Source organism: Streptosporangium sp. NPDC000509, from assembly GCF_042898365.1.
Lineage (GTDB): Bacteria > Actinomycetota > Actinomycetes > Streptosporangiales > Streptosporangiaceae > Streptosporangium.
Map to the genome: position 1 here is coordinate 112,803 of NZ_JBIAYX010000011.1, position 57,326 is coordinate 170,128.

Consider the following 57,326-nt stretch of genomic DNA (forward strand, 5'->3'; position numbering starts at 1 on the left):
ACGTGAACTGGTTCCGCAAGAACGACGAGGGCAGGTTCATCTGGCCCGGCTTCGGCGAGAACACCCGCGTTCTCAAGTGGATCGTCGACCGCCTCAACGGCGAGGCGGAGGCGGTACGCACCCCCATCGGCCTGCTCCCCGCCGAGCTCGACACCGAGGGCCTCGACGTCTCCGACGAGGACATGCGGACGCTGCTGAGCGTCGACGAGGAGATCTGGAGGCACGAGGCGTCGCTCATGCCCGCCTTCTTCCAGACCTTCGGCGACCACCTGCCGGGAGAGCTCTGGGAGGAGCACGAGGCCCTCGTCGCCCGCCTGGGCTGAAAGGGCCGTGCCATCCGGGCGTGCCGGAGACCGGGAGCCCTGGCTCCCGGTCTCCGGCGTACTCGGGGCGGGTGGCCGCATTTCGCCTGGTGACCGACATCTCACTGAGTCGCCGTCGAAGTCGGGCGAAACTTCTGCCAGGCTGTGCGCGTCTATCTGAGTGCACGGGACGCCGCTCCTGCGGCCCACCTTTCCCCCCGAGGAGGCGGACATGGAGTTCTCGCTCTTCGTCATCGCCTGTGTCGTCGGCCTTGTCATCCTCTCCACAGCCATCACGGTGCGCCGTGAGCACCGCCGGGTCCGCTCGGCCATGGCCGGCCACTACGGCGGACCGCCGAACCCGTACGAGCTCGCCTATCTCGCCGGAGGGCCGCGCCGCGTGATCAACACCGCGCTCGGCCTGCTGGCCAGGGCCGGGGTGATCCGGGTCTCGCGAGGCGGGCACACCAGCCTGGTCGCCGGTGCCAAGCCCTCTCCCGACCCGATCGAGCACGCCGTCATGGAGGCGCTCCACCTGCGCGGAGGCTCGGCCCCCGTGGGTGAGGTCCGCCGCGCGGTGGCCGAGGGGCGGGGCGTGGAGAGTCTGCGCTACCGGCTGCTGGGGCTCGGCCTGCTCGTGCCCGAAGGTGCGCTCGACCACGCGCAGGCGCTGCTCAGCCGGCTCCAGATCGCCTCGATCATCGAAGTGATCGTCGTGGCGGGCATCCTGCTCGCCGGGGCGACCGGAGGACTGGGCACCTTCGCGCTCCTGGTGGGCATGATCTCGGCGATCGGCGGCTTCTCCGCCTACTCGCGGCAGAAGCGGGCCCTGCGCGACGCCCTGAGCAACGCGGGCCGCCAGGTGCTCGCCTCCGCCCGCGAAGCCCATGTGCGAGGCAGCCGCCCGCTGGTGCCCGATCTGGCCTTCGCCGTCGGCATCCCCGTCGCCCTGTACGGCCTGAGCGAGCTCAACGAGCCCGGACTGGAGGAGGAGCTGCAGCGTCAGACCGCGGGCGCCGCCAACAGCTGCGCCACGGGCGCCTGCGGCGGCGGCTCGAACTCCGGTGACGGCCTCTCCTTCGGAGGTGGCGGCGACTTCGGCTCCGGCGGCTGGGGCGACTCCGGCGGGTCGGGTGACGGCGGCGGATCGAGCGACGGCGGCGGCTCCAGCTGCGGCTCCGGGTGCGGTGGCGGGTGCGGTGGCTGAGCCTGGGGCGCTGGGGGTGGGCATCGGCTGGCGGCCGGAGATCGACCTGACCGTGGAGCGGCTGCCCGGTGTCGACTTCGTCGAGGTCATCGCGGAGAACGTGAACCCCTCCCGGCTTCCCGAGTCACTGCGGGTGCTGCGTGCCCGCGGGACACCCGTGATCCCGCACGGTGTCGGGCTCGGCATCGGTGGCGCCGAGTCCCCCGACCCGCGGCGGCTGGCGCATCTGGCGGACTGCGCCCGAGCCCTGGACGCGCCGCTGGTCAGCGAACACCTCGCCTTCGTACGGGCGGGCGGGATGGAGGCCGGGCACCTGCTGCCCGTCCCGCGCACCCGGGCCGCGCTCTCGGTCGTCGCCGAGAACGTGCGACGGGCGCAGGACGCCCTCCCCGTGCCGCTGGCCCTGGAGAACGTCGCCGCCCTGTTCGGCTGGCCGGAGGACGAGATGACCGAGGCCGCCTTCCTCGGCGAACTGGTGGAGATGACGGGTGTCGGGCTCCTGATCGACGTGGCGAACCTCTACACGAACCAGGTCAACCTGGGGCTGTCGGCCGTCGCCGCGCTGGACGGCCTGCCGCTGTCCGAGCTGGCCTACGTCCACGTCGCCGGGGGCCACTCCCACCGGGGGCTGTGGCACGACACCCACACCGCCCACGTCCCCGCGGACGTGCTGGACATCCTCTCCGAGCTGTGCGCGCGGGTCGAGCCGCCCGGTGTGCTGCTCGAATGGGACGACGACTACCCCAGCGACGGCGCCCTGGAAGGGGAGCTCGGCCGGATCCGCGGTGCGATGGCCCGTGTCTGAGGACGGGGCGAGGGAGGCGCTGGCCAAGGCGCAGGCGGCCCTGGTGGCGGCCCTGGTGGCCGGGGAGGAGGCGCCCCGGGGTTTCGACCGGGAGCGGCTGCGGATCCAGGAGGCCGCCCTGATCTCCAAGCGGCGCAGGACCGTGGCCAGACTGCGGCCCGATCTGGCCGCGCTGCTCGGCGACGGCTTCGCCGGGGAGTTCGACGCCTACGCGCGGGGCCGTCCCAAGCCGCAGGGCGGTTCCCACGCCGACGCCCGTGACTTCGCCGACCACCTCCGCGCGGCGGGACGGCTGCCGGAGGAGCCCGTGGCCCCGGAACCCGGCCCCCCGCCCCGCCGATGGTGGCTCTTCGGCGGACGCCGCCGAGCCGGGTAACCGATATCGGTCCTGCCGGACAGGGTGCGGCAGAAACTTCCGGCCCTTCCCGTTCGTCCACCGGGTAGTGAACCTCAGGCAGGGACCGTCCCGGAGGCCGTCATGCAGAGCGTACAGATCGTCGTCATGGTGGGTCTCTCGCTTCTGGGAGTGGTGGGGCTGATCGCGCTGCGCCTCGCCATGCGCCCCTCGCGCGTCTACGAGGGGCCCGAGCTGACGCCGTACGAGCTGGCGCTGCTCGCGGGTGGCCGGCCCAGGGTGGCCGAGACCGTGCTCGCCTCACTGACCGCCGTAGGGGCGGTGAGGGCGCAGCGTGACGGGCGGCTGACGCAGGTGTCAGGCCAGATCGGCGTGCTCACCCAGCCGGTGCAGACAGAGGTCCTCGAGCACCTCAGGGGGCATGCGGGCGGCGTGCCGGTCTGGGTGGTCAGGAACGGGGTCGCCCAGGGGACCGCGGTGACCATGCTGATCGCGCGGCTGAGGGATCTGGGGCTGATCGACGCGCCCGGTTCGGGGCGGGCCGACCCCACCCACCTCAATCGTGCGGGGAAGACCGCGCTGGCCCACTACCGCCTGCGCCACCGCGAGGACAGGTCTCTGCCACCCCGTGCCGGAGAGCACATCGACCATGACGAGCTGAGCATCCTGGGCGTCGCCCTGCACGGTCTGAAGCAGTTGGAGGACGGGCGGCTGGCGGAGATCCTGTCCATGGAAGGCCCGCCACCGCCTCGCGCGCCGCGGCGCGGCTCCTCCCGCCGTGGCGGCGGCTCCGGCGTCTCGGCGAGTTCCTCCTATTACGGCGGCGGGGGCTGCGGCGGCGCCTCCGGCGACTCCGGTTCAGGGTCCGGCTGCGGCGGCGGCGGTTGCGGCGGCGGCTCCTGAGGACCCCGGACAGGCCGGGTGACGCCGCCTCGGGGACGTGTACGGGGCGGCGCCGCCGGGGTGGCGTGCTCTTGGGGAGGTGCGTGGGTGGGGACGCCCGGGGGACGCGGCCCTGAGGGTGTGCGCCGGGGCCGTCGCCCGGATGGCGGGGACATGGAGGGCGTTGATCATGTTTTGGCGGACTGGGGCGGGATACCCTCTCTGAGGTGGGGGGACTGCGTTGTCTTGATGGTTCTTATCTGACCGTTACGCCAGTGGCGTGCCGTGACAGTGCCGGTACGCCGTACGAGATCACCCTGCGGCTCCACCGCGACGGCGCGCTGTACGGCACGGTGGGCGAGCGGTGCGGCTGGTTGCTCACCCGGCTGGCGCGAGGGGTCGCCGAGGCGCGTGCTGGTCACGAGGCCCGATGGCCCGACCCCGACGACCGCTTTCCCGGCGACGAGGAACTGTTCGCCTTTCGTTACCGGGCCAGGAACGGTGTCGTCGGCGGGGGCGAACTCCGCTGCCAGCTGCGGACCATCCCGATCTGGGTCCCGGGGCGACGGGGGCCCGGTGGAGAGTGGCGGGTCACCAGAAGGGCGTTCCTGGAGGCGTGGGGCAGCGACGGGGTGGGGATGCGCGCCGTTCTGACCTCCTCCGAACTGGGCGTTTTCGTGGAGGCGCTCGTCGCGGAGGCCGAGGAGTGCCTGGGATCTCCCAACCCGGGCAGGGCCGCCAGATCCCTGTAGCGGGGGCCGAGAGGTCCGCGGGGCGGTGATAATTGCCTGTCAGTGCCCATTCGTGGCAGTGCTGAGGGAGGGGCTTCAATGGGCGTGCGCGATCTCGTCTACCGCCTGTACGAACGCCGGCTTGAGTCGAAGCTGTCCCGTCACAAGGAGATGGTTCCCCGGCACGTCGGCGTGATCGTCGACGGCAACCGGCGCTGGGCGCGCTCGATGGGCCTCGACGACGTGAGCCGAGGGCATCGCAAGGGCGCGGACAAGATCTCGGAGCTGCTCGGCTGGTGCCGGGAGGCCGGTGTCGAGGTCGTCACCGTGTGGTTGCTGTCGAGCGAGAACATCAACCGCTCCAAGGACGAGCTGGACCTCCTGGTGAAGATCATCGAGGACGTGGTCCAGGAACTCGTGGCCGACGGATGGCACATCAAGCCCATGGGCGCGCTTGATCTTTTACCTGATCACACGGCTCGGGTGCTCAAAAACGCAAAAGAAGCGACATCACATCGTCCCGGTTTGATTGTGAACGTTGCTGTTGGGTATGGAGGAAGGCGTGAGATCGCTGATGCGGTGCGCTCCCTTCTCCAGGAGCACGCGAGCAAGGGCGCAAGTATCGAGGACCTTGTCGAGGTCCTCGATGTCGAGCACATCGCGGAGCATCTCTACACGCGCGGCCAGCCCGATCCGGATCTGGTCATCCGGACATCGGGGGAGCAGCGGCTCTCAGGCTTCCTGCTCTGGCAGAGCGCTCACTCCGAATTCTACTTCTGCGAGGCCTACTGGCCTGACTTCCGCAGGGTCGACTTCTTGCGGGCTCTCCGCTCCTACGCCGCGCGACACCGCAGGTACGGTTCCTGAAATTCCCCATGAACGCCCCCTTTCGGGCGGTCTTAAGCAGTTGGAAGTCGGGCATTCAGGACGTACCGTAAGAAGTAGGAGAGCACAGCTCACCTACGCCGGAGAGGGCCCGCCTTTGCGTCACGACCTGCTGAGGAGGGCCGGTCAACGGTCCCTGCTCGACGTTCTCGTGAGCGGGCCCCTGGCCGGTCCGCATCCCAGCTCATGGCAGGGCACCGTCAATGGTGCCCGGGGGAGAACGCGTGGCAAACCCTTCGTCCTCACCCACGTCGCCGGCAGTGCAGCGGCGCACGTACGTCCTGGACACCTCGGTGCTCCTGGCGGATCCAACGGCGATGAGCCGTTTCGCCGAGCATGAGGTCGTCCTCCCGATCGTCGTCATCACCGAGTTGGAGGGCAAACGCCATCATCCAGAGCTCGGATATTTCGCGCGCAAGGCGCTGAGATACCTCGACGAACTCCGGGTGACACACGGACGTCTGGACGAGCCCATGCCGATCGGCGAGGGCACCATCCGGGTGGAGCTCAACCACAGTGACCCGTCCATCCTGCCCGTCGGGTTCCGGCTCGGCGACAACGACACCCGGATCCTGACCGTGGCGAAGACCCTCGCCGCCGAGGGCCACGACGTGGTGCTGGTCTCCAAGGACCTGCCGATGCGGGTGAAGGCCGCCTCCATCGGGCTCGCCGCTGACGAATACCGCGCCGAACTCGTGGTGGAGTCCGGCTGGACCGGCATGGACGAGCTCCAGGTGACCGCGGAGGACGTCGAGACCCTCTTCGAGCACGGCACGGCCGACCTGGTCGACGCCCGTGACCTGCCCACCCACACGGGCCTGCGCCTGCTGTCCAGCAGGGGTTCCGCGCTGGGCCGGGTGCTGCCCGACAAGTCGGTGCGGCTGGTACGCGGCGACCGCGAGGTCTTCGGCCTGCACGGCCGCTCCGCCGAGCAGCGGATCGCGCTCGACCTCCTGATGGACCCCGAGGTCGGCATCGTCTCGCTGGGCGGCCGGGCGGGCACCGGCAAGTCCGCGCTCGCCCTCTGCGCGGGCCTGGAGGCGGTCCTGGAGCGCCGTCAGCACCGCAAGGTCATCGTCTTCCGTCCCCTGTACGCCGTGGGCGGCCAGGAACTGGGCTATCTGCCGGGTTCCGAGAACGAGAAGATGGGCCCGTGGGGGCAGGCGGTCTACGACACCCTGGGCGCGGTCACCACACCCGAGGTGATCGAGGAGGTCATGGACCGGGGCATGCTGGAGGTGCTTCCGCTCACTCACATCCGCGGCCGGTCGCTCCACGACGCCTTCGTCATCGTGGACGAGGCGCAGTCGCTGGAGCGCGGGGTGCTGCTCACCGTGCTGAGCCGGATCGGCGCCAACTCCCGGGTCGTCCTCACCCACGACATCGCCCAGCGCGACAACCTGCGGGTGGGGCGTCATGACGGCGTCGTGGCGGTGGTGGAGAAGCTCAAGGGACACCCGCTGTTCGCGCACGTCACCCTGACCCGCTCCGAGCGCTCGCCGATCGCGGCGCTGGTCACCGAGATGCTGGAGGACATCACGATGTGACGGGGCGTCGGACGCCGCCGGAGCGCGGTCGCGGGCCGTACGGGCCCCGCGACCGCGCTCCGCGCGTTGTGGCTCCGTGCCTCCGGTGGCGGCCGGTGCGTCGGGGCGCCCGCGGATTCCGGTGTCCGTACCCCTGGCCTTCGCGGGATTCCGGTGCCCCATGCGCGCCTGGCCCGGGTGCCCGGGTGCCCGGGTGCCCGGGTGCCCGGGTGGAGGAGGGACGGGGTCTGTCAGGGTGGCAGTCGCACTCCGGGGGCCGCGAGATTGCGGAACTCGAAGCAGCCCCGGTCGCCCATCGTCTCCGGGGTACCGGGGAAGAGCCGGGTGACCTCGACGCTCCAGATGCTCTCCTGCTTGTTCTGCCGGATGGTGCAGGTGATCTGGGCGAGGGCCTCCTTGGTGACCTTGCCCTGGCCTGTGATGATCACGTTCAGCCGGTAACCCAGGTTGTCGTTCGGCTCGTTGCGCTGATCGGTGTTGTCGGTGTTGTCGGAGTAGCGGGTCGTCTTGGTGTCGTAGTGGCTGAAGTCGTTGAGCGCGCTGGTCAGCCCCGCCTTCGGCGGCTGCTTGCCGGCCCGGAAGAGCGTGTCGATGATGTTCTTGGCCGAGTCGGAGACCACCGGGATCTTGACGGGCTCCAGCCGGCCGTCGCGGAGCAGATAGACCGTCACCCAGGTGGGGCTGTAGCTGATCACCGGCGGACGGCCGTAGTCCTGGACCTCGGTGGGGGAGATGCCGCATCCGCCGAGCAGCAGGGAGGCGGAGAGCAGGCAGGCGAGCCACCTCGCACCGGAAACGGCCGGCCGGGCGAGCCACCTCCTGCCGAGGGATGTCATGGGGATGAGCCGTCTTCCGCCGAGGCCGGTCGGGAGGGTGGGCCGTCCGCTGTGGGGGACGGTCAAAAGGACGGGCCGCCTCCTGCCGAGGGCCGTCGGGCCGTACGGGCGGGTGAGCCGTCTCATGCCGGGGGGAGCCAGACCGTGAAGAGGGTTCCCGGCCGCTGCGCGCGGACCGAGATCGTGCCGCCGTGCAGCTGGGCGTTGGCCCGCGCGATGGACAGGCCGAGCCCGCTGCCGTCACCCCGGGCCCCGGCCTTGTAGAAACGGTTGAACACGAAGGGCAGATCCTTCGCAGGGATGCCCTTGCCGTGGTCGCGCACCTTCACCTCCAGGCCGTTCGGGGTGCTGCGGGCGGTCACCATCACCGGGGGCTCACCGTGGCGCAGGGCGTTGCCCACCAGGTTGGCGACGATGACGTCGAAACGCCTGGGGTCGACGGAGAACGTGAGTCCCTCCGGCACGTTCACCCGTACCCGGTCCGACCAGCCGCGCGTGTCCAGGCAGTCGCAGACCACGTCCACGATGTTCACGGTGTCCACGTTCAGCGTGGCCGTACCCGAGTCGAACCGGCTCGCCTCGATGAGCTGCTCGATCAGGGTCCGCAGCCGTTCGATCTCGCGCAGCACGAGCCGTACGGCCGTCGCGGGCTCGGGCGGCAGGCGTTCCGCCTCCTCGGAGAGCATGTCGGTCACCGCGGTCATCGCGGTGAGCGGTGTCCTGAGCTCGTGGGAGACGTCGGCGACGAAACGGCGGGACATCGCCTCCAGCGAGCGCAGCTCGGTGACGCTCCGCTCCAGGGCGGCGGCGGTGTCGTTGAACGTGGCGGTGAGCTCGGCGAGCTCGTCCTGGCCGTGTACGGGCAGGCGGGTGTCCAGGTGGCCCGCTCCGAGCGCCCGGGCCGCCGAGCCGAGCCGCCTCACCGGCAGCAGGAGCTGCCTGGCCGACACCAGGCCCAGGGAGAGGGCGATGATCAGCATGGCGACGCCGGCGACGGCGAGCGGCTGCCGCAGGCCGCTCAGGAGCCGGTCCTCCTCGATGAGGGGGGCGAACACGTAGACGATCATCCCGGTGGGCTGCGCGGTGTGGATGGGCTCGATCCGCCAGACGGGGGTGCCGATGAGCAGCCACATGTCGCCGCGGATGGTCATGCGCTTGGCGACCATCCGCTGGGTGGCCCTGGCGGCGAGGTCGCCGGGAACGTCCTTGGTGCCGAAGTCGCCGTCGGGGTAGACGTACTCCTCGTAGCGGACCACCACCCTGCCGCCCTGGGGACGCAGGCTCCGCTGCAGCGTGCTGATCTCCTCGTCGGTCGGTGGGCCGTCTCCCGGCCAGAGTCCGCCGACGGGCACCCTGATGCCCTCCAGGGTGTCGCGTACGTCGCTCACGGCCACATGCTCGGCACGTCCGATCATGCGGCTCTTGACGAACTCGTAGCCGATTCCCGCGACGACCGCGGAGGCGGTGACGGCGATCAGGGTGAAAGTGATCACCAGGCGCCCGCGCAGACCGGTGTACATCCGCCGGAGAGCGGGAGGGAGCGCCGGTCTCACGGCGGGCTGAACCGGTAGCCGAATCCCCGTACCGTGTGGATGAACTCGGGCTCGGCGGGGACCGCCTCGATCTTGGCGCGGACCCGTTGGACGCAGGCGTCGACGAGCCGGGAGTCGGCGACGTGGGTGTGGTCCCAGACGGCCCGCAACAGGTATCTGCGGTTGAGCACCTGGCCGGGGTGGCGGACGAGTTCGAGCAGGAGTCGCAGTTCCGTGGGGGTGAGGTGGACCTCGCGGCCCCCCAGCGCCACCTTGAGCGCGCCCCGGTCGATGACCAGGTCGCCGAAGGTGATGCGGTCGGAGGCGACCGACTCCATCCGGCGCAGGACGGCGCGGATGCGGGCGTCAAGCACGCGGGGTTCGACCGGCTTGACCACGTAGTCGTCGGCCCCCGCCTCCAGTCCCACGACGACGTCGAGGTCGTCGCCCCTGGCGGTGAGGAGGATCACCGGCAGCTGGTCGAGCCTGCGGATACGGCGGCACACCTCGACGCCGTCGATGCCGGGCAGCATGACGTCCAGGATGGCGATCTCGGGTCGGCGCGTTCTGATGTGCTCAAGGGCCTCCTCACCGCTGGTGTACGCGGTGACGGAGTGTCCCTGCCGGGTGAGTGCGAGCTCCAGCCCGATCCGGACCGAGGGGTCGTCTTCGACGAGAAGGATGCCTGCCACCGGGTAATCATTCTCCCAAGGCTTGGTTGGTTCCGCTGGGTCACAAAACCCAGACATAACGCAAACAGTACCTGAATTAGGTGGTCAGACCACGATTCGGGCACTTTCATGATCATCAATGTGGTCGAAGTTATCCCATAAGGCAAAATGTGAGCAAAATCACTCCCATGCTTTCATTGCCGGGAAAGTACCCGTGGCCTGGTGGTTGTGTCACCGGAAACCCCTGCGGGTACGGCCGAGCGCCGACCAACTCTTCCGTTCCGGTTGCGGACCACCCCCCTCCCCACGGCAAGCTCATAGGTCGTGAGTCCAGGATCACAGGAACTGAAGGAGCGCTCGGCACCCGGCGCCCGCCGTGCGAGCCGCAGGGCCGGCAGAGGGAAGGCCGACGCGGGGAAGGCCGACGCGCCCAGTTCGAAGCGCGGCATGACCACCAAGCGGGCCCTCATCCTGGGCACCGCGCTCGTGGTGCTGGTGGGCGTGGGTGCCTTCACCGCCTACACCGCCGTTCAGAACGCCTCGGCACCGAAGACGACGCCGCTCACCCTGGACGAGATGGCGCAGATGCTCGGCTCCGACCCGTTCGGCTCGGACCTGGAGTCCGACATGCTGAAGGCCCAGGCCGCGCAGGCGCTCAAGGCCGACAAGATCGCCGCCGAGCGCGACAACCGCAAGGCGCTCAACCAGGTCAAGATCGTTGACGAGGCGCCCGGCGGTGGCGGCTTCAGCCCGCAGCAACTTCCCCCCGGCACCTCCAACCCGACCGGCAACAGGGCACTCGGCAAGCAGATGCTGGACGCCAGAGGCTGGTCCGGCGAGTGGGGCTGCCTGGAGAAGCTCTGGATGAAGGAGAGCGGCTGGAACGAGCGCGCCATGAACACCTCCAGCGGCGCGTACGGCATCCCCCAGTCCCTCCCCGGCCACAAGATGGCGAGCGCGGGCAGCGACTGGCAGACCAACGCGGCCACCCAGATCGAGTGGGGGCTGGGCTACATCAAGGGCCGTTACGGCTCGCCCTGCGGCGCTTGGGCCCATTCCCAGGCCAAAGGCTGGTACTGAGAGACCAGGAGTCGGCAAGTCTGATCGCCTCCCGGCGTCCCGCGCCGCACCCTTGGCCGCATGGACGTGAAGGTCAGCGTGGTGGTGCCGGTGCACAACCCCGGTGATGGCGCCGACGCCTGTATCCGGTCGGTGCTGGAACAGTCGATGGCCTCCGAGGACTACGAGGTCATCTTCGCCGACGACGGCTCCGACGACGGGATCCAGCAGCGCCTCGACACCCTGGCCGCGGTGCGGTCGAACGTCAGGGTGCTCCACCTGGAGCGGACCGGCTCGCCGATGCGCGGCCGCAACCTCGCCCTCATGGTCGCCAGGGGCGAGTACGTCTACCTGCTGGACCAGGCCGACCGCCTGGAGAGGGACGCTCTGGAGCGGATGTACGCGCGGGCCGTGGAGACCGGGGCCGACATCCTCCTCGGACGGCTGATCAACGACCGGAGGCCGTCCTCCGCGGTCTTCGACGCCGACCGCGAGAACGCCGACATCGTGCGGGACCGGCTGCTCACGCTGCTCACCCCGCACAAGCTCTTCCGCAGGGCCTTCCTCGACGCGGAGGCGCTGAACTTCTCCGACCCCGGCGGCCTCCTGGCCGAGCAGACCTTCGTGCTCCGCGCCTATCTGCGGGCCGAGAACATCGTCGTCATGGCCGACGGGGTCTGCTGCCACGTCACCGAACGTCAGGAACCGCCGCAGGACCCCTACGTCTGGGCCGCGGAGCTGCGCGAACTGCTCGATGTCATCGACGACGAGGTCCCAGAAGGCCGTCGGCGCGACCGGATGTACGCCCAGTGGTTCCGCGGCGCGGTGCTGCGACGGCTCGGCGGGAACCGGTTCGTCACCTCCTCCGCGGATCGGGCGGTCACCTTCACGACCCTGCGCGAGCTGGTCGTCCAGCGCTTCCCCCCGCGCCTCGACCTCCTGCTGCCCGTACCGCTGAGGGTCCGTGCCGCACTGCTCCGCGCCGGCAGGCTCGACCAGCTCGTCGTGCTGGCCGGAGCCATGCGCGGCGTCCACCTCCAGGCCGACCTCGACGACCTCGCCTGGGACGACGGCGCGCTCACCCTGCGGCTCACCGTGGAGATGACCCAGGCCGACGGCACCCCCATGCGCTTCGTCCCCTACGGGGAGGGCGGCCTGCTCTGGGAGCCTCCCGTCCCCCTCGACGGGCTCCGCCTGCCGCCCGAGATGGCCGACGTCAGCCAGGCCGCGGCCAAGGCGCGGTTCGAGGTCTACGTCAGACACGAGGACACCGGGACGATCCACTTCCTGCCCTCGGACTGTTCGATGATCCGCTGCCGTCACCGCAACGGGGTCAGGCTCCAGATCACGGGCACCGCCCGGCTGGACATCGACTCGGCGGCCATGGACGGACCGCTGCCGCCGGGACTGTGGGAGATACACGTGCGCATGTACGGCGGGGTGCAACAGGCGAGCACCCGGGTGACGGGGTCGCCGCTGAACTGCACGGGAATGGTCGCCGACTGCTCCAGGCGGCTCGTCGTCCCCTGGTGGTCCGACAGGGGGGAGCTGGGGATCTGCGTGGAACCCCGCTCGTTCCCCGAGTCGATCGTCCTGGTCTCACCGGGTACGACGGTGATCAGGCAGCGCAAGCACGTCTTCGTCGTCGTGCCCGTGCCCTACGTGCCGCCGAGCGGAGGGCCGCCCGCGGAGCTGGTGTTCCGCCAGGCCGAAGGCAGGGAACGCGAGGTGACCGCGCCCGCGCTGGTCGAGCCCGGTGTCCCGGGGGAGCTGGCGGGACGGCTGATCGCCAAGATCCCGACCAGGCTCGCGTACCGGGAGGGGTTCCTCGCGCCGGGGATCTGGGCGCCGTTCCTGCGGGTCGACGGCGAGGAGACCGGGCTCCGGTTCAAGGTGGAGATGAACCGCGGCGGCCGGGTGGAGATCCGTAAATCCGCCGCCGCCGAGCCCTCCGAGCCCTGGTACCCGCTGCTGAAGCGGGTCGCGCTGCGGATACCGCTGGTCAGGAACGCGGTCCGGGTGACCAAGAGCGTCCAGCGGCGCTACATGCTCAACTGATCCGGCCGGCGCCGCACGGCCCGTCGGGGCGGTGCGGCGCCGGGCCGTCATACGGGTCCGGGTCGGCGTGTCCGGCGGTTCAGGGGAGTGGGGTCACGCTCTCAGCCGGCACTCATTGGGCAGGTCACCGGTCGAGGGCCTCGGCAGCGTCGCGCTCGGCGGCGGGTTCTGCCCGCGCTCCACCCAGCTCTCCAGGGTCTCGAAGGCGCTGCGGAAGCACGGCAGCAACGGGCGGAGTTTGTCGGGGTAGGAGGCGTAGAGGCTGTCCACGTGGGTGCCGTCGGTGATCCGGTAGTAGCGGAACGGCCGGCGATCGCCGACCATGTCCGCGTAGACGTCGCCGGAGCGGGAGATCGGCAGCAGCGTGTCCAGCGTGCCGTGGATCGTGATCAGCGGCTTGCCGATCCGGCCGGTGAGCCCGATCTTCCGCACCGCCGCGTACGGCTTGCGCGCGTCGTAGTCGTAGTCGGCGTCGCAGGCCGGGGTGCCCGAGGAGCAGAAGGGCGTGCCCGCGTCGGTGTCACCGTCGAAGGAGGGGTCGAGTTCCTCGCGGTAGACGCGCTGGGTCAGGTCCCAGTAGTACTGGTGGTGGAACGGCCACAGGAACTCCGAGCCACGGGCGAAACCCGCGTCGTACATCGCCTGGGTGTCACCCGCCGGATAGGCCCGCAGCGCCGGAGGCAGGTAGTTGAGCAGGTTGTCGCCCTTGACCCGCCAGAGCGTGCCCTCCCAGTCGATCCCGCCGTCGTAGAGCCAGGACCGGTTCTCCAGCTGCCAGCGGACCAGGTATCCGCCGTTGGAGATGCCCGCGGCGTAGGTCCGCTTGGGAAGCCTGCCGTAGCGCTGCGTGACGACGGCCTTGGCCGCGATCGCGATCTGCGTGACCCGGTCGTTCCACTCGGCGACCGCGTCACCGGGCTTGCGGCCGTCCTTGTAGAAGGTGGCGCCGACGTTGCCCTTGTCCGTCACCGCGTAGGCGTACCCCTTGGCCAGCGCCCAGTCGGAGACGGTGAAGTCGTTGGCGTACTGCTCCCGGTTGCCCGGGGTGCCGGTGACCACCAGCCCGCCGTTCCAGTCGTCCGGCAGCCGCAGGACGAACTGCGAGTCGTGGTTCCATCCGTGCGTCGTGTTGAAGGTCGAGGTGTCGGGGAAGTAGCCGTCGATCTGGATGCCGGGCACGCCCTTCGGGTTCACCGCTCCCGCCGGGTGCAGGCCCGCCCAGTCGGCCGGGTCGGTGTGCCCCGAGACGGTCGTGCCCGCCGTCGTGAGGTCGTCCAGGCACGCCTTCACCTGGTGCTCGGCCCCCGGCACCGTCACCCGGTTCAGCTTGGCGCAGTGCGCCGGCGCGGTCCCCGCACTCGCCGCGGGCGCCCCGGCGAGGACCGTCAGCGCGGCGAGCCCGACGGCGACGACCCCAGCCACCCGGCCGCGTCCCCTGGCGCCACTTCTCGCGCTGTTTCCAACGCCGCTTTCGCCACTACTACTCATGGTCGGCTCCGCTTCAGGTGGTCGGAGAGGGCGGCGCGGAACTCGGCGGGCCGCTCGATGTGGGGGCTGTGGCCGCAGTCCAGGACGACCTCGGTGTACGGGCCGTACCGCTCCAGGACGGTGCGGGTCTGGGTGACCATCGGCTGCGCGGGGGTGCCGGGCGAGCCGGGGACGGCCCCCAGGGCGCCCAGGTGGGCCAGGTCGAAGAGCGAGGTGTCGGAGATGATCACGTCTGCCTCGCCCCGCACCCACAGGATCGGCGGCTTCGGGTCGATCGTGTGCAGGTCGTCGAGCCGGAAGTGCGTCGGGGCGAACGAGTTGAGCACGCCCCGCGTACCGGGGCGGACCCCCGGCCACTCCTCCGACGTCACCGCGTCGCCGGGGTAGTGGTCCTCGCCGACCCTCGTGGACAGCAACGACGCGACCAGGGCGTCCTCGTCATCGATCACCGTGCCGGGCTTCACGTACGTGGTGCGCATCACGTTCCTCGGCGAGACCGGGGAGTCGCCGGAGGTGTCCCCGGCCGCGAGCAGCTTCACGAAGTCGGGGTTGGCCGCGCCCGCCCCGGAGCCGGTGCCGTCGGGGTGGTTCAGCACGCCGTCGGGGCCGTGCGTGCCGCCGAAGCCGTACGGGGAGACCGGGTTGACGAGCGTCACACTCCGTACGGCGGCCGGCCGGTCGCGCAGCGCCTGCAGCACGACGCCGCCGCCCATGCTCCAGCCGACCAGGTGCACGCCGTCCAGCCCGAGGGCGTCGAGGAGGGCGAGCACGTCGTCGGAGTAGTCCCGCAGGCCGCGGGTGGCGTCGACAGGGGCGGGCTCGGTGTCGCCGAAGCCTCGCAGGTCCACGGCGAGCGGCCGATGGCCCGCCTCGGCCAGGGCGAGCAGCGTGGCCCGCCAGAAGGCGGCGCTCGACACGTTCCCGTGAACGAACAGCACCGTCTCGCCGCTCTCCGAGGCGCTCCCCACGACCGACAGGACATTCTGGGTGATCCGGTCGGTGGGCACCGGCCGGTTCTCGATGTGCATCAGAGTCTCTCCGTACGGTTCAGCGGGTGGTGGTCTTGGCCTCGTCGGGGGTGCCGATGGTGACGAGGTCGCGTCCCCTGGTCTCGCGCGAGACATACACGGTGATCAGGGTGAGCACGGCGGCTCCGGCCACGTACAGCATGATCGGGAACGCCGACCGGTAGGTGTCCAGCAGGGCGACCGCGATCAGCGGGGCGAGGGCGCCCGCGACGATCGAGGCGAGCTGCGAGCCGATCGAGACGCCCGAGTAGCGCATCCTCGTCGCGAACAGTTCGGAGAAGAACGCGGCCTGCGGGCCGTACATCGCGCCGTGCAGGATCAGTCCGACGGTCACCGCCAGGGTGACCGCGGCGAAGCTCTTGGTGTCGATCAGCGGGAAGAAGGCGAAGGCCCACAGACCCACCCCGGCGGCGCCGATCAGGTAGACCGGCCTGCGGCCGAGCCGATCGGAGAGCGCCCCCCACATCGGGATCGAGACGAAGTGGACGGCCGACCCGATCAGTACCGCGTTGAGCACGAGGGGCTTCGGCAGTCCCGCCTGTGCCGTCGCGTAGACCAGCACGAACGCGGTGATCACGTAGTAGGAGACGTTCTCCGCGAAGCGGGCGCCGATCGCGATGAGGACGTCCCGCCAGTGGTATCTGAAGACGTCCACGATCGGCAGGGACGGCGCGGGCTCGGCGTTGGCGACCGCCTGCTGGAAGACCGGCGACTCGCTGATGGAGAGCCGGATCCACATGCCGACCAGCACCAGGACACCGGACAGCAGGAACGGGATCCGCCAACCCCAGCTCACGAACGCCTCGTCCGTCTGGACCGCGGCCAGCACCGCCAGCACGGCGGTGGCGAGCAGGTTGCCGCCGGGGGCGCCGGCCTGCGGCCAGGAGGCCCAGAAGCCGCGGCGCGCGGCGTCGCCGTGCTCGGAGACGATCAACACCGCGCCACCCCACTCGCCACCGAGGGCGAAGCCCTGGACGAGCCGGAGCAAGGTCAGCAGCAGCGGTGCCGCCATGCCGATCGCCGCGTGAGTCGGCAGGCAGCCGATCAGGAAGGTCGCCCCGCCCATCAGCAGCAGACTGATCACCAGTAGCTTCTTGCGACCGAGCCGGTCGCCGAAGTGCCCGAAGACCAGCGCGCCCAGCGGGCGGGCCACGAAGCCCACCGCGTAGGTCAGGAATGCCAGCAGGGTGCCCGTCAGCGGCTCCGACTCGGGGAAGAACAACTGCGGGAACACCAGTGCGGCGGCCGAGCCGTACAGGAAGAAGTCATACCACTCGATCGTGGTGCCGACGAGACTGGCACCGACGATCTTTCCGATGGGGGTACGGGTTTTCTCTGCCATCTCACTCACCAGGGGAAGTCGCTGTTGGGGGGATTTCGGCTACCGTACGTAGTGACCGGCGTCACTCCTATGGGTACGACCGCCATAGCCGACAGGTGCTCTATGTGGACGTGTGCGGCGGCCCTCCGCGAGTCGGCCCGGCCCCCGGCGAGTCGGCGCGGCCCGGTGTGGCCTGGCACGGTCCGGTGCGGCCCGGTCAGCCGCTGAGACGGTGCAGGCGCAGGGCGAGCTGGACCTCCAGCGCCCTGTCGGGGCTCTGCCAGTCGTCGCCGAGGAGCTGGCCGATCCGGTCCAGGCGCTGAGTGACCGTGTTGACGTGGATGTGCAGGGCCTCGCTCGTCCGCGACAGCGAGCCGCCCATGCCGAAGTACGCGGTGAGGGTCTGCACCAGAGCGGTGCCCCTGCGGGCGTCGTAGTCGATCACCGGGCCGAGCACCGAGGCGAGGAACGCCCCGATGTCGCGTCCCTCACCGACCAGCAGTCCGACGAAACCCAGCTCCCTCGCGCCGGCACCCTCCCCGGCCCTCCCCAGGGCCACCAGGGCGTCGGCGCAACGCTGCGCCTCCCGGTGCGCCGCGGCCACCTCGGTGGTGCCGCGCACGGGCCCTCCGGCGCCCGCCGTGGCCGGATGGCCCAGTGAGGCGCTCAGCTCGGTCGCGACCCGTTTGGCCAGCGGCCCCGGCCGGTCGCCGGGGAGCATCAGGACCACCTCGTCGCCGCGCTGCGCGGCGAGACCGTGGTGCATCGCCGCCTGGGAGGACGCCCAGAACGCGGCACGCTCCCGCCCACCGCCGTGGCGCACCACGACCACCACGTGGTCATGGTCCAGATTCACCCCGACCCGCCGGGCGCGGTCGGCCAGGCCGTCGAGCGCGGGCCGCGAGATCAGGTCGTCGAGCAGCTCACCCCTGACCCGGCCCTCCGCCTCGGCCACCGTACGCCTGAACAGCAGCAGCAACGCGGTCACCAGCGCGGCCCGCTCCAGGATGCGCTGGTCGGCGTCCGACACCTGGCCGCCGTTGCGCAGCACCAGTGTGCACAGCGGCTCCGCGCCCACGTCCACCGACGCGACCAGCAGATCTCCCTGCCGTACACCGCGCCCCAGCGCCCTCGACGAGCGCGCGGCGTCCGCGATCGCGTCCTTGCCCAGCGCGCCGTCCTCCAGGACGCGCGCGTCCCCGGCGATCGGGCGCCCGGCGTCGTCGAGCACCGCGAGCGAGCCGCCGAGCACCTCCGTCACCACCGCCGCCACGTCCTCGACCCCGCCGCCGCGCAGCACCAGGCCGGTCATCCGGTCGTGCGCGAGCGCGGCACGCTCCACGGCCTGGCTGTGCGCGCTCACCTGCCGGTTGGCCTCGCTGAGCTCCTCCAGGGCGTGCCTGGTCTCCTGCAGCAGCCGGGCGTTGTCGATCGCCACCGCCGCGTGCGCGGCCAGCGAGCCCAGCAGCACGACCTCGTCCTGGGTGAAGGGCCGTACGCTCCGGTTGGCCGCGAACAGCACCCCGATCACCCGCGCGCCCAGCTTGAGCGGCACGCCGAGGATGGCGACCAGCCCTTCCTCAAGCACCGCGTCGTCGATGTCGGTCTTGTGCCGGAAACGCTCGTCGGCGAAGTAGTCGGCGGTCGAGTACGGGGTGGCGGTCTGGGCCACCAGCCCGCCGAGCCCCGCGCCCATGGCGAGCCGCAGCGCCCGGAACTTCGCCGACACCGAGCCGTCGGTCACCCGCATCCAGGTGTCGCCCCGCTCGGGGTCGTGCAGCGTCATGTAGGCGGCGTCCGTGCCGAGCAACTGCCTGGCCCGGTGCACGATGGCCTCCAGGACGGCGTCCAGGTCCCGCAGCCCGGCGAGGTCGCCCGCCGTGTCGAACAGCGCCGACAGCTCCGCCTCACGCTTCGCCCTGCGCCTCAGCAGCGCCCGCACCCTCAGCGCGGCGAGCTTGGCCTCCTCCAGCTCCGCCAGCGCCTCCGCGCCGATCCCGTCGGACCTCGCCGCGAGAACGGGTCCCTCGAACTCGACGGCCGAAGCCTCCCTGGCCAACAGCTCGAGAAAGATCTGTGTTGTTTGCGACGCTGGCGCGTCGCGGTGAGGCCGCTCTTGTCCGGCTCCTTCCCTCGTCGAGGAAGATCGTTCGTTCCTCACGACCTCCCTCTCCTCAGTCCAGTCGCCGGCGCGGCCTCACGGGTAGTCCCACTACTGGGGACGCTGGTGCATTGCGGTGAGGGCGCTCTTGTCCGGCTCCTTCCCTCGTCGCTCATCGCTTCGCTCCTGTTGCTTGGCGACGCTGGCGCGTCGCGGTGAGGCCGCTCTTGTCCGGCTCCTTCCCTCGTCGGGGGAGGTCGCCGGCGCGGCCTCACGGCCCTCCTCAGTCCAGTCCTTGGGGCGACTTTACGGGGGTCAGCGGGCGGTCCAGCCGCCGTCTATGGGGAGGGAGGTGCCGGTGACGAAGGAGCCGTTCGGGCCGCAGAGGTAGGCGACGAGTTCGGCGACCTCCTCGGGCTCGATCAGCCGTTTGACGGCGGCAGGGGCGAGCATGATCTGCTCGATCACCTCGTCCCTGCCGATGCCGTGGGTTCCGGCCTGGGCGCCGATCTGGTTCTCCACCAGGGGGGTGCGGACGTAGGCGGGATTCACACAGTTGGAGGTGACGCCGTGGGGGGCGCCCTCCAGGGCGATCGTCTTGGACAGGCCTTCGAGGGCGTGCTTGGCGGTGACGTACGCCACCTTGTAGGGCGAGGCGCGGAGGCCGTGGACCGAGGAGATGTTGACGATCCGGCCCCAGCCGCGTTCGTACATCCCCGGCAGGACCTCTCTGACCAGCAGGAAGGGTGCCTCCACCATCACTTTGAGGATCTTGGAGAACACCTCTGGGGGGAACTCCTCGATCGGGGCGACGTGCTGGAACCCGGCGTTGTTCACCACGATGTCCGTACCGGGCGGGATCGCCCGTACGAAATCCGGTTCCGACAGGTCCGCGACGACGGGTGTGCCCGAGATCTCCGCGGCGACCTTCGCCGCCGCCTCGGGGTCGATGTCGACCACCAGCACGTGTGCTCCGGCCGCGGCCAGCCGGTGCGCGCAGGCGCGCCCGATCCCACTGCCCGCTCCGGTCACCACGGCTCGCCGACCCGCTAGGTCAATCATGCTGCCGAATCTAGGCAATGACCCGAATCCTGGCCCATGTCGCCCACCCCCACACTCCACCGTACGTTTATGTGGCGGATATCCGTCTGCCCGGGCTCGTCCCGTCGCCCGGCTCGGGACATCTCGGTGACGGAGGGCGGGAAGCGGGTCACCGTCCCGGAAACCACCGCGTGAGAAGCGATCGCCTTGCGTACCTTTTCCAGTGAGCGAGATGAGTGTGGACATTCACGGTGACCGGGTGTTCCGGCCCCAGAATCCGTTCGATCACCGGCACGAGCGCCTCGAACTGGCCTCTGGCGTCGGCCGCGTTCCCTGTCTCCCCGGTCAGGGAGGCGAGGTGGAAACGGACATTCAAGGTGGCCGGGTGTTCCGACCCCAAGACTCGTTCGATCACCGGTACCAGCACCGCCAGCTGATCCATCCCGCCGGTCGCGTCCCCCGCATCGCTCATCCACAGGGCGAGGAGGACGCGGGTGTTCAACGTGACCGGGTCTTCCGGGCCCAGCACTCGCCTGAGTTTCGATACCAGCATCGTGAACTGGTAGCGGGCGCCGGCCGCGTCTCCTGCTTTACCTGTCCATTGGGCGAGACTGGCCTGGATGCCGATCGTGGTGGGGTGGTGGGGGCCGAGTGTTTGTTCGGCCAGCGGTGTCAGTGCGGCGTACTCGTTTTGGGCGGTGGTCGCGTCTCCCGCTTCGCCTGTCCAGTGAGCGAGGCCGGCTCGGATGTTGATCGTGGTGGGGTGGTGGGGGCCGAGTGTTTGTTCGCTCAGGGGGAGTAGAGGTGTGAGGCTGTCTCGGGCGGTGGTCGCGTCTCCTGCTTCGCCTGTCCAGCGGGCGAGGTAGGCCCGGATGCCGATCGTGGTGGGGTGGTGGGGGCCGAGTGTTTGTTCGGCCAGCGGTGTCAGTGCGGCATATCCGTTTTGGGCGGTGGTCGCGTCTCCCGCTTCGCCTGTCCAGTAGGCGAGGCCGGCCCGGGCGTTGATCGTGATGAGGTGTTCGGAGCCCAGGATGTCCTCGATCGTCGCTGTCAGCGCCGTGACGCGCTTCAGGGCGTCGCTCGTGTCCCCCGCCTCTCCCGTCCAGTGAGCGAGGCTCAGCTGCAAACTCAGTGTGTCCGGGTGTTCGGGGCCGCGTAATCGTTCGGCCAGTGGTATCAGCGCCGTGAACCGGTCTCGGGCCTCGGTCTCGTCTCCCATAACTCCCGTGCAGTGGGCGAGGTTGGCGTGGGCGTCGAGTGTGTCCAGGTGTTCGGGGCCGAGTATTCGTTCGGTCAGTGGTACCAGTGTCGTGAACCGATCCCGGGCTTCGATCACCTCCCCTATCTCCCCGATCAATGAGGCGAGATGGAGGCGGGCGGTCACCGTGTCCGGGTGTTCGGGGCCCAGCGTGTCGTGCATGACGGCGTGGCGCCGCTGTTGCAGGGAGTGGGCGGTGCGGTAGTCACCGTTGGCGTGCAGGTAGTCGACGACGGAGCACACGGCGGGGGACTCGGGTGGCAGGACGGCGTGGACGTGGGGCAGCAGCCGGGCGTAGGCGGGCCAGGAGGAGGGATGCCCGGGCTCCGAGGGCAACGCTGCCTCGAGCAGGGCGGCCGCGGTGGCCCTGTCGGCGGCATGTTCGTCCTCGGTCAGCCCATCCACGATGACGGCCTGGACCTGAGGGGGCACGCTCACTCCCGGTCCGTCCTGCGACAGGTCGATCACGCCGTAGGAGGACAGCACTTCCAATGCGCCTGTGAGGGCGGTCTCCTCGGCGTCATCCAGGCCGTTAAGTACAGTGCGCGGCAGGTCGCTGGATGCATAGCAGGCCAGTACGCGCAGTACACGAATCGCCAGGGGATCGGTGGATGCGATCCGCGCGCTCGTCAGCACCCATACGCGGGCCACCGCCCGGTCGATATCGGAGCGTTGACGCGTTCCGGGCTCGGGGACGGCGCGCAGCAGGTGAAGATAGCGGGACAGATCCACGCCGGGGGTGTGGGCGACGTAAGCGCCGGCCTGCCGGAGTGCTGGTTGCGACCACTTCAGCTCCTCGGCCAGTTCCTCGGCTTGAGTGCGTTCGGTGTCGGCCACGGCACCACTCGTGGTCAGCAGCAGCTTCACCGCGTCCGTGGGGGGGCAAAGGAGTCAGCACTCTCCAACCCTGTCGCCCGGGGGTGATACCGCACCAGGATGTCGTAAATCCGTTATCTCCTCGCTTTGGTCACTGAGTGGCTCCGGGCCGTACGGGGAACGGCTTCCGGTCGCGTTGCTCTCAGACGGTGACCGGGTAGGTGAGCGTGAGTTCGTCGCCGGGGAGGCCGCGGATGCCCCAGTTGACCTTGGGGGACTCCATGATCACGATCTCCAGGTCCTCGGCGGGGAGGTCGAGGGCGTCGCCGACCGCGGTGAACAGGGCGCGGATCAGCGCGCGTTTGGCCTCGTCCGTCCGGCCGCTGAAACAGACGATCTCCACGATGAGATACCGCTCGCTCCGCTGCGGGCAGATCATGTCCTCGGCGTCCAGCAGCAGGAACCGGTGGAACCGCTTGTCCTCGGGGAGCCGCCAGACGTCCACCAGACAGCCGTGGACGGTGTCGGAGATTTCCTGCCGCCGGTCGGACCAGGCGTCCCTGCGGCCGTAGAACTTGATCTGGGTCATGTTTCCCAGTCTCCCAGGAAACCCGATCTACGACGCCGACCGGGGAGCCGGTTCACGATCGTGCCGGTTCGCGGACGTTCCCGGTCGCGGTCGCGCCGGTTCACGGTCGGGGGAGCCGGTTCGTGTGCCGGAGCGGTCACCGGTCCGCAGGGGTGGCCTGGGCGCGGGCGGTGACCGGCGGCCGGGGGCGGTCTACGAGGGGGGCCGGGTCATGGACAGGACGTCGAGCAGTTCGTCGAGCCGTTCCTCGGTGAGGGTGCCGTTGGCGACGTGGCCGCGCTCGATGACGACCTCACGGATGGTCTTGCGCTCCGCCAGGGCCTGCTTCGCTATCTTCGCGGCCTCCTCGTACCCGACGTACGGGTTGAGCGGGGTGACGATCGACGGCGACGACTCCGCGTACTCGCGCATGCGGTCGACGTTGGCGGTGATGCCGTGTACGCACCGGTCGGCCAGTAGGCGGGAGGCGTTGGCGAGCAGCCGCACGGACTCCAGGATGTTGCGCGCGATGACCGGGAGCATCACGTTGAGCTCGAACGTGCCGGAGGCGCCGGCGAAGGCGATGGCCGCGTCGTTCCCGATGACCTGGGCGGCGACCATGGTCACCGCCTCGGGAACGACCGGGTTGACCTTGCCCGGCATGATCGACGACCCGGGCTGCAGGTCGGGCAGGTTGATCTCGCCCAGTCCCGCCCGGGGGCCGGAGCCCATCCAGCGCAGATCGTTGGCGATCTTGTTGAGCGAGATCGCGACCGTGCGGAGCTGGCCGGAGAGTTCGACGACGGCGTCCCTCGCGCCTTGGGCCTCGAAGTGGTCGGGAGCCTCGGAGAACGGCAGCCCGGTGGTCTGGCGCAGCTTCTCGATGACCTTGGCCGCGAAGCCGGGAGGGGTGTTGACGCCGGTGCCGACCGCCGTACCGCCCAGGGGCAGCTGGGTGAGGTGCGGGAGCGCGCTCCGCACCCGCCCGATGGCGTTGTCGATCTGTGTGGCGTACCCGCCGAACTCCTGTCCCAGCGTGACCGGGGTGGCGTCCATCAGGTGGGTGCGCCCGGCCTTGACCACGCCGTCGAACTCCAGCGACTTGTCCCGCAGCGCGGTGGCGAGGTGTCGCAGCGAGGGGATCAGGTGGTACGAGACCTCGGTCGCGGTGGCGACGTGGATGGAGGTGGGGAACACGTCGTTGGACGACTGCGAGGCGTTCACGTGGTCGTTCGGGTGGACGGGACGGCCGAGCCGCTCCTCGGCGAGGGTCGCGATCACCTCGTTGGCGTTCATGTTGGAGGAGGTGCCGGAGCCGGTCTGGAAGACGTCGACGGGGAACTCGCCGTCCCACTCGTTCTCCGCGACGTCGGTGGCGGCCTCGGCGATCGCCTCCGCCAGCTCCTTGTCGATCACCCCCAGCTCCGCGTTGACCTCGGCGGCGAGCGCCTTGATCAGGCCGAGGGCCGAGATGTGCGGGATTTCCAGCCCGCGCCCCGAGACGGGGAAGTTCTCCACCGCCCGCTGGGTCTGCGCCCGCCACTTCGCCCCCGCGGGAACCCGTACCTCGCCCATCGAGTCATGCTCGATCCGATACTCGCTCATGACCCCAGTCTGCGTCCTGAGGAGGAAATCAAACGGCGGGTACGGGGTCGCCCTCGCGGGGCGTTCTCGGAAGGGGGTTCTCAGAAGATGGCGGCCACCGCGAGGATCATGATCACCACGAGGGCGATCGCCGCCACGCCCATGAGGACGAGGACGCCGATCCGGGTCTTCTCCGACGGGGGCTTCCTCGGCCCGGGGCGCCCGGGGTCGGGCTGGGCGTTCTGCCCCGCGATCGCGAACAGGTCGGTGCCCAGGCCGGGGGAGCGGTAGGCGCCGTCCGACGCCTCGGGGCCCGGCGGACGCCAGGGCTGTGCGGGCACCGGCCCCGGCTGGTCGGGGGGTGGGTTGCCGGGGACGAGTCTCAGCGGAGGGGGCGCCTCCGCCCCCGGGCCTCCCGTGCCGGGCCTCCCGAACTCCGGAGTGACCGGCGGGAAGCCGTGTGGCGGGGTGGCGGAGAGATCGGCTCTGCCGCTCACGGGGAACCCGTGGGGCGGCGTCGCCGACGCCTCGGCCCCCGGCTCCGCGAAGGCCGTCTCGTCGTCCGGTTCCTCGAACGCGCCCGGCCTTCCGAAGGCGCCGGGTCCCCGGGCGACGGGGGTTCCGAGACCGGGAGGGCCCTGCCGTCTCGCGGCCGGACCGCCCGGCTCTCCGAAGGGAGGACGGTCGGGGTAGGGCGAGGTCGTCGGGCGGCCGGAGGCCGCCGGGGACGGGGCGGCGGGCGGTGTGCCGCCGGGGATGCGCAGGCCGTCCTTGGGGCGGATGACCATCACGGTGCGATTGGCGTCGAATTCCTCGGCGTCGTCCTCGGGGTCCTCGTCGGCGCCCGGGGCATCCCCGATGTCCGCCGGGAAAGGGGCCGCGGAGGCCGAGAGGGACGGCGCGGGAGGGGGCGTGGCGGGCGCGGGGACCGGTGGCAGGGAGTCCGCGAGGTGCGAGGGGGTGTCGGCCACCGCCCGCAGCAGCGCCCCCGCCTGGGCGGCCGTCAGCCGCGCCGTGTGGTCCTTCTCCAGCAGCTGTTCGAGCACCGGGCGGAGCGGCCCCGCCTGGGTCGGCGGGTCGACCTGCTCGCTCATCAGCGCGGCCAGGGTCTCCGCCACGGAGGCCCGCTCGTAGGCCGGGCGGCCTTCGACCGCGAAGTACAGCGTGGCGCCGAGGGACCACAGGTCCGACTCGGGCCCGGTGTGCTCGCCGCGGGCCCGCTCGGGTGCGGTGTATCCGGGGGAACCGATCACCATGCCGGTCTTGGTGAGGCTCGTGTCGCCCTCCGCCTTCGCGATGCCGAAGTCGGTGAGGACCACCCGGCCGCTCTCGGTGATGAGCACGTTGCCGGGTTTGACGTCACGGTGCAGGACCCCCTGGGCGTGGGCCGCGCGGAGCGCCCCCAGCAGGTCGGCCCCGATCTCGGCGACGAGGCGAGGTGGCAGGGGCCCCTCCTCCTCGATCACCTGCTCCAGGGAGCGCGCCTGCACGAGCTCCATGATGATCCAGGGGCTGCCGTCCTCGACGATCGCGTCGTGGACGGTGGCCACCGAGGGGTGGCTGATACGGGCGGCCGTACGACCCTCGCGGATCATCCGCTCCCGAAGCTCGGCGCGTTGCGCCTCGCTGAGGCCGGGCTCCTGACGGATCTCCTTGATCGCGACCTCACGGCCGAGGGAACGGTCGTGGGCTTTCCAAACGGTGCCCATCGTGCCTCGGCCGAGCGGCGCGATCAGCTCGTAACGGTCCGCGAGCACACGCGTCTGCTGTTCCGGCATGAGAAGAAGATAGCCATTCCACCTTGAGAAGCGCTTTACCCGCGCTTACGGAGTTCCCTCGGCCAGAGAAGACGTGGGAGGACCAACCTTATAAAGGGCGTCATAAAACGGACAAGTGGTCGATAGGTTGGCGAAATCTCCACCGGCTTCCGATGGACCCCCTCACCGGGGCGCCGGTGCGCCCGGAGTTGGGGTGTCGGCCCGGACGGAGGTCCCGACGGCGGTGGGGGCGTCCCCGGCGACGAGGGGCGCGGCGCCGGAGGTGGCGCGGAGCCGACCCGGTGCATCCCGCGGTGCTGGGAGCGGCGGCTGAACGGCGGGGCCGACGCGCCGTCGGACCCGCTCGCGGACGACCTGACGTTGAATCCGCCCGAGGAGGACCTGCCACCGGACCCGCCCGTGGACGACCTGCCGCCGGACCCGCTCGCGGGAGGCCTGACGTCGGGTCGTGCGGACGGCCTGGAGAAGGACTCCTCGACCAGCCCGCCGGCCGCCACCCTGGCGAGCATCATCAGGGCACGTCCCGCGTCGAGCCGGGCGTTCGGGTCGATCGTGAGGAGGCCGCGCAGCACCGGCGTCAGCGGTCCGGCCCGCTCCATGGGGATCGGCTCGCCGCTGGTCAGCGCGGCGAGCGCGGCGGCGGCCGTACGACGCCCGTGCAGGCCCCGGCCCTCGACGGCGGTGTAGAGGGTCGCGCCGAGCGACCACAGGTCGCCGGCCGGGCTGGCCTTGGCGCCCAGCACGCGCTCGGGGGCGATGTATCCGGCCGAGCCCAGCACGATGCCCGCCTGGGTGATCGACACGTCTCCTTCGAGCGCGGCCAGGCCGAAGTCGGTGAGCACGGCCCGGTCGTCGGTCACCAGGACGTTGCTCGGCTTCACGTCGCGGTGGAGGATCCCCTTGGCGTGCACGGCGCGCAGCGCCCCCAGGACCTGCCTGCCGATCTCCGCCACCTGGCGGGGCGGCAGCGGGCCGTGGTCCTGGAGGAGTTGCTCCAGCGACCTGGCGCGGAGCAGCTCCATCACGATCCAGGGGCGCTCGTCCTCGGTGACGACGTCGAAGACCGTGATGACGGAGGGGTGGGCGACCATCGCGGTCGCGCGCCCCTCGCGCTCGGTCCTGGCGCACAGCTCGGCGCGGAGCTCCTCGTCGAGGATCACGGGAAGGCGAACCTCTTTGACGGCCACCTCGCGGTTGAGCAACTCGTCGTGTGCACGCCAAACAGTGCCCATGCCGCCGCGCCCAACCGGTTCGGACAACCGGTAGCGCGCTGCGAGAAGGTATCCGGGCGGCGCACGCATGTGGTGCAGCTTACCGATTTGCGTAATGCGACCAGTAGAGACAGGCCCGAATCTTCTTGCCAACTTGAGTCAGATTTTCAGGCTTGTAACTGTTGGGAAACAATGAGTGACATCCGTTGGATTGGCCGGACTCGACGGCTTCTCTCCGTAGTCGGACCGCACGTTGCGGTGAAGGGGGTTGTTCTCGTCGGGAGTGGTGGCCGACGGAACGATGGTCCCGCCAATGATGGTTGCGGCCGTCGTTCCCGAGGTGTCGCACACACCGCCGCACGGCGCTCCGACGTCGAACTCGTCGACCTCGGGCGCCTGTACGGCGGGTCCTGACCCTCGGCGTCTCGCGAGGGGGCGCGGTCAGCGGCGGCCGATGGTGAGGACGGGGCCGGTCGTGTCGGCGAAGAAGTCCTCGCCCTTGTCGTCCACGACGATGAAGGCGGGGAAGTCCTCGACCTCGATCTTCCAGACGGCCTCCATGCCCAGCTCGGGGTATTCGAGGACCTCCACCTTCTTGATGCAGTCCTGGGCGAGGCGGGCGGCGGGGCCGCCGATGGAGCCGAGGTAGAAGCCGCCGTGGGCCTTGCACGCGTCGGTGACCTGCTTGGAGCGGTTGCCCTTGGCGAGCATGACCTTGGAGCCCCCCGCCGCCTGGAAGCGTTCGACGTAGGAGTCCATGCGCCCGGCGGTGGTGGGACCGAAGGAGCCCGAGGCGTACCCCTCGGGGGTCTTGGCGGGGCCGGCGTAGTAGACCGCGTGGTTCTTGAGGTACTCGGGCATCTCGCCGCCCGCGTCCAGGAGCTCGCCGATCTTGGCGTGGGCGATGTCGCGGGCGACCACGAGCGGGCCGGTCAGCGACAGGCGGGTCTTGACCGGGTATCTGGTCAGCTCGGCGAGGATGTCCGCCATCGGGCGGTTGAGGTCGATCTTGACGACGTCGTCGGAGAGGTGGTCGTCGGTGGTCTCCGGCAGGAACCTCGCCGGGTCGGTCTCCAGCCGCTCCAGAAAGACCCCCTCGGGGGTGATCTTCGCCAGGGCCTGGCGGTCGGCGCTGCAGGAGACCGCGATGGCCACGGGGCAGGAGGCGCCGTGGCGGGGGAGGCGGATGACGCGGACGTCGTGGCAGAAGTACTTGCCGCCGAACTGTGCGCCGATGCCGAGCTTCTGGGTGAGCTCGAAGACCTTGGCCTCAAGGTCGGTGTCGCGGAAGCCGTGACCCGAGGGGGAGCCGGAGGTGGGGATGGAGTCCAGGTAGCGGGCGCTGGCGTACTTGGCGGTCTTCAGGGCGAACTCGGCGGACGTGCCGCCGACGACGATCGCCAGGTGGTACGGCGGGCAGGCGGCGGTCCCGAGCGAGCGGATCTTCTCCTCCAGGAACCGGAGCATCCGCTTCTCGTTGAGCACCGCCTTCGTCTCCTGGTACATGAAGGACTTGTTGGCGCTGCCGCCGCCCTTGGCCATGAACAGCAGCTTGTACTCGTCGGGGTGGCCGCCCGGGTCCTCGGCGTAGAGCTCGATCTGCGCGGGGAGGTTGGAGCCGGTGTTCTTCTCCTCCCACATGGTGAGGGGGGCCATCTGGGAGTAGCGCAGGTTCAGGCGGGTGTAGGCGTCGTACACCCCGCGGGAGATGTGCTCGCCGTCGGCGCCGTCGGTGAGCACGTGGCGCCCGCGCTTGCCCATCACGATCGCGGTGCCGGTGTCCTGGCACATCGGGAGCACGCCGCCCGCCGAGATCGAGGCGTTCTTCAGCAGGTCGAGGGCGACGAAGCGGTCGTTCCCGCTCGACTCGGGGTCCTCGATGATCTTGCGGAGCTGGGCGAGGTGGGATGACCGCAGGTAGTGGGAGATGTCGTGGATCGCGTTCTCGGTGAGCAGCCGCAGCGCCTCGGGCTCGACCTCGAGGAACCTGCGTCCGGCGGCCTCGACGACCCGTACCCCCTCGGCGGTGATCAGGCGGTATTCGGTCTCGTCCGGTCCCAGGGGAAGCAGGTCGGTGTAGTCGAACTCGGGCATCGTCGTCGATCCTCCGTGCGGGCGCCGTTTTCCCTAGAGGGTACGGCCTCGTGTTTCGCGCTCGGCCTCCGCGGTCGGGTTGCGCACGGCCAGGCGGACATATGAGATGAAAAACACATATTTAGGGCAAATTTTGATGACCTATGCGTCTTTTATAGCTATTTGTCCGAATCAAAGAGGAGGCTGGAAAGAGCCGGACCGAGCGTCCGGTGGAAGCGGGGAGGCAGACAATGAACATCGGAAACACCGTCATGCTGGCGATCGTGGCCCTCTTCGTGGTGACCGGTCTCACCGTGTCACTGATCGCGATCACACTGACGAGCATCAAGGAGACCGGCGGACGTGTTCCCCAGTGGCCGGTGAGCTGGCCGGAACCTCCGCTCACCCTCCCTCAGCAGAAGCCCGGCACCGCCTCCGGGCCGGCGAGCCTGCCCTCGCAGCGGGTGGCCCTGCACCCGCGGGACGGCGAGACCGTGTGGCGGGTCAGCCTGCCCCAACAGGTCGAGATTCCCCGGCAGCGGGTCGCCTCGTCCCGGTCGGCCGACGTGCCCCCGCAGCGGGTGAGCCCGCTGCGCTGAGGCCGATGACGATGCCGGCGACGACGAGCGCGGCGCCGAGCAGGTCGGGTGCCGAGGGTGCGCCGAGGCCGAGGACCGCGCCGGTGGCGATGGCGCCGACCGGGATCAGCCCGGCGAACAGTCCCGCGGTCGCCGGGCCGAGCCGGGGCAGGGCGTCGTACCAGAGGAAGAACGCCACGCTCGTCACGATCAGCGACTGGTAGCCCAGACCCGCGAGTTCGGGCGCCGTCGGCACGCGGATCATCGCGGCGCCGTCCACGAGCAGCCCGGTGACCACCAGCATCGGCACGGCCAGCGTCACCGAGTACGCCGAGACGCGCACCGCTCCCAGCTTCGGCAGCAGCGGGATGGCGAGCAGGGAGAAGCAGACCTCGCAGCCCAGCGCGCCCAGCGACCAGAGCAGCCCGGTCAGGTCGCCGCTGCCGAGTCCGGTCGCCACCGTCGCCCCGGCGACGACCACCGCCGCCGCCCCGACGAGCCGGGGCGAGGGGCGTCCGCCGAGCAGGGCGAGCGCGAGCGGTACGGTTCCGAGGACGGTCCCGACCAGAGCCGGACCGCCGTGCCGGGTGGCCTCGATCACGCACACATTGAAGATCACCAAACCGGTGAGGGAGAGCGCCGCGAGCAGCGCCGTCTCACGGGGGGTGAGGCGGACGAACCGCAGCCCCGCGAGCCGGGCGACGGCGAGCAGGATCACGGCCGCGAGCAGGTAGCGCAGGGCCTGGCCGCCGTGGACGGGGTACTCCCCGATCACCCCTGAGACCCCCGCCAGGGTGCCCACCAGGAACATCGCCGTCGCGGCCTCGACCGGGCCGCGCCATCCCCGCCGGGCGGCGGTGCTGACATCCACGTTCATGTGCGAAATGCTAGGAAGCCAATGGCACCCCTGTCGGGTCCAATCCAGCGGTGAAACAGAGGACCAATTGGCCGACCTGCACATCGTCGTCGACCGGGCGGCGGGCGGTGTCGCCGCCCAGATCGCCCGCGAACTCCGCGAGGCGGTGCGGCGCGGGCGGCTGGCGGCCGGGGCGAGGCTGCCCGCCAGCCGCGAGCTGGCGCGGGATCTCGGACTCTCTCGCGGCGTGGTGGTCGAGGCGTACGAGCAGCTCGTCGCCGAGGGTTTCCTGATCTCCAGGATCGGGGCGGGAACCACCGTGGCACCCGCCGCGAGCCGTCCCGCGCCCTTCGACGGTCCTTCCCCGACGCCGCCGGGCCGGCCGCGCGCGAAGGCACGCACCCCCCGCGCGCAGGAGAGCGGTCGCGGGGAGGAGAGCGGTCGCGGGCCGTACCGGGGGCGCCGTTCCACCGCACCCGACCTGGGGGCGTTCCCCAGACAGCGGTGGCTGGCCTCGATGAGGAGGACGCTCGCCACGCTGCCCGCGGAGGCCCTCAACTACGGCGACCTCGGCGGTGTCCCGGCGCTGCGCGAGGAGCTGGCCGCCTATCTCGGGAGGGTGAGGGCGGCCGACGTGAGCCCGGACAACCTGGTGATCGTGGGCGGGGTGGCCCAGGGGATGAGCCTCACCGTCCAGGCGCTCGCGGGCAGGCTCCCCCGAGCCGGGTCCCCCCACGATCTCGGCTGGTTCGTCCGGCGGGCCGCGAACCCCGTGCCGCCCCTCGGCCGGATTCGGCTCGCGGTCGAGGATCCGGCGGGGGCGCGTCAGCTCCCTCTGCTGCACGCCGCCGGCGCCGACCTGGTCGCCGTCCCCGTGGACGGCGAGGGCGTCGATGTCGGGGCGCTGGCCGCGACCGGGGCGCGGGCGGTGCTGCTCACGCCCGCGCACCAGTACCCGACGGGGGTCGTGCTCTCGCCCCGCCGCCGCGCCGAGCTGATCGAGTGGGCCGTAGCGACCGGCGCGGCGATCCTGGAGGACGACTACGACGCGGAGTTCCGCTTCGACCGCGACCCGGTGGGCTGCCTGCAGGGGCTGGCGGCCGACCGGGTGATCCTGATCGGGAGCGTCAGCAAGTCCCTCGCCCCCGGCCTCCGCCTGGGCTGGGTGGCGGCCCCGCCCGAGATCGCCGGATCGCTGCGGCTGGCCCGCGGCGAGCTGGACCTGGGATCACCCGTCCTGGAGCAGTACGTCCTGGCCGACTTCATCACGACCGGCGACTACGACCGGCACCTGAGAAGGATGCGCCGGGAGTACCGCGCCCGCCGCGACGCCTTCACGCTCGCCCTCGGCGAGCATCTTCCCGAGATCACCGTGTGGGGTGTCTCCGCCGGGCTCCACCTGCTCGCCGAGCTGCCGCATGACTGGGACGAGGTGGCGGTGGCGGGGACGGCCCAGGAGTGCGGGCTGGCGGCCGAGCCGGTGGGGCCGATGCGATACGCCCCGGGTCCGCCCGCACTGGTGATGGGCTTCGCCCGGCTGCCCGTCCACCGCGCCGACGCGATGGTCGGTGCCCTCGAGGACGCCCTGCGCCGCTGAGTCGCCCCGTGATCCGTGCCCTCGCGGGAACCCGGTCGCCGGTGCCACCGAGGTCGGCGGCCGCGATCCGGGCCCTCGTGGAAATCGGCCGGGCCGTCTCGCGATCCGCCTCCCGGTGCGTGCCGCGCGCCGCTGAGCAGCCCCACGACGACGCCTCCCACCTGTGGATACGCCGTCCGGTGGACGTCGCGTACTGCCCGATGGATCGTCCTGATGTCCTGACAAATTCTTGACGGCTTCCCGGTCCTCACCTAGAACTGGGGATCAACCGCTTTCTTCTCCGAAAGGCACAATGCGTGTTGGATCATCGGGAATCCGCAGAATTAACGCGTTTCCCGGTGTGGCCCGGGGGGAAGCGGAGAGTCACCGCACCGCTGAGGACACCCTCGTGGCGCCCTGCCTCGCCGAGGCCGCGGAACCCTCCCGGTGCGAGGGGCGTCCGGTGCGCGACACGGAGGTGATTATGTGAGAAGAGGCGATCCTGTGAGAGAGTCCGGCTCCGCCGTCGAAGGAGCCCCGGTGCGAACGGCCGGCGCGCCCATCTCCTGGGGGGCCTGCGAGGGCCCGGGCTGGGGGCGGCAGCCGGATCGTTCTCAGGTACTCGCCGAGATGAGAGAGCTCGGCCTGACGGCCACCGAACTCGGCCCCGCCGGATTCCTGCCGCCCTCGCCGACACACTGCCGCTCCCTGCTCGCGGAGTACGGGCTGCGCGCGGTGGGCGGGTTCGTCCCCGTCGTCCTGCACGAGGCCGACCACGACCCGCTCCCGATCGTCCGGGCCGCGATGCGCGCCTTCATGGACGGCGAGGTGGACGTGGTCGTGCTCGCCGCCTCCACCGGTGGCGAGAGCCACGACGCCAGGCCGGAGCTGGACGCCGTCGCCTGGAAGACCCTCACGGGCAACCTGCGCCGGATCCTCAAGAACGCCAAGGAGTTCGGCAGGACCGTCACCCTGCACCCGCACATCGGAAGCGTGGTGGAGAACCGCGAGGAGGTCCAGCGGGTGCTCGACGACAGCTCGATGCCGCTGTGCCTGGACACCGGCCATCTCCTCGCGGGCGGCACCGACCCCGCCGAGCTGGTCTCCCACGCCGCGGAACGGATCGCGCACGTCCACCTCAAGGACGTGGACGCCGCGATGGCCGAGCGGGTCAGGGCGGGCGAGCTGACCCACACCCGGGCCGTGAGAAACGGCCTCTACCGCCCGCTGGGCGGAGGCGACGTGAACCTCCCCGCCGTCGTCGGCGGCCTGACGGCGGCCGGGTACGACGGCTGGTACGTCCTGGAGCAGAACATCGTGCTGGAGCCTGCCAATGGTGGTTCCGATGCTCCCAGGGAGCCCGCTGGTTCCGGCGAGCCCAGGGAGAACGTCCGCGAGAGCCTGGCGTACCTGAGGAAGCTCACCGGCGACGAGAGCGGCCGACCGGGCTGACGACGAGGGACGACGAGGTCCGGGCGAGCCTCGCGCGGCAGGAGGCGACGGCGAGCCGCCCGGCCGGGCCGGCCGATCACCGGGACCGGGGTCACGGTCGTTCGGCGGGCTCCTGCGGGGCTCTCCCGGGGCTGCCTTCGTCCGAGGGTTCCAGGTCGGGCTGGAAACCCCTGGCGAGGAACACGATCAGGACCACCAGGACGGCGGCAGGTACGAACGCCACCCGGACGCTCACCAGGTCGTTGAGCGTCCCCACCACGGCGGCACCGACGAGGAAGCCGACGTAGTTGAACATGTTGACCCGCGCGATCGCGGTCTCCGCGCCGGCGCCCAGCCGTCCCGCGGCCGAGAACGACTGCGGGGCGATGACGGACAGCCCGACGCCGATCAGGCCGAACGACACGACGGCCACCGCGACGCCGGGCGCGACGACGACTCCGAGCGTGCCGACGGCCGCGATCACCGCGCCCACACGGACCACCGGCGCCGGCCCGTACCTGCGTACGGCGAGGTCGCCGGGGACCCGCGCCAGCAGCATGGTCGCCTGGTAGACGAGGTAGGCGAACGGCACCAGCCAGCCGCTCGCCGCCAGCGCCTTCTCCATGTAGACCGTGCTGTAGTTGGACACCGCCGCGTCGCCGACGTACAGGAACGCCATCGCCAGGCAGAGCGGGATGATCGGCCGCCACGGCACCCGGGCCGTCACGTGCCCGGCCCGCTCACCGGCCCTCTCCTCCCGATGTCCGTAGAGCCGGGGGAGCATGACGATCGAGATCACCGCGCCGATCAGCACCGGGACGGAGAAGGACCAGCCCAGCTCGACGCCGAGCGCGCTGAAGGCGGAGTTGAACCCGGCGCCCAGCATCGAGCCGATGCTCCACACCGCGTGGAAACCGGTCAGCACGCTCATGCCGTACCGGCGCTCGACCGCGACCGCCTGCATGTTCATCGCCGCGTCCACCGCGCCGACGAACAGGCCGAACGCGGCGCTGAGGACGTACAGCCCGGCGAGCTGCCCGTTCCAGCCCATCAGCACCACGGTGGCGCAGACGCCGACCTGGGCGATCCGCAGGACCGGGGCGCTGCCGTACCGGCTCGCCAGGAGACCCGCGACCGCGCTGCCGACCCCGGCGATCACCGGTACGAGCAGCAGGACCAGGGTGAGGTCGCCGTCGCTGAGCCCGAACCTGTGCTGGAGGTCGATCACATGGGTGAGCAGGGTGGCGAAGCAGAGACCCTGGACGAAGAACGCCGCCCAGGTCGCGACGCGCGCCTGCCTGTCACGTGGGGTCGGCATGACGACCTCCGGGAAACATGAGGGGGATTCAAGTTTCCGTCAGGGTATGGGCGAGGTACCCGGTGGTCAATGGTTGATGATCTACCGGTTTTCGCCGGTCCGCCGCGCCGGACGTTCCGGCTCACGGGGCATGTCGGCGCACTCGCGCCGCTGCCGGAGCCCGCGCAGGGATTATGGTCGAAGGGTGGAGAGTCCCCGTCCCCCCGCCGTCCGCCATACCGGTCCCCAGCCGCGCCCCGCCGACCTGAGAGCCGGAGACGTCGACCGCGAGAGAGTGGCCGCCGTACTGGCCGACGCGCTCGCCGACGGGCGTCTCGACCACGCGGAGTACGACGAGCGCACCGAGGCCCTCTATCGCGCCCGCACGCTGGGAGAGCTCTCCGCGCTCACCGCAGACCTGCTCCCGCCCGAGGCGCAGCCGCTGCGCACCGACGTCCGCCCGGTGGCGGCGTTCTTCGGCTCCGAGGAGCGTTCCGGCCGATGGGTGGTGCCGACCCGGTTCACGGCCACCGCCATCTGTGCGAACGTCAAGCTCGACCTGTGCGACGCGCTGCTGCAGTCCAGCCACGTGACCCTGCACGTCACCGTGATGGGCGGCACCCTCACCCTGATCGTCCCCGAGGGCGTGCGGATCGAGATGCCCGCCTCGTCGTACATGGGGGGCAAGAAGAACCAGGTCCCCGCCTCGCCCGACGGGCCGGTCATCGAGATCACCGGCGTCGTCACGCTGGGGAGCATCGTGGCGAAGTCTCCCAAGCGTCCCCGCCGTTCCTGGTTCCGCCGCTGACACCGTTCCCAGGTCGGCGGCGGACGCCGTTTTCCTGGTCTTTCCTGATCCTTTCGGGCTTTTCCTGGCCGCGATCGCTCTTCCGCCGCGCACTCCTCACCGAGATCCCTTCACCGAGATCCCTCGGCCGAAGGGAAATCCCGGCTCCGGCGTCCCGGCTCTCAGCTGGCGCTGTCGAAGTTGATCGCGCTGTAGGCCCGCAGCTTCCAGAGCTGGTGCTCGCTCTCGATCTTCCGTATCGTCCCCGAACGGCCGCGCATCACCAGGGAGTTGGTGATGGCCCTCCCCGCGCGGTAACGGACGCCCTGCATCAGCTCGCCGTCGGTGATGCCGGTGGCCGCGAAGAACACGTCGTCGGACCTGACCAGGTCGTCGGTGCTCAGCGTGGCGTCGAGGTCGAGGCCCGCGTCCAGTGCCCGGCGGCGCTCGGCGTCGTCCTGCGGCCAGAGCCTGCCCTGGATGACACCGCCGAGGCACTTGAGCGCGCACGCGGCGATGATGCCCTCCGGGGTGCCGCCGATGCCGAGCATCAGGTCGACGCCCGTGCCGACCCTGGCCGCCATGATCGCACCGGCCACGTCGCCGTCGGTGATGAGCCTGATCCTGGCCCCGGCCTCCCGGATCTCCTGGATGATCTTTTCGTGGCGGGGCCGGTCCAGGACGACCACGGTCACGTCCGAGGGCACACCGCCCTTGGCGCGGGCCACCGCGGCGATGTTGTCCGCCACCGGCGCGTTGATGTCGACCGACGAGGCGGCCTCGGGGCCGGTGACCAGCTTGTCCATGTAGAAGACGGCCGACGGGTCGTACATCGAGCCGCGCTCGCTGACCGCGATCACCGAGATGCCGTTGGGCATGCCGAGCGCGGTGAGCCGGGTGCCGTCGATCGGGTCCACGGCCACGTCGCACGCCGCGCCACTGCCGTCACCCACCTGCTCGCCGTTGTAGAGCATCGGCGCGTTGTCCTTCTCACCTTCGCCGATCACCACCACACCGCTCATGGACACCGTATTGATCAGCTGGCGCATCGCGTTCACCGCGGCGCCGTCGGCGCCGTTCTTGTCACCTCGTCCGACCCAGCGGGCACCGGCCATCGCGGCCGCCTCCGTGACCCGGACCAGTTCCAAAGCGAGGTTGCGATCGGGTGCGTGTTCTCCCGTGGCGAGGGCGTCGGGAACGGACGTCTCATCGGACATGGTGGGAAACCCCTCTCGTGTCAATGCAACGATCGTAGTTGGCCCCCCTCTGACCGGTCGGCGGAGGATAATGTGCCCACCATGAGCAGCGACACGGAACGGCTGGTGAAAGGCGCGGGCGGGCGGACATCCGAGCGGGGTGCCGCCACGCGCGTCGCGCTCCTGTCCGCCGCGAGGGAGATCTTCGTCACAAGCGGTTTCGCCGAGACCGGGGTCACCGACGTGGTCGCCCGCGCGGGAGCGAGTGTCGGAAGTCTTTACCATCATTTTTCCGGCAAGGCCGATCTCTATCTCACGCTCTTCGAGGAGTTCCAGGCCCGTCAGACCCAGCGGACCAAGCAGGCGGTCCAGGACGCCAGGGCCGACGGCGAGAGCGACCCGATGCGCCTGTTCATCGCCGGGGCCCGCGCCTACCTGGAGGGCTGCCTGGCCGAGCGGGAGGTCTCCGCGCTCTTCCTGCGCGGCGACGGGCCGCCCGGGTTCGAGGTGATCATGCGCGACCGGCTCCGGCAGTGGGCCAAGCGCAACGCCGCCCTGTTCGAGGGCGACGAGGGGGCACTGGTCGTCGTCCTCACCGGCGCGCTCGCCGCCGCCGTCTCCGAGGTCGCCCTCTCCGACGACGAGGACGCCTCCCGGGCACTCGTCGAGGACGTGCTGACCATCATCGCCCAGATCCACCGCCCCTGAGAGCCGACCGCCCACCCGAACGGATAGTGTCGACAGTCGTGCGAAAGTTCACCCAGGGCTTCTACGGCTACGTGTTCGCGATGGCGGTCTGTCTGGCCGCCGTCGGCCTGTTCCTGCTGGTCACACCGCAAAGCAGGACCGAGCACATCCCCAGGGTCGACTACTCGATCGCCCTCGCCGACCTGCGCCGTACGGCGCCCTTCCTGGTGTGGTCCCCCGAACCCGTCGCCGCCGGATGGATCCCGAACAGCTCCAAGAACACGAGCGCGAACGGTGTCACGACCTGGAGGCTCGGTTTCGCCACCGCGAAGCGCTTCCACGCGATGCTCGCCCAGAGCAACGAGAAGCCCGAGGCCGAGTTCGCCAACCGGCTCTCCAACACCTCCACGGTCACCGGCACCGTCCAGATCAACGGCGTCACCTGGGAGCAGCGCGTCCGCGAGGACAAGAACCAGCGCTCCCTCGTACGGTTCCTGCCGGACGTCACGATCGTCGTCACCGGCACCGCCCCGTGGGACGAACTGTCCACCCTGGCCGGGTCCCTCAAACAACTGCCGAAGAACACCTCCTAGAGAGCCGGTCACGTGATCGTCAGGTGACCGGCACCGGCCCTTGGTCGATCATGTGCGTGATCATCGTCACGCACATGACCTGTGTGATTCCTGAAAGGGCGAGGGGACGGTTCTCCGGCAGACCGGTCTGTCGGAGAACGGTTGGGCCGCGGTCGCTTCCGGGCTTCGGTCCAGCTCCCTCCTCAGGGCCCTCGCGTGATCGCGAGAACCCTAACCGCCGCTGATCGCTTTGTCGGACCGCAGTGTCTGAGTGCGGGTGGTCAGGAACGCGCGTAGCTTCTGTGCCTCGGTGTCGGCCTTGGCGGTGTCGGCGTTCTCGTTCAGCTTGTAGGACGTGACGAGATCGTCGAGCAGGCCGGATGCGGTGCCGTTGCCGAGCAGTTCGGTGTACAGAGCGCGATACTGGTCCTGGTAGATCTTCTTGAAGGCGGCGTTCTTGAGGAACTTCTCCTTCAGAGGATGGCCCAAGCGCATCATGCCGCCGCCTTCTGGACCTTGCGGACGCTCCGGCCGGCCATTCTGGGGTGGAGTGGCACTCTGGTTCGGCTGGTCTTGCCGGGGGCGTCCTCGGCCGCCGCCCATCGAGATCGTGTCGTTCACACCACTCTTGGCGTTACCGTTGAAGGCGAAGTTGAGGTCCCAGGTGATGACTTTGAACTTCTTGGTGTCCAGGTCGTACCACAGGTAGTAGTTGCGTCCGGGTCCAGCCATGTCGTCGAAGTTGACCATGAGGTTCTGCAGGACCAGATAACGGGCGAACGACTCCACGTCCAAACGCTCGCCCAGGTCTGAGGCGAATTCGGGGTCGGAGGCCTCGTTCACCCATTTGACCAGATCGATGACCGGCTGCAGATCCTGGACGCCGACCTTGTTGATCTGCTTGAAGTCGTTGGTGTACCCGGTCTGGTCCTCGCCCTTGTAAGTGAAGGAGCCGCTGGCCAACGACTTGTACAGCACGCCGTCGCCGAGGTTTTCCGCATAGCCCTCGTCGAGGTATTCCACGATCAGGCGCGGTGTCGAGGTGCGGCCGTTAACGGTGAAGGCGCTGTGGATGGAACGCTGGGTAGGCTCGCCGGAGGCACCGACCAGTGCGATGCCCAGTGCCTCGTTCAGCATCGTCGTCGAGCCCATCGCGGTCGGCCGTACCGCCACCTGGTTGTGCCCCTGGTAGCGGCGGCCCTCCACAAACTCGTCGAAGCTGATCAGCCACGGCAGGTTCTCAGGCTCCTCGCCCTTCAAAGACGCGCCGAACCCGCCACCTCTGGGCTGGTCGCCATTCGGCTCACCGCCTTCGGGTGGTTGGAACCCCTCGGGTGGTTGGAACCCCTCGGGTGGTTGGAACCCCTCTGGCATACCTCCGCGTCGTTGCTCGCCGCCAGGCATGCTCCGTTGCTTGGATTGTCCCTTCCAGGTCAGCCCGGCCAGAGTGGAGTTGCCCTTGAGTCGAATGCCCACGCTGGGGATGCGGGTGCCGTCGATGGTCAGATCGGCTTCGACATACTTCTTGTCGCCGTCCTTGAAGTACTCGTTCAGCATGTCCTCATAGGCCGCGTCGGTGAAGGTGATCTTCACCTCGTGCGCCACGGAGGTGTCGAAGAGCTCCTTGGTGCCGGTCACGTTCGTGATGACGGTCTCAGCCTTGGCGGTCTGGGAGACGGTGACGTACGGGCGGATCATCCCGCTGCCGAGCACACCCCAGCACAGGGCCAGGAACGCCGCGCACAGCGCGACCAGCTTCCAGTTGTGCCGGAGTTTGACCGGGATGCGATGTTTGAACTGCGCCATGGTGTCGCCTTACAGGTCGCTCTGGTCGTACCCGGTCAAGACGGTGACCGACTGGCCGTGGTTGCGCTCGCGCAGCGCGGCCATCACATCGGCGGGCTCGCTGCCCTTTTTGATCTTCACGGTGTACATCAGCTCTGTCAGCGCGCCACCTCGGATCGACTCCATGCTGACCAGTTCGAACTCCTCTGTGTGCCGGATGAGCACATCCTGGATGACCGCGGTGTAGTCCTCATCCGTGGGAACCTGCACCTTGACCACCTGCCGCCGTACGTTGAGCTGGAACCAGTTGAACCGGTGCATGACCATGATGATCAGCGAGATCGCCACGGCGGCGACGATGGCCAGCAGGTAGAAGCGGGTACCGACGGCCATCCCGATGCCCATGACGAGGAAGATGAACCCGACGTCACGCGTCTCCTTGATGGCGTTACGGAACCGCACCACCGAGAGCGCGCCGACCAGGGCGAAGGCGCGGGCGATGTTCGAGCCGACGACCAGCATGATCAGCGAGATCAGCATGCCCAGGATGACCAGCGTCTGCACGTAGGACTGGCTGTAGGACACGTTGCGGTGCGTGGCCCGGTAAACCCAGCCGATCATCGCGCTGAGCACGAACGACAGCGACATCGCGATCGCGATGTCGGCCACGCTGAACGTGCCGGACAGGTCCTGGAACGAGAAGTCCATGGGGAGTCATGCCTCCGAGAGAACGGTCGGCTGATGGCGGCCGAGATCGAGTTCGTGGTCGGGAATGTGAAAGACCGAGCGGGGAGCGAGCCCATGCGCCTCCACGCTCTGGCAGTACTTGGAGACCCGGACCACCTGCAGGTTCCGTTTGGCGGTCAGGTCGGTCAGCCAGTACGGCACGCGCTCGTTGGCCTTGACCTCGACGATGGACATGTGAGCGGGGACGATGAGCCTGTTCTCGGCGTCGGCGCCCAGGTGGAAGTCGCGGTCACGGCCCCGGATGCGGTTGTCGAAGGTGACGCGCAGGCCTACGTCGGCGTCGCGGCCCACGTAGGCGTGCCGGGTGTAACCGGTCATCGCGACAGCCCGCAGGTCCAGACGCAAGGAGAGGTCGAGCACCTCCTGCAGGAACGCACGCTGGGATGGCTCGTGCTCGACCATCTGCCGGCCGTCACACAGGCGCAGCGCGTCCCTGTAGGGCAGGCTCACCCGGCGCTTCTGCGTGACCCGGTTGACTCGCTGCTTGATCTCGACGAACACCGGAGTGTCGTCCCGCAGGGTGAACCGGTCGCCGTAGTGGCGCACCCGCAGCTTCCTGCGGAACTTCAGCCCCTCGATCTTCTCCCAGTAAAAGCGCAACTGCCGGGTGTCGTAGTAGACGCTCCAGATGCCGTACCCCTCCTGGCCGCTGTGACGGTCGCGATCCAGTCGCTGCTCGATCTCTTTCCTGAGCGTGACCGCCTCCGAGGCCTCCACGAGGTACTTGATCTCGTACCGGTTGAAGGCGTGCAGCTTGCTCGGTGCCCGCAGCCGGTGACCCTGATCACCGGCTGGGTCATCGGCTGGTTCGGTGCCGGATGTGCTTCGATCGCTGTCGCGAGCCACGGAGACGGCTGGTTTGCGGAATCTTGCCAGCATGTTTCTCCTTTCGTCAGCGCACATCTGACAGCACCAAGCTGGGAACAATGTGTGAACCGCATCCGACGAGAAGGTGAACTGCCTGTGGACGTTCAGCTGTCCTGGGGCTGCTCCAGCGGGAGAAGCACGCGGAAGGTGGTGCCGCGGCCAGGTGTGCTGGTCACCTCGATCCGGCCGTCGTGCGCCTGCACGAGCGCGGCGGTTATTGCCAGGCCCAGCCCGGTCCCGCCGCTGTCACGGGAGCGGTCCGGATCGGCACGGTAGAAGCGGTCGAACAGGTATGGCAGATGCTCGGGATCGATGCCCTGCCCCTCGTCTCGCACTTCGAGTAGTGCGGCTCCGCGGTGGGGGGCGGGTCCGGTACCGGCGTGCACGACACCGGGGGTGAGGACCCCGGTAACCGCTCGCGGAGCGACGGTGAGGCTGATCTGGGTGCCGGAAGAGGTGTGCTGGATGGCGTTGCCGACCAGATTGGCGATGACCTGATGCAGGCGGCGCTCGTCGCCGCGCACGAAGACCGGACCGTCGGAGATGATCAGTCGGATCGGCCGTTCGCGATCGCGGGCGCGAGCGGCGTGCACCACGTCTCCGGCCAGCACGTGCAGGTCCACGATGCCGGGCTCCAGCGCGGGCTCCTGGTCCAGCCTGGCCAGCAGCAGCATGTCCTCCACCAGGACGCCCATGCGCTCGGCCTCGGCCTCGATTCTGCGCAGCAGCCGCTCGGCCACCGGATCCCTGGCGTCCTGGCCGTGATGGTAAAGCTCGGCGAAGCCCCTGATGGAGGTGAGCGGGGTGCGCAGTTCATGGGAGGCGTCGGCGACGAAGTGCCGCAGTCGCCGTTCGGAGCGCTCGGACTCGTGTAGCGCGGTGGCCAGGCGCTCCAGCATGGTGTTCAGCGCGCCACCGAGACGGCCTGTCTCGGTGTCGGGGTCGGTGTCGCCGACCCTGCGGTCGATGTCTCCGCCTGCGATGGCCTCTGCGGTCTGTTCCATGCGGGTCAGCGGGCGCAGGCCCAGTCGTACCACGGCGAAGGCGAGCGTGCCGAGCAGCAGTAGCACCAGGCTACCCGCCGCCGCCTCGATGACCAGGATCTGGTGCACGGTCGCCTGGTTGGGCTCCAGCGACATCGACACGGTCAGCCTGGTGCCGTCGGGCAGGCTCCTCACCAGCACCCGCCACTGACCCGTCTCCGTGGCGGGCACGGTGATGGGGCCTCGCGGGATGGTGGATATCGCCGCTTTGGGGATGATCGGTCCGTCACCGTTCTCGGCGGGAAGACTGCGCAGCAGGGTCCCGGAAGGGTGGTAAAAGGCGATCTTGAACTGGGTGGGGATCTGAACGGACTGCCCCCCATCCACCGATGGCGGAGGCGGAGGCGGGAGCGGACGCCGGCCGAAGGCGATGACCGTCTCGGTCAGCTGGGCGTCCACCTTGGACAGCAACGAACGCTCCAGTAGCAGCACACTCGCGGTGGCGAACGTCGCCAGCCCGACCGCGCACAGACCGAGCAGCGCGGCCAGCAGCCGATGTCGCAGGGGCCAGGCCCGTCTCACGAGAACCTCTGCAACCGGTAGCCGACGCCACGCAACGTGTGGATCAGTGGCGGGCCGTCAGCGTCGATCTTCCGCCGCAGGTAACTGATGTAGGACTCCACGATCCTGCTCTCGCCGTCGAAGGCGTGGTCCCACACACGGTCGAGGATCTGCGCCTTGCTGACCACCCGCTCGGCGTTGATCATCAGGTAGCGCAGCAGGCTGAACTCCGTCGGCGACAGGTGGATCGCCCGCCCCGCCCGCCGTACGGTGTGGGCCTGCTCGTCGAGTTCCAGGTCGGCGTAGTGCAGCACGCCGTCGTCGGCCTGCTCCTGTGCGGGCCGCATCCTGCGCATGATCGCCCGCAGCCGCAGGAGCACCTCTTCCAGGCTGAAAGGCTTGGTCACATAGTCGTCACCACCGGCGGTCAGCCCTGCGATCCGGTCGGACACCGCGTCCTTGGCGGTCAGAAAGAGCAGCATGGGGCTGTCACCGGTTTCGTGGAGCCTGCGCGCGACTGTGAACCCATCCAGGCCGGGCATCATCACGTCCAGCACGACGATGTCGGGCCGCTCTCGGGCCACCGCCTCCAGCGCCCGGCGGCCATCCGCCGCGGTCCGCACGGAGAAGCCGTTCAGTTCCAGGGCCTCGGACAGCAGCTCGCGAATGTTCGGCTCGTCGTCGACGACCAGCACCTTCGCGACGGGTTGTTCGTTCACGGCATCGTTCTACTTGCTCTCTATGAGAGAAAGATGGGAACGGCCAGTCGAGTACGGATGGCTCTGTCCAACGGCGCGGACATCCGGAGCAGGGCGGCGACGTGATTCCAAAACGATCGATGATCGTGGGCGGTGATGCCGTTGGAAACGCTCGTTCCGACGTCAGCCGGTCGCCGAGGGGACTCAGAAGGGCGTCTCTCCCGCCGGGTCGGGTTGCCGGCGCTGGGCCATCGCGGCCGCGAGCCTCACCCGGGCGCCCTGGAGCCACTCCTCGCAGATCGCGGCCAGCTTCTCGCCGCGCTCCCAGAGTTCGATCGACTGTTCCAGGGTGAGCCCGCCCGCCTCGAGACTGCGGACCACCTCGGTCAGCTCCTCGCGCGCCTGCTCGTACGACGGTCTCTTCTCATCGGCCACGAACCCACCTTAGATCGTCGCGTCCATCCGGTGACGCCGTGCCGTGCCGGGAGTCACCGCCGGCCCGCGAGGGCCGACCGGCGCCGACGGGCTCCCCTCCCGCCTCGCCGGTGCCGTACGGCTGGAAGAATGCCGAGGTGAACGTTCGTGACGCGGCCGTCGGCGACATTCCCGAGCTGGTGCGCCTCCGTGAGATCCTGGCCGACCGGATGGCGATGGACGGCCACCTCCCCATCGAGGAGGAGTGGCAGCACGCCTACGCCGAGAGCCTCCGGGAGCGGCTGGGCAGCTCCGACACCGCCGTCTACGTGGTGGACTCCCCCGACAGGGGGCTGGCGGCCTGCGGGATCGGCCTCATCTTCGACCGCTTTCCCGGCCCCAGCCTTCCCGACGGCCGCTACGGCTACGTCCAGGGCATGACCACCGATCCCCGCCACCGGCGCAGGGGGCACGGCCGGGCGATCATGGGAGCCCTCCTGGAGTGGTACCGCGACAGCGGGGTCCGCAGGGTCGACCTGCACGCGACCTCCGACGCCGAGCCCCTCTACCGGCAGCTCGGCTTCGTCGACGACGGCTACCCCTCGCTCACCTGGCGGGATCGCTCCTGACCCGCACCCGGTCGTCGGGGAAGCGCACCGTGAGCTCGTCACCGGGGGAGACCTCGCTCGCGAGCCGTACGACCTCGCCCGAGGGGCGCTGCACGATCGCGTAACCGCGTTCCAGCGTGGCGGCGGGAGACAGCGAGACCAGGCGGGCACGCAGGTGCTCCAGCGAGTCGGAGGCACGGTCCAGGGAGGCGGTGAGGGACCGCCTCGCCCGGTCCCTGAGCTGCTCGGCCTGCTCGGCCCTGCGTTCGACCTCGCGCACCGGGTCGGCGAGAGAGGGACGGGAGCGGGCCGCCGCGAGCCAGGCCGTCTCGCGGTCGAGCCAGCCGCCCGCCACCCTGCGACCCCGGTCGCGGAGCTGGCGGATCAGCGTCATCTGCTCGCCGACGTCCGGCACGACCTTCTTCGCGGCGTCCGTCGGGGTGGACGCGCGCACGTCGGCGACCAGGTCGAGCAGCGGATTGTCCTGCTCGTGGCCGATCGCGCTCACCACGGGCGTACGGCAGGCCGCCACCGCCCGAACGAGGGCCTCGTCGGAGAAGGGCAGCAGGTCCTCCATCGACCCGCCGCCCCGCGCGACCACGATGACGTCGACCTCGGCGTCGGCGTCGAACTTGCGCAGCGCCTCGACGACCTCACCGACCGCGTACGGCCCCTGCACGGCCACCGGCTCGACCTTGAACCGCACGGCGGGCCAGCGGCGCCGGGAGTTTTCCAGCACGTCGCGCTCGGCGGCCGAGTCGCGGCCGCAGATCAGCCCGACCGTGCCCGGCAGGAACGGCAGCCGCCGCTTCCTGTCGACGCCGAAAAGCCCCTCCGAGGCGAGCAGCCGGCGCAGCCGCTCAAGCCGCGCCAGCAGCTCGCCCACCCCGACCGGCCGCATCTCCAGCGCGGTGAACGCGAACGAGCCCTTGTTGACCCAGAAGTCGGGCTTCAGGTGGGCCACGATCCTCGCGCCGTCGACCGGCCGGGGGACGGTCGCCTCGTAGACACCGCGCGGGCAGGTGATCCGGGCCGACACGTTGGCCACCGGGTCGCGCAACGTCAGGAACACCGTGCCGCCGCGGGCGGTCAGCTCGGTGATCTGCCCCTCGACCCAGACGGTGCCGAGCTTGCCGATCCAGCCGCCGACCATCTGCAACACCGTGCGAACCGGTAGGGGCTGCTCAGGGGTGGTGTTCGAGCTCATGGTCGGGAGCCTACGCGCCGGAGGTGACTATTCCGCGGCCGCCAGCTTGGCCAGGCGGTTCTCGTACATCCGCACGACGACCTCGCGGTCCGCGGTGGCCCGCTCGTAGGCGAGCAGCTCCCGGATCTGCTCGGAGGTCCTGCCGCGCATCCGTGCCCGCAGGGACGCGACCGTCAGCTCCGCGTAGCCGGGAAGAGGCTCGGCGGGCGTGGCGGTTCCCGAGGAGGGCTCCGCCGCCGTGGTCGTCGTCCTCGGGGAGGGGCCGGCCGCGTCGGCGGCCTCGGGTGCCGCGACCCTGGTCCCGGTCACCTCGACCACCGCGGCGTCCGCGGTCTCGGGCTTCGCGGTGTCGACCTCGGTCACCTCGACCTTCACCGCCGCGGGGGCCTCCGCCTCGGCCGGGGTGCCTTCGGCCGCGGAAGTCGTGGCGCTCGTCAGGGTGCCGCTCTCGGCGCGCTCGGCCACGGTGTCCGCAGGGGCGGCCTTGGCGGTCGTCTTGCGGGTCCTGGTCGTCCTGGCCTTCGGGGCGGTGGCCTCGACGGCCTCGGGGGCTGCGGTCGCGGCTTCGGCGGCCTTGGCCTTGGCCCGGGTGGCCCTGGGCTTCCTGGCGGGGGTTTCGGTGACCGCGTCCGCCTCCGCCGCCGGAGTCTCCGCGCCCTTGACCTCGGGAGCCTCGGGGGTCTTGGGTGCCTTGGCGGTCTTGGGAGCCGAGGTCTTGGCGGCCTTGGGAGTCTCGGCGACGGCCGGGGACGCCGAGACTTCCGGGGCGGCCGGTGCTTCCGTGGCCTTCACCTCGGCGGTGTCCGAGGGCTCCGTGGCGACGACCTCGGCGGGCTTCGCCGGGGCGGCCTCGGGCTCCGGAGCCGGGGTGCTCTCGGACTGCGGAGCCGGGGTGCTCTCAGGCTCCGGAGCCGAGGCGGGGGCCTCGGTGGTTCCGGCGGCGGCAGGGGTGTCGCCGGCCTCGGGAGCCTTGGCGTCCGGGGTGTCGCCGGCCTCTGCCTTGACCTCGGAGACCTCGGGGACCTCGGGGGCCTTGACCTCGGGCGAGGCGGGCGTCGCGGTGTCGGGCTTGGTGGGGCTGAAGATGACAGGGGCGGGGGTGGTCTTCGTCCCGTTGCGCTCGGCGGAGGGAGCGCTCGCGGCCTTCTCCGGACGCGGCGCGAAGATGACGGGCTCGCGACGGGTGGGCTTCCCCGCCTGCTCCGTGCTCTCCTCGCCGCTCTTCGCCGGCTGGTCGCCGATCGTCCCGGTGGGTTCCTCGGCGGTCTCGCCCTGGCCCGAGGTTCCCTTGAACCTGGTCCTGACGCGGTCGCCGAGGAGCAGGGCCTGGCCGACCCCGCTCAGTGCGCTCTGCAGCATGTGCAGCGGCAGGTCTTTTGCCTTTTGTGTGACATTGCGAATCATGTCGGGGACTGACATATCGTCTCCCTGGGAGGTCTGTATCGAGAAGGCTAGTGTGACAAGACTTGTGCCGCATGAGCTTGTGGGACGTATGGGCAGTCTCGCGGGCGTGTCCACGTAGCATATGAGCATGACTTCAGACACCCCCGCGACCCGACGCGTACTAGTGGCGAAGCCCCGTGGTTACTGCGCGGGGGTCGATCGTGCGGTCCAGGCCGTGGAGAAGGCGCTGGAGCAGTACGGCGCCCCGATCTACGTACGTAAGCAGATCGTCCACAACACCCACGTGGTCAAGACGCTGGAGCAGCGTGGGGCGATCTTCGTCGAGGAGACCGAGCAGGTGCCCGAGGGCGCGATCGTCGTCTTCTCCGCCCACGGCGTCTCTCCCGCGGTCCACCAGGAGGCCGCGGACCGCAGTCTCAAGACGATCGACGCCACCTGCCCCCTGGTGACCAAGGTGCACAACGAGGCCAAGCGTTTCGCCTCCCAGGACTACGACATCCTCCTCATCGGTCACGAGGGCCACGAGGAGGTCGAGGGCACCGCGGGCGAGGCGCCCGACCACGTCCAGCTCGTCGACGGCCTGCACTCGGTCGACACCCTGCAGGTCAAGGATCCCGATCGGCTGGTCTGGCTGTCGCAGACGACGCTGTCGGTGGACGAGACGACCGAGACGGTCTCCCGGCTCAAGGAGCGCTTCCCCAACCTGATCGACCCTCCGAGCGACGACATCTGCTACGCCACCCAGAACCGCCAGGTCGCGGTCAAGGAGATCGCCGCCCAGGCCCAGCTGGTCATCGTCGTCGGCTCCGAGAACTCCTCCAACTCCAAGCGGCTCGTCGAGGTCGCCCTCGACCACGGGGCCGACGCCTCCTATCTGGTCGACGACGCCTCGCTCATCGACGACGCCTGGTTCGACGGCGTCACCACGGTCGGCGTGTCGAGTGGTGCCTCGGTGCCCGAGGAACTCGTCGCCGAGGTCCTGGCCCGTCTCGCCCGAAACGGGTTCGGGGACGTGGAGGAGGTCGAGTCCGTCCGCGAGAGCGTGCGCTTCGCCCTCCCGCACGAGCTGCGCAGGGACCTGCGCGCCACGGTCTGACGTCGGGTCGTCCGCCCACGGGGTCGAAGTCCGTCGGCGAGAGCGTGCGCTTCGCGCTCTCGCCCGAGGACCCCTGCCACCCTGAGGGCCCCCTGCCACGCTCCGGCCGGCCGATCTTTCATGCGCGGCCCTGGCCCGGCGGCTTTCTCCGCGATCCGGGAGATCCCGTCACGGACGAAACCCCGAGCCCGGCCGCTACTGCCCCTCGCGGGGGGTGCCGTACACCCTGGGCTCGAAGTATCCCTCGGGCTCGGGGGCGAAGGCCCTGCCGTCGCCGTCGCCGCCGTCGCCGCTCCTGGGGCGGGGCACCGAGGCCTTGGAGGCCCTGAGCTCCTCACGCAGCTCTCGGACGCAGCGGGTCAGCCCCCGGCGCCAGGCGATGACCAGCACCAGGAACGAACCGCCGAACAGCCACGGGGCCCCCTGCGACAGCGCGGTGTACATGCCCAGGCCGAAGGCCTGCACGGGCGTGGACGCGAACAGGGATCGGATCGCCTCGATGAACGCGGTGGTCACGAAGAAGAGCAGGGGCGGGGACACCACCAGCGACAGCAGGTCCCTGCGGTTCACCAGCGACGCGGCGGCGACGCAACCGGCGACGAACGCCGCCCCGGTCAGTGCCGCCACCCCGGTCAGCGCCTGCAGCACGCCGCCCACCAGCGTGGACGCCAGCACGAAGGCCAGTGCGCCCCGAACGGTCAGCCGGATGCCCGAGGCCCGGTCAAGCTCACTCATGCGATCACCCCGCCGACCGGCTGCACGCCGCCTCGCTCGTCCACCACTCGCCCCCTGACCTTGACCACCGCGGCCCCCCGGCGCCGTCGCCCTCGCTATCTCCAGTGTCCGGCCGCAGGAGCCCCCGAGGGAACAGTTTCAGGGCAGGTCGTTGGTCAACCTACCGTTCAGGCGGGATACGAGAGGCGGGCTTGGCTCCTCTCGCGCCAGGAGTTCGGGTGAGGTCAGGGCGCGCGGCAGGTCCTCGACCGCCTGCGGCGTGTCCAGGTCGCTCTCGACGAGCCCCAGGTCGTTCAGCTTGCGGGCGCTCACCAGCACCCGGGTCTCCAGCGAGCCGACCGTCCTGTTGTACGACTCCACGGCCCGGCTCAGCGAGCGGCCCAGGGCGTCGACGTTGCGCCCCATGCTGCCCAGCCGCTCGTACAGCTCCTTGCCGACCTCGAAGATCGCCCGTGCGTTCTCGCCGAGCGCGGCCTGCTGCCAGGCGTACTGCGCGGTGCGGAGCATGGTGATGAGCGTGGTCGGTGTGGCGATGTGGACCCGCCGTCGCATGGCGTACTCCAGCAGGGCGGGGTCGCGTTCCAGCGCGGGGGCGAGGAACGCCTCGCCGGGAATGAACAGAACCATGAACTCCGGCGCCGGACTGAACGCCTGCCAGTAGGGCTTCGAGGCCAGCCGGTCGACGTGGTCGCGCACGTGCCGGGTGTGGGCGTCGAGCCGGGCCGACCGATGGTCGGGGTCGGCCGACTCGGCGGCCTCCAGGTAGGCGGAGAGCGAGACCTTGGAGTCGACCACGATGTTCTTGCCGCCGGCGAGCCGCACGATCATGTCGGGTCGCAGGACGCCGTCCGGCGTGGTGACGCTCACCTGCTCGTCGAAGTCGCAGAACCGCTGCATGCCGGCGATCTCGGCGACCCTGCGGAGCTGGAGCTCGCCCCACCTGCCCCTCGCCTCGGGCCGCTGCAGGGCCCGTACCAGCGAGTTCGTCTGGGCGCGGAGCTGCTCGTTGCTCTCGCGGACGATGTCGATGTGCTTGGCCAGCTCGGCGTGGGCGGCCCGCTGGCCCGCCTGGGTGTCGCGCAGCTGCGTCTCGACGCGGGCCAGGGTGTCCTTCAGCGGCTCGATCAGGTGCTCGACGGCCTGCTTGCGCTGCTCCAGCTCCCCGGCGGCCTCGGCCCGGTTGGCGGCGAGCCTCGTCTCCGCCAGCTCCAGGAACCGCAGGTTGTTGACGTCCAGCGCCCGGCTCGACAGGGCCTGGAACCGTTCGGAGAGCTGTTCCTCGATGTAGACGACCTTCTCCTCGGCGATCTTCGCGCGGGCCTCGGCGTCGGCGAGGCGGGCCATGACGTCGGCGGCTCCCGAGGAGGCACGCGCCCGGCCCAGCAGGAAGCCGATCGCGAGTCCCGCGGCGAGGCCCACCGCGAGCTGGAAGGAGAGAGCCATGACATCCACCCCGGCATGATTCCAGGCTCGGCCGCTTCCGGCGGTTCCGACACGCTCCCCGGCCCGGAACGGCTCGGTTCGTGCCCCATGAGCGTGCTGTGAGCGTCCCGTGAGTGACCCGCGAGCGTCCCGTGATTCGTACCTGTGACCTGCCCGTGGCGGGTAGCAGTGGGTCATTCCGCGTAAACTCGGCTCACGTGAGCCTGAGCATCGGCATCGTCGGATTGCCCAACGTCGGCAAGTCAACGCTTTTCAACGCGCTGACGAAGACCGCCAACGCCCTGGCGGCGAACTATCCGTTCGCCACCATCGAGCCCAACGTGGGCATCGTCGGCGTTCCCGACCCGCGTCTTGAAAAGCTGGCCGAGATCTTCGGGTCGGCGAAGATCCTGCCGGCGAAGGTCGAGTTCGTCGACATCGCCGGCCTGGTCCGCGGCGCCTCCGAGGGACAGGGGCGAGGCAACCAGTTCCTCGCCAACATCCGTGAGACCGACGCGATCTGCCAGGTCATCCGGGTCTTCAACGACCCCGACGTGACCCACGTGGACGGCGGCGTCGCCCCCGGGCGCGACATCGAGACGATCAACACCGAGCTGATCCTCGCCGACCTGCAGACCCTGGAGAAGGCGATTCCCCGCCTCCAGAAGGAGTCCAGGACCAACAAGGACCGCAAGGCCGCGCTGGAGGCGGCGGAGGCGGCGTTCAAGCTCCTCGACGGTGGCACCACCCTGTACGCCGGGGCCAAGGGCGCGGGCATCGACCCCAAGGACCTGCGCGAGCTGCACCTGCTCACGGCCAAGCCGTTCCTGTACGTCTTCAACCTCGACGCCGACGAGCTGGTGGACGAGAAGCTCAGGGCGCAGCTGTCGGCGCTCGTCGCACCGGCCGAGGCCGTCTTCCTCGACGCGAAGATCGAGTCCGAGCTCGTCGAGCTCGACGACGCCGAGGCGCTGGAGCTCCTGCAGTCCGTCGGCCAGGAGGAGTCGGGCCTCACCCAGCTCGCCAGGGTGGGCTTCGAGACCCTGGGCCTGCAGACCTACCTGACCGCGGGTCCCAAGGAGACCAGGGCCTGGACGATCCGCAAGGGTGCCACCGCCCCCGAGGCTGCCGGGGTGATCCACACCGACTTCCAGCGCGGTTTCATCAAGGCGGAGATCGTCTCCTTCGACGAGCTCGTGGAGACCGGTTCCATCGCCGCCGCCCGCCAGGCGGGCAAGGCCCGGATCGAGGGCAAGGACTACGTCATGCGCGACGGCGACGTGGTGGAGTTCCGCTTCAACGTCTGAGCGGACGGTCGTCCTCGCCGCGCACGAAGTCCGCTCCGGCGTCCGGCCGAACGCTCGTCCTCGCCGCGCACGAAGTCCGCTTCGACGTCCGGCCGAACGGCGTCCTCGCCGCGCACGAACGGTCCGGTGGGCTCTCCGATCCCGAACCGGACGAGCACGCTCGGGTCGGTCGGAGCGTGAGCGACGGCATCCTGGATCGTGAACGACGACGTCCCGGCGCATCCCGTCTCCGCGACGGTCGGTGCGCCGACCCGGTATCCGAGCGGGCGGTCCGGACGTCTCGCCGGGTTTCCGGGGCCGGTGGACCGGCCGACCGTGGAGATCGGCACGCTGTCGCGCCTCGCCGCCCCTCTCGGGGGGACGGAACCTCCTCGCGATGGCGATCGGTGGTGAGGAGGCGTATTTCCAGGGGTTGTGACCCCAGGTGACGTATTTCGTGTTAAATGCGCAGGTCGCGACAGTCAGGGGGCTGTCTGGTTAGCAATGGGTGGCGTTTGAGTAATCACCCCACGCGCTGGCCAGGGGGAATGCGCTTTTCCCCGACCATAGGCCGCATCGGCGCCCTCGTCGAGGTTCCAGACCCGGTTTGCTCAGTCATCATGATGCCTGCAGCATAGGCGTGGCTTTCCTGGAAGAATCGGCGGGGCGGCTAGAGTAAGTGCGTCACCATGGCCAACGGGATCGTCAACAATACGACACCGCACCGGCCGAGGATTGACGCGAGCGGAGGCGTGATGGCTCGAAGGTCGACAGTCCAGCGTGATCCCCGGATCGCTGGCGACCCTGAGCTGTCGTCATATCCGGACTTCCCCGACGATCCCGATCTCGACCGCGCTCCGGCGCGCGGACGAGGCGCGCCGCGCGGACGCTGGTCCGGTGGAGGCGGCCGCTGGCTGGTGTGGACCGGCCGCGCCGTGCTCTGGGCGCTGATCGTCGTCATCGTCGTGAACGGGGTCCGCGCCCCCTTCGAGCGCTTCACCCAGCAGAACGCACCCGTGGGCGCGGCGCCCGTCGAGGGAAACGGGTTCCCCACGGTCCAGGCCTCCGCCTTCGCGGCCCAGTTCGCCGGGGTCTATCTGAACTTCGACGGGGCCCGCCTCGCGGAGAGGGAGTCGAGGCTCGCCCCCTACCTGCCGGAGGGCGTCGAAGGACAGTTCGGCTGGGACGGTTTCGGCAGGATGGTCGCTGGAGCGGTGCAACCGTACGGGATCGAGGTCGTCGACGCCGACAACGCCGTCGTCACCGTCGCCTACCAGTCGGAGGACCGCCGCCAGCTCCTGTCCGTGCCCGTCTACCGCGACCGGGCCGCGGAAAGGTTCGTCGTCGCCGGGCGTCCGGCCATCCTGCCCGCCCCGAGGGCCGCCGCCCTGCCGCCCAAAGCCGCACCCGAGCGCGACCGCGCCGTGGAGCAGGAGCTGCGCACCACGCTGGAAGACTTCTTCAAGGCCTACGCCGGTGACACCAGCTCGCTGCAGCAGTACGCCGACGCCGGGGTCACCCTGCAGGGGTTCGGGGGGGCGTTCACCTTCCTGCAGCTCAAGGACCTCTCCGTGCCCGTCGGCGGGGGGGCGACCCGCGAGGTGACCGCGACGGTCACGTGGGGCGTGCCGTCGAAGGCGGCCCCGTCCACCGACCCCGAGCCCGCCGATCCCGGCCAAATGGGAGGCAAGCTGGAGCAGTCCTACTTGCTCACCATGGTCGAACAGGGCGACAAGTGGTTCGTCAAGGACATCCGCGGCGCATACCGATCTGTGGCGGGGTAAGCATGATCGAATGGTGCCGACCCACGGTGAGCAGACCCCCCCTGATCGATGAGCCGTCGGTCCGGGTCCCGGCGCACACGCGCCGAGGACCCTTAGCCGCTTGGCGGGCACGATCGTGAGTACGGAGGACAAGAAGTGATTCTCAAGACCATGCTGCTGAGCGCCATGGAGCTCGCTCAGCCCACAGCACCTCCGGCGGGCGTCAACACCGAGGGCCTCGCCGACTTCCTCCGCAGCTTCTTCGCGCCGCTCTTCCTGGTCATCGTCTCGGTGGTGGCCCTCTTCTTCCTCTTCACCCGTGAGATCACCAGATTCGTCCAGTTCATCATTCTGGCGATCGCGATCGGAGTGATCTTCTACGTTCCGAACATCATCGAGGTGACTGCCAAGGCGATCGCGGGCGCGCTGGGCATCTCGGGGGGTTGAGACCGGGTTCGAACGGTCAAACAAGGAGAGGCGGAGAGGAGGATCACGTGGATCTGCCCACGTACACCAATATCTGGAGGATCGAGAAGCGGCTCTACAAGCTGTACGACCTACGGCTGCCGATGCCGCTCCCGATCGTCTGGATCGGTGGGTTCGTGGGAGTGCTGGCCCCGTGGTCGCTGCTGCTCTACCTTCTCGGTCTGCCCTTCGCCGCTCCCTGGCACGTGCTCTATCTGGTGCCCCCCGGTGTCGTCACCTGGCTCTCCACCCGGCCGGTGATCGAGAGCAAGAGGCTCACCGAGCTGCTCCAGTCGCAGGTGCGCTACGTGGGAGAGCCGCGCACCTGGTGCAGGATGGCCCCCCTTTCCGAACCCGCCGAGGTCACGCTGACCGGCCGGATCTGGCGGGCCGCGCCGCAGTACACGGCCGTCAGGGTCAAGGCGTCGCGCAAGGCCCGGCACGCCCAGGCCAAGCGCGCCGCCGCCCGCCGCGAGGTGCGTCCCGCCGTGGCCGCGGCCGCGGCGGCCGCCGCCACCGCGCCCGTCGCCAGGACCGAGGTTCACGCGCTTCGCCAAGGTGTCGCCCCGGCCCTCGGCCAGACCCCGGCCCTCGGTCAGGGCCCGGCCGCCGAGACCTCCCGGGGCGTCGAGACCTCCTGGGCCGTCGAGACCTCCTGGGCCGTCGAGACACCCCCGGTCGCCGTCCCCGCGATCCCCGCCGTTCTCCCCGGGCCCGCAGCGCCGTCCGGGCCCGCAGCGTCGTCGGTGCCTTCGCTGCCCGTCGTGACTCCGGTGCCCGAGCCCGTCGCGTTCGCCGAGGCGGCCGAGGCCGTCGAGTCCGCGCCGGGCACGCCGATTCTCGGCCCCGCCTCACGACCGCCCGCGGACCATTCCCAGGGACCTTCCGAGGAGCGGGCCGACCGCACTCCGCCGGCCGGATCCGCGGCCGAGGGGAACGCGGACGATTCGAGGGACGAGACCCCGGCGGCGTCCGGCGCGTCCGCGGCTCCGCCCGCTCCGATCGGCACCGAGGCGCTGCGGCGGCTGCGCAGGCTCGCGGCCTCCGCGGAGGCCGAGCGCGCCGCCGCGGCCCCCGCCTCGCCGGTCGTGCCCCCACCGCCGGTCGTACCTTCCGTCCCGGCCATACCGGTCGCGCCTCCCGCGGCGGTCACGCCGCCCTCCGAGGTGATCGTGCCTTTCACGCCGGTCGAGCGACCGAACACGCCGGTCGAGCGTCCCGACGCGCCGGCCGAGCGACCCGAGGTGATCGCGCCCGCCGGGCCGCCCTCGCCCTCGGAGGTGATCGCGCCCGCGGCGTCCTCCGAGACCGACGCTCCCGCCTCGAAACCCTCCGAGGAACGACGCGAGGCGCCGGCCGTGCCGCAGCCCTCGGCACCCAGGGCGCCACGGGAGGAGACCTCCGCCCCGGCCCGTGCGGTGTCCGCCGAGAGGCCGGCCGTCGTGCCCGACCCCGTCAGGAGGCCCTCGGAGCCCGCCGCCCCCTCCTTCGTACCGAGGTTCGTCGGACCGGCGCCGGTCGGGCGCCGCGCCGAGGCGGCCGAACTCCCGCAGACCGGACAGAGCATGCAGGACAAGCGGGACGGATCGGACGAGGAGAGCGCACGGCGTCAACACCGCAAGGGGCAGCCCACGCCGATCGGGCGCGCGGCGGAAACTCCGGAGACGGCGGAGACACCGAGGGCGTCGAAGGCGTCGAAGGCATGGCCGCCGGAGCGGCCCGCGAGTGCGCAGGCGGGTCCCGGCGCCCCGGCGGGCACCGGCGTCCAGGGTGGCGGCATGTCGATCCGCGCGGTTCCCTCGGGGCCCGCCACGGCGGATCCGGTCGCCCCCGCGGTGCCGGTGACCGGTCCCGCACGTGGCGAGGCCGAGACCAGGGTCCGCCGGGTCGAGTCGGTGGTCGGCCGTGACTCCTCCGGCGGCTGGCGGCGGCTGGCCCAGGTGGTGATCGGACCCGGCGGTGGCCGTACGGACGGCTCGGAGATCGACGAGGCGCGGGCCAGGGCGGTGTTCAGCGGCAGTCGCCGGGTGGTGGTCCTGGGATGCACCGGCGGCGCCGGGCAGACCACGACCGCGCTCATGCTCGGCCACACCCTCGCCCGCTACCGCGAGGACCGGATTCTCGCGGTCGACGCCAGCACCGGCTCCCACGCCCTGTCCAGCCGGATCCAGGGCGAGTCGCCGGAGACCCTGACCTCCCTGCTCTCCGGGCTCGACAGCGTCCAGGGATATCTCGGCATGCGCGCCTACACCAGCCGCTGCGCCTCGGGGCTGGAGGTCCTCGCCGGAGACAGCGACGCCGGTGCCGAGCAACGCCTGTCCGACCGGACGCTCTTCTCCGACCGGCGGCTCGGCCAGACGATGGACATGCTCGACCGGCACTACAAGGTCGTCGTGATGGACCCGGCCGCGGCTCTGGCCGCGCGGGTCCTCCCCTACGCCGACCAGCTCGTCCTCGTCGTCCCGGCGAGCGAGGACGGGCCGGACGCGGTGGCGATGACCTACGAGTGGCTCGACGGGCACGGTTGCTCCGACCTTCGCCAGCGGGCGGTCATGGTGGTCAACGGGGTGAGCCGCCGCAGCATGGCCGACGTGGAGCAGGCGGAGGCGGTCGCGCGGGGCAGGTGCCGGGCGATCGTCCGGGTGCCCTGGGAGGACGCCCTGGCCCCCGGCAGGGCCGATCGGGTGGAACCGTCCCACCTGCGGGCGCCGGGCCGCCGGGCGTATCTCGCCCTGGCCGGTGTCGTCGTGGCGGGCTTCGGAACGGTTCAGGCGGGTCGACCCAGCGAGGAGGAACTAGCCCAGTGATCCCCCGGGCGCGAGGAGATGCGGTGAGCGGGCGAGACGAGGTGCGGGTGGTGAGCGGGCAGGCCGGGGTCCGGATGGGCGGACGCCGTGGAATCCGGATCGGCGAGGGGTCCGGACGCCGCGGAGGCAGGGCCGCACGCGCGACGGAGGAGGGGCCGTGAGCCGCGCCTCCCAGGCGCGCAGCCGCCTCGCCGTCCGATACTTCGACGATCGGATTTTGCTGACCGACTCGTCGGTCTGGGCCTATTTCAGGCTTCCCACCGTGAGCTACGAGTTCATCACCCCCGAGGAGCGGGAGGCGCTCGCCACCAACATCACGATCGCGCTCGCCGCCATCCGCATGCCCGACGCCGAGGTCCAC

At 70.3% G+C, this 57,326-nt stretch carries 51 protein-coding genes (2 of these 51 cut by a window edge); 24 read left to right on the forward strand and 27 right to left on the reverse strand.

Annotated elements, in window-relative coordinates; all coding sequences use genetic code 11:
• The 8 genes from ACFY3D_RS21240 to ACFY3D_RS21275 all read left to right on the forward strand — a co-directional run.
• Positions 1-323, forward strand: the final stretch of a protein-coding gene (locus ACFY3D_RS21240) for a phosphoenolpyruvate carboxykinase (GTP) (RefSeq protein ID WP_389981599.1). 1,477 nt of this gene lie to the left of the window's left edge; only the last 323 of its 1,800 coding nucleotides appear in the window; its start codon lies beyond the left edge, outside the window; it ends in the stop codon at positions 321-323.
• Positions 324-534: 211 nt separating this feature from the next.
• Positions 535-1,509, forward strand: a complete 975-nt coding sequence (locus ACFY3D_RS21245) for a TIGR04222 domain-containing membrane protein (protein ID WP_389981601.1) — start codon at positions 535-537, stop codon at positions 1,507-1,509.
• Positions 1,502-2,314: a DUF692 family multinuclear iron-containing protein gene (locus tag ACFY3D_RS21250; RefSeq protein WP_389981603.1), complete on the forward strand. Its 813-nt coding sequence runs from the start codon at positions 1,502-1,504 to the stop codon at positions 2,312-2,314. Before ACFY3D_RS21245 ends, ACFY3D_RS21250 begins: the two co-directional genes overlap by 8 nt.
• On the forward strand, positions 2,307-2,690 hold the full coding sequence (locus ACFY3D_RS21255) for a hypothetical protein (RefSeq protein ID WP_389981605.1): 384 nt from the start codon (positions 2,307-2,309) through the stop codon (positions 2,688-2,690). Before ACFY3D_RS21250 ends, ACFY3D_RS21255 begins: the two co-directional genes overlap by 8 nt.
• Before the next feature lie 102 nt (positions 2,691-2,792).
• Positions 2,793-3,572, forward strand: a complete 780-nt coding sequence (locus ACFY3D_RS21260) for a TIGR04222 domain-containing membrane protein (protein ID WP_389981607.1) — start codon at positions 2,793-2,795, stop codon at positions 3,570-3,572.
• 254 nt (positions 3,573-3,826) lie between these two features.
• Complete coding sequence (locus ACFY3D_RS21265; protein WP_389981609.1) at positions 3,827-4,303, forward strand: hypothetical protein; 477 nt, start codon at positions 3,827-3,829, stop codon at positions 4,301-4,303.
• A gap of 78 nt (positions 4,304-4,381) precedes the next feature.
• Positions 4,382-5,149 carry an isoprenyl transferase gene (locus ACFY3D_RS21270; protein ID WP_350950296.1) on the forward strand — a complete coding sequence of 256 codons (768 nt, stop codon included), beginning with the start codon at positions 4,382-4,384 and terminating at the stop codon, positions 5,147-5,149.
• Between the two features lie 221 nt (positions 5,150-5,370).
• Positions 5,371-6,714, forward strand: coding sequence for a PhoH family protein (locus ACFY3D_RS21275; protein ID WP_350950295.1), 1,344 nt, complete (start codon positions 5,371-5,373; stop codon positions 6,712-6,714).
• Between the two features lie 230 nt (positions 6,715-6,944).
• Here ACFY3D_RS21275 and ACFY3D_RS21280 read toward each other — a convergent pair whose 3' ends face one another.
• The 3 genes from ACFY3D_RS21280 to ACFY3D_RS21290 form a co-directional block, all read right to left on the reverse strand.
• Positions 6,945-7,550, reverse strand: coding sequence for a hypothetical protein (locus ACFY3D_RS21280; protein WP_389981611.1), 606 nt, complete (start codon positions 7,548-7,550; stop codon positions 6,945-6,947).
• Positions 7,551-7,672: 122 nt separating this feature from the next.
• The gene (locus tag ACFY3D_RS21285) at positions 7,673-9,070 is read right to left on the reverse strand and encodes a HAMP domain-containing sensor histidine kinase (RefSeq protein WP_362898908.1); all 1,398 of its coding nucleotides are present in this window, start codon (positions 9,068-9,070) and stop codon (positions 7,673-7,675) included.
• A gap of 29 nt (positions 9,071-9,099) precedes the next feature.
• Complete coding sequence (locus tag ACFY3D_RS21290) at positions 9,100-9,774, reverse strand: response regulator transcription factor (protein WP_350950292.1); 675 nt, start codon at positions 9,772-9,774, stop codon at positions 9,100-9,102.
• Between the two features lie 303 nt (positions 9,775-10,077).
• Between ACFY3D_RS21290 and ACFY3D_RS21295 the strand changes: the two genes are divergently transcribed.
• Both ACFY3D_RS21295 and ACFY3D_RS21300 read left to right on the forward strand, forming a co-directional pair.
• Positions 10,078-10,833, forward strand: coding sequence for a lytic transglycosylase domain-containing protein (locus ACFY3D_RS21295; RefSeq protein ID WP_389981613.1), 756 nt, complete (start codon positions 10,078-10,080; stop codon positions 10,831-10,833).
• A gap of 60 nt (positions 10,834-10,893) precedes the next feature.
• Positions 10,894-12,870 carry a glycosyltransferase family 2 protein gene (locus ACFY3D_RS21300; protein ID WP_389981615.1) on the forward strand — a complete coding sequence of 659 codons (1,977 nt, stop codon included), beginning with the start codon at positions 10,894-10,896 and terminating at the stop codon, positions 12,868-12,870.
• 93 nt (positions 12,871-12,963) lie between these two features.
• On the opposite strand, the gene ACFY3D_RS21305 is transcribed toward ACFY3D_RS21300, so the two are convergent.
• From ACFY3D_RS21305 to ACFY3D_RS21355, 11 genes are all read right to left on the reverse strand, one after another.
• Positions 12,964-14,358 carry a tannase/feruloyl esterase family alpha/beta hydrolase gene (locus tag ACFY3D_RS21305; protein ID WP_389981617.1) on the reverse strand — a complete coding sequence of 465 codons (1,395 nt, stop codon included), beginning with the start codon at positions 14,356-14,358 and terminating at the stop codon, positions 12,964-12,966.
• Positions 14,355-15,386 carry an alpha/beta fold hydrolase gene (locus tag ACFY3D_RS21310; RefSeq protein WP_389981619.1) on the reverse strand — a complete coding sequence of 344 codons (1,032 nt, stop codon included), beginning with the start codon at positions 15,384-15,386 and terminating at the stop codon, positions 14,355-14,357. The genes ACFY3D_RS21305 and ACFY3D_RS21310 overlap by 4 nt, the downstream gene beginning before the upstream one ends.
• 19 nt (positions 15,387-15,405) lie before the next feature.
• Positions 15,406-16,728, reverse strand: coding sequence for an MFS transporter (locus tag ACFY3D_RS21315; RefSeq protein WP_389776375.1), 1,323 nt, complete (start codon positions 16,726-16,728; stop codon positions 15,406-15,408).
• Between the two features lie 196 nt (positions 16,729-16,924).
• A complete protein-coding gene (locus ACFY3D_RS21320) occupies positions 16,925-18,766 on the reverse strand; it encodes a helix-turn-helix domain-containing protein (protein ID WP_389981621.1) in 1,842 nt (613 codons plus the stop codon).
• A 357-nt stretch (positions 18,767-19,123) separates the two neighbouring features.
• Positions 19,124-19,870, reverse strand: a complete 747-nt coding sequence (locus tag ACFY3D_RS21325) for a 3-hydroxybutyrate dehydrogenase (protein ID WP_350950285.1) — start codon at positions 19,868-19,870, stop codon at positions 19,124-19,126.
• Between the two features lie 148 nt (positions 19,871-20,018).
• Positions 20,019-21,974: a tetratricopeptide repeat protein gene (locus ACFY3D_RS21330; protein ID WP_389981623.1), complete on the reverse strand. Its 1,956-nt coding sequence runs from the start codon at positions 21,972-21,974 to the stop codon at positions 20,019-20,021.
• 151 nt (positions 21,975-22,125) lie between these two features.
• Positions 22,126-22,512, reverse strand: a complete 387-nt coding sequence (locus ACFY3D_RS21335) for a tautomerase family protein (protein WP_389981625.1) — start codon at positions 22,510-22,512, stop codon at positions 22,126-22,128.
• 192 nt (positions 22,513-22,704) lie between these two features.
• Positions 22,705-24,096: a class II fumarate hydratase gene (locus ACFY3D_RS21340; RefSeq protein WP_350947980.1), complete on the reverse strand. Its 1,392-nt coding sequence runs from the start codon at positions 24,094-24,096 to the stop codon at positions 22,705-22,707.
• An 80-nt stretch (positions 24,097-24,176) separates the two neighbouring features.
• A complete protein-coding gene (locus tag ACFY3D_RS21345) occupies positions 24,177-25,853 on the reverse strand; it encodes a protein kinase (protein WP_389981627.1) in 1,677 nt (558 codons plus the stop codon).
• A 35-nt stretch (positions 25,854-25,888) separates the two neighbouring features.
• The gene (locus tag ACFY3D_RS21350) at positions 25,889-27,154 is read right to left on the reverse strand and encodes a serine/threonine-protein kinase (RefSeq protein ID WP_350947978.1); all 1,266 of its coding nucleotides are present in this window, start codon (positions 27,152-27,154) and stop codon (positions 25,889-25,891) included.
• A 351-nt stretch (positions 27,155-27,505) separates the two neighbouring features.
• Positions 27,506-29,158: a fumarate hydratase gene (locus tag ACFY3D_RS21355; protein ID WP_389981629.1), complete on the reverse strand. Its 1,653-nt coding sequence runs from the start codon at positions 29,156-29,158 to the stop codon at positions 27,506-27,508.
• A 230-nt stretch (positions 29,159-29,388) separates the two neighbouring features.
• On the opposite strand from ACFY3D_RS21355, the gene ACFY3D_RS21360 reads away from it, so the two are divergent.
• A complete protein-coding gene (locus tag ACFY3D_RS21360) occupies positions 29,389-29,736 on the forward strand; it encodes a hypothetical protein (protein ID WP_389981631.1) in 348 nt (115 codons plus the stop codon).
• Here ACFY3D_RS21360 and ACFY3D_RS21365 read toward each other — a convergent pair.
• The gene (locus ACFY3D_RS21365; RefSeq protein ID WP_389981633.1) at positions 29,642-30,592 is read right to left on the reverse strand and encodes a DMT family transporter; all 951 of its coding nucleotides are present in this window, start codon (positions 30,590-30,592) and stop codon (positions 29,642-29,644) included. The genes ACFY3D_RS21360 and ACFY3D_RS21365 overlap by 95 nt on opposite strands.
• A gap of 67 nt (positions 30,593-30,659) precedes the next feature.
• On the opposite strand from ACFY3D_RS21365, the gene ACFY3D_RS21370 reads away from it, so the two are divergent.
• Both ACFY3D_RS21370 and ACFY3D_RS21375 read left to right on the forward strand, forming a co-directional pair.
• Positions 30,660-32,168, forward strand: coding sequence for a PLP-dependent aminotransferase family protein (locus ACFY3D_RS21370; RefSeq protein ID WP_389981635.1), 1,509 nt, complete (start codon positions 30,660-30,662; stop codon positions 32,166-32,168).
• Positions 32,169-32,687: 519 nt separating this feature from the next.
• A complete protein-coding gene (locus ACFY3D_RS21375) occupies positions 32,688-33,599 on the forward strand; it encodes a TIM barrel protein (RefSeq protein WP_389981637.1) in 912 nt (303 codons plus the stop codon).
• 91 nt (positions 33,600-33,690) lie between these two features.
• On the opposite strand, the gene ACFY3D_RS21380 is transcribed toward ACFY3D_RS21375, so the two are convergent.
• On the reverse strand, positions 33,691-34,896 hold the full coding sequence (locus ACFY3D_RS21380) for an MFS transporter (protein ID WP_389981639.1): 1,206 nt from the start codon (positions 34,894-34,896) through the stop codon (positions 33,691-33,693).
• A 184-nt stretch (positions 34,897-35,080) separates the two neighbouring features.
• Between ACFY3D_RS21380 and ACFY3D_RS21385 the strand changes: the two genes are divergently transcribed.
• Entirely contained in the window at positions 35,081-35,683 is a 603-nt protein-coding gene (locus ACFY3D_RS21385) for a DUF1707 domain-containing protein (protein WP_350947971.1), read from the forward strand.
• 161 nt (positions 35,684-35,844) lie between these two features.
• On the opposite strand, the gene glpX is transcribed toward ACFY3D_RS21385, so the two are convergent.
• Positions 35,845-36,879, reverse strand: a complete 1,035-nt coding sequence (gene glpX / locus ACFY3D_RS21390) for a class II fructose-bisphosphatase (protein ID WP_389981641.1) — start codon at positions 36,877-36,879, stop codon at positions 35,845-35,847.
• An 81-nt stretch (positions 36,880-36,960) separates the two neighbouring features.
• Here glpX and ACFY3D_RS21395 point away from each other — a divergent pair, with 81 nt between their 5' ends.
• Both ACFY3D_RS21395 and ACFY3D_RS21400 read left to right on the forward strand, forming a co-directional pair.
• Positions 36,961-37,566, forward strand: a complete 606-nt coding sequence (locus ACFY3D_RS21395; RefSeq protein WP_389981643.1) for a TetR/AcrR family transcriptional regulator — start codon at positions 36,961-36,963, stop codon at positions 37,564-37,566.
• Between the two features lie 38 nt (positions 37,567-37,604).
• Complete coding sequence (locus ACFY3D_RS21400) at positions 37,605-38,138, forward strand: DUF4245 domain-containing protein (protein ID WP_389981645.1); 534 nt, start codon at positions 37,605-37,607, stop codon at positions 38,136-38,138.
• Between the two features lie 210 nt (positions 38,139-38,348).
• Here the strand turns inward: ACFY3D_RS21400 and ACFY3D_RS21405 are convergent, their stop codons facing one another.
• The 6 genes from ACFY3D_RS21405 to ACFY3D_RS21430 all read right to left on the reverse strand — a co-directional run bounded on the left by ACFY3D_RS21405 (position 38,349) and on the right by ACFY3D_RS21430 (position 44,193).
• Positions 38,349-39,923 (reverse strand): CotH kinase family protein, encoded by a 1,575-nt coding sequence (locus ACFY3D_RS21405; RefSeq protein WP_389981647.1) that lies wholly within the window; start codon positions 39,921-39,923, stop codon positions 38,349-38,351.
• Positions 39,924-39,932: 9 nt separating this feature from the next.
• Complete coding sequence (locus tag ACFY3D_RS21410) at positions 39,933-40,610, reverse strand: DUF4956 domain-containing protein (RefSeq protein ID WP_362509589.1); 678 nt, start codon at positions 40,608-40,610, stop codon at positions 39,933-39,935.
• A 6-nt stretch (positions 40,611-40,616) separates the two neighbouring features.
• Positions 40,617-41,528 (reverse strand): polyphosphate polymerase domain-containing protein, encoded by a 912-nt coding sequence (locus ACFY3D_RS21415; protein WP_389981650.1) that lies wholly within the window; start codon positions 41,526-41,528, stop codon positions 40,617-40,619.
• 92 nt (positions 41,529-41,620) lie between these two features.
• Positions 41,621-43,081, reverse strand: a complete 1,461-nt coding sequence (locus ACFY3D_RS21420) for a sensor histidine kinase (protein ID WP_389981652.1) — start codon at positions 43,079-43,081, stop codon at positions 41,621-41,623.
• A complete protein-coding gene (locus ACFY3D_RS21425; RefSeq protein ID WP_389981654.1) occupies positions 43,078-43,779 on the reverse strand; it encodes a response regulator transcription factor in 702 nt (233 codons plus the stop codon). Before ACFY3D_RS21425 ends, ACFY3D_RS21420 begins: the two co-directional genes overlap by 4 nt.
• 183 nt (positions 43,780-43,962) lie before the next feature.
• Positions 43,963-44,193, reverse strand: a complete 231-nt coding sequence (locus ACFY3D_RS21430; RefSeq protein ID WP_350947962.1) for an exodeoxyribonuclease VII small subunit — start codon at positions 44,191-44,193, stop codon at positions 43,963-43,965.
• 137 nt (positions 44,194-44,330) lie between these two features.
• Here ACFY3D_RS21430 and ACFY3D_RS21435 point away from each other — a divergent pair, with 137 nt between their 5' ends.
• The gene (locus ACFY3D_RS21435) at positions 44,331-44,801 is read left to right on the forward strand and encodes a GNAT family N-acetyltransferase (RefSeq protein ID WP_350947961.1); all 471 of its coding nucleotides are present in this window, start codon (positions 44,331-44,333) and stop codon (positions 44,799-44,801) included.
• On the opposite strand, the gene xseA is transcribed toward ACFY3D_RS21435, so the two are convergent.
• Both xseA and ACFY3D_RS21445 read right to left on the reverse strand, forming a co-directional pair.
• Entirely contained in the window at positions 44,779-45,987 is a 1,209-nt protein-coding gene (xseA, locus tag ACFY3D_RS21440; RefSeq protein ID WP_350947960.1) for an exodeoxyribonuclease VII large subunit, read from the reverse strand. The two genes, ACFY3D_RS21435 and xseA, sit on opposite strands and share 23 nt — an antisense overlap.
• Before the next feature lie 27 nt (positions 45,988-46,014).
• Positions 46,015-47,406, reverse strand: coding sequence for a hypothetical protein (locus ACFY3D_RS21445; RefSeq protein ID WP_389981656.1), 1,392 nt, complete (start codon positions 47,404-47,406; stop codon positions 46,015-46,017).
• A gap of 112 nt (positions 47,407-47,518) precedes the next feature.
• On the opposite strand from ACFY3D_RS21445, the gene ACFY3D_RS21450 reads away from it, so the two are divergent.
• On the forward strand, positions 47,519-48,487 hold the full coding sequence (locus tag ACFY3D_RS21450) for a 4-hydroxy-3-methylbut-2-enyl diphosphate reductase (RefSeq protein ID WP_350947958.1): 969 nt from the start codon (positions 47,519-47,521) through the stop codon (positions 48,485-48,487).
• A 195-nt stretch (positions 48,488-48,682) separates the two neighbouring features.
• Here ACFY3D_RS21450 and ACFY3D_RS21455 read toward each other — a convergent pair whose 3' ends face one another.
• Together ACFY3D_RS21455 and rmuC are read right to left on the reverse strand one after the other, a co-directional pair.
• Entirely contained in the window at positions 48,683-49,222 is a 540-nt protein-coding gene (locus ACFY3D_RS21455; protein ID WP_389981658.1) for a DUF6542 domain-containing protein, read from the reverse strand.
• A 138-nt stretch (positions 49,223-49,360) separates the two neighbouring features.
• Entirely contained in the window at positions 49,361-50,665 is a 1,305-nt protein-coding gene (gene rmuC / locus ACFY3D_RS21460; protein WP_389981880.1) for a DNA recombination protein RmuC, read from the reverse strand.
• Between the two features lie 197 nt (positions 50,666-50,862).
• Here rmuC and ychF point away from each other — a divergent pair, with 197 nt between their 5' ends.
• The 6 genes from ychF to ACFY3D_RS21490 form a co-directional block, all read left to right on the forward strand.
• On the forward strand, positions 50,863-51,951 hold the full coding sequence (gene ychF / locus ACFY3D_RS21465; RefSeq protein ID WP_350947956.1) for a redox-regulated ATPase YchF: 1,089 nt from the start codon (positions 50,863-50,865) through the stop codon (positions 51,949-51,951).
• A gap of 734 nt (positions 51,952-52,685) precedes the next feature.
• Complete coding sequence (locus ACFY3D_RS21470; protein WP_389981660.1) at positions 52,686-53,714, forward strand: conjugal transfer protein; 1,029 nt, start codon at positions 52,686-52,688, stop codon at positions 53,712-53,714.
• A 150-nt stretch (positions 53,715-53,864) separates the two neighbouring features.
• Entirely contained in the window at positions 53,865-54,140 is a 276-nt protein-coding gene (locus ACFY3D_RS21475; protein WP_362510052.1) for a hypothetical protein, read from the forward strand.
• A 47-nt stretch (positions 54,141-54,187) separates the two neighbouring features.
• Complete coding sequence (locus ACFY3D_RS21480; RefSeq protein WP_389981662.1) at positions 54,188-56,965, forward strand: TcpE family conjugal transfer membrane protein; 2,778 nt, start codon at positions 54,188-54,190, stop codon at positions 56,963-56,965.
• 23 nt (positions 56,966-56,988) lie between these two features.
• Positions 56,989-57,126 carry a hypothetical protein gene (locus ACFY3D_RS21485; RefSeq protein WP_389981664.1) on the forward strand — a complete coding sequence of 46 codons (138 nt, stop codon included), beginning with the start codon at positions 56,989-56,991 and terminating at the stop codon, positions 57,124-57,126.
• Positions 57,123-57,326, forward strand: partial view of an ATP-binding protein gene (locus ACFY3D_RS21490; protein WP_362898974.1) — the 5' portion only. It continues 2,289 nt past the right edge of the window; the window shows 204 of its 2,493 coding nt (coding positions 1-204); it begins with the start codon at positions 57,123-57,125; its stop codon lies off the right edge, out of view. Before ACFY3D_RS21485 ends, ACFY3D_RS21490 begins: the two co-directional genes overlap by 4 nt.

Bases quoted from the DNA above. Each gene is read 5' to 3' on its own strand.
- ACFY3D_RS21245 (WP_389981601.1), top strand. From the start codon at position 535: ATGGAGTTCTCGCTCTTCGTCATCGCCTGTGTCGTCGGCCTTGTCATC.
- ACFY3D_RS21260 (WP_389981607.1), top strand. From the start codon at position 2,793: ATGCAGAGCGTACAGATCGTCGTCATGGTGGGTCTCTCGCTTCTGGGA.
- ACFY3D_RS21270 (WP_350950296.1), top strand. From the start codon at position 4,382: ATGGGCGTGCGCGATCTCGTCTACCGCCTGTACGAACGCCGGCTTGAG.
- ACFY3D_RS21275 (WP_350950295.1), top strand. From the start codon at position 5,371: ATGGTGCCCGGGGGAGAACGCGTGGCAAACCCTTCGTCCTCACCCACG.
- ACFY3D_RS21280 (WP_389981611.1), bottom strand. From the start codon at position 7,550: ATGACATCCCTCGGCAGGAGGTGGCTCGCCCGGCCGGCCGTTTCCGGT.
- ACFY3D_RS21285 (WP_362898908.1), bottom strand. From the start codon at position 9,070: ATGTACACCGGTCTGCGCGGGCGCCTGGTGATCACTTTCACCCTGATC.
- ACFY3D_RS21300 (WP_389981615.1), top strand. From the start codon at position 10,894: ATGGACGTGAAGGTCAGCGTGGTGGTGCCGGTGCACAACCCCGGTGAT.
- ACFY3D_RS21305 (WP_389981617.1), bottom strand. From the start codon at position 14,358: ATGAGTAGTAGTGGCGAAAGCGGCGTTGGAAACAGCGCGAGAAGTGGC.
- ACFY3D_RS21310 (WP_389981619.1), bottom strand. From the start codon at position 15,386: ATGCACATCGAGAACCGGCCGGTGCCCACCGACCGGATCACCCAGAAT.
- ACFY3D_RS21315 (WP_389776375.1), bottom strand. From the start codon at position 16,728: ATGGCAGAGAAAACCCGTACCCCCATCGGAAAGATCGTCGGTGCCAGT.
- ACFY3D_RS21325 (WP_350950285.1), bottom strand. From the start codon at position 19,870: ATGATTGACCTAGCGGGTCGGCGAGCCGTGGTGACCGGAGCGGGCAGT.
- ACFY3D_RS21335 (WP_389981625.1), bottom strand. From the start codon at position 22,512: ATGACCCAGATCAAGTTCTACGGCCGCAGGGACGCCTGGTCCGACCGG.
- ACFY3D_RS21340 (WP_350947980.1), bottom strand. From the start codon at position 24,096: ATGAGCGAGTATCGGATCGAGCATGACTCGATGGGCGAGGTACGGGTT.
- ACFY3D_RS21345 (WP_389981627.1), bottom strand. From the start codon at position 25,853: ATGCCGGAACAGCAGACGCGTGTGCTCGCGGACCGTTACGAGCTGATC.
- ACFY3D_RS21350 (WP_350947978.1), bottom strand. From the start codon at position 27,154: ATGCGTGCGCCGCCCGGATACCTTCTCGCAGCGCGCTACCGGTTGTCC.
- ACFY3D_RS21355 (WP_389981629.1), bottom strand. From the start codon at position 29,158: ATGCCCGAGTTCGACTACACCGACCTGCTTCCCCTGGGACCGGACGAG.
- ACFY3D_RS21360 (WP_389981631.1), top strand. From the start codon at position 29,389: ATGAACATCGGAAACACCGTCATGCTGGCGATCGTGGCCCTCTTCGTG.
- ACFY3D_RS21365 (WP_389981633.1), bottom strand. From the start codon at position 30,592: ATGAACGTGGATGTCAGCACCGCCGCCCGGCGGGGATGGCGCGGCCCG.
- ACFY3D_RS21380 (WP_389981639.1), bottom strand. From the start codon at position 34,896: ATGCCGACCCCACGTGACAGGCAGGCGCGCGTCGCGACCTGGGCGGCG.
- glpX (WP_389981641.1), bottom strand. From the start codon at position 36,879: ATGTCCGATGAGACGTCCGTTCCCGACGCCCTCGCCACGGGAGAACAC.
- ACFY3D_RS21395 (WP_389981643.1), top strand. From the start codon at position 36,961: ATGAGCAGCGACACGGAACGGCTGGTGAAAGGCGCGGGCGGGCGGACA.
- ACFY3D_RS21405 (WP_389981647.1), bottom strand. From the start codon at position 39,923: ATGGCGCAGTTCAAACATCGCATCCCGGTCAAACTCCGGCACAACTGG.
- ACFY3D_RS21410 (WP_362509589.1), bottom strand. From the start codon at position 40,610: ATGGACTTCTCGTTCCAGGACCTGTCCGGCACGTTCAGCGTGGCCGAC.
- ACFY3D_RS21415 (WP_389981650.1), bottom strand. From the start codon at position 41,528: ATGCTGGCAAGATTCCGCAAACCAGCCGTCTCCGTGGCTCGCGACAGC.
- xseA (WP_350947960.1), bottom strand. From the start codon at position 45,987: ATGAGCTCGAACACCACCCCTGAGCAGCCCCTACCGGTTCGCACGGTG.
- ACFY3D_RS21445 (WP_389981656.1), bottom strand. From the start codon at position 47,406: ATGTCAGTCCCCGACATGATTCGCAATGTCACACAAAAGGCAAAAGAC.
- ACFY3D_RS21450 (WP_350947958.1), top strand. From the start codon at position 47,519: ATGACTTCAGACACCCCCGCGACCCGACGCGTACTAGTGGCGAAGCCC.
- ACFY3D_RS21455 (WP_389981658.1), bottom strand. From the start codon at position 49,222: ATGAGTGAGCTTGACCGGGCCTCGGGCATCCGGCTGACCGTTCGGGGC.
- rmuC (WP_389981880.1), bottom strand. From the start codon at position 50,665: ATGGCTCTCTCCTTCCAGCTCGCGGTGGGCCTCGCCGCGGGACTCGCG.
- ACFY3D_RS21470 (WP_389981660.1), top strand. From the start codon at position 52,686: ATGGCTCGAAGGTCGACAGTCCAGCGTGATCCCCGGATCGCTGGCGAC.
- ACFY3D_RS21475 (WP_362510052.1), top strand. From the start codon at position 53,865: ATGCTGCTGAGCGCCATGGAGCTCGCTCAGCCCACAGCACCTCCGGCG.